The sequence below is a fragment of the Verrucomicrobiia bacterium genome (assembly GCA_019634625.1).
GTDB lineage: Bacteria > Verrucomicrobiota > Verrucomicrobiia > Limisphaerales > CAIMTB01 > CAIMTB01.
In genome coordinates, this window is sequence record JAHCBA010000025.1 from 1 (window position 1) to 57671 (window position 57671).

Consider the following 57671-nt stretch of genomic DNA (forward strand, 5'->3'; position numbering starts at 1 on the left):
ATCATGCAGAAGGTGATGATGTCGATGTCGCAGAAGCGGGCGAGGTGGTGGAGGATGTTGAGGAGTTTGTGCTTGGCGGAGTCGTCGAGGAGAGGGAGGCGGCCGGCGACGCGGGACATGCAGTGATAGACCGCCGGGAGGGAGGGATCGGCTTTGATGCGAGGGGTTCTCATGGGGTGGGGAGGGGATGATTGCCGATTTGGTAGCGTGAGCATTCCCACTGGAGAGTCAATTTAAAAAGCCTGACTTATTAACTAAAGTCTAAAGTCCCGTTTACAAAGCCTGACCCATTAAAAGGAAGTTAGTTTAAACAGCCTGACCCATTGACTAGATCGGTTTGGTTTTGTGGCCAGGGTAGGTCTTGCCGCGGATGGATGAGTCCGTAGGCTGGCGAGTGTGAAGGACGGGTACATTGCGGCGAAGGAGCGATGGGCGCGAAAGGTGGCGGGAAGGCAGGGGTCCGTGGAGGGGTCCGTGGTGCGGTCGGAGGATCGGTTGCCGCCGGGACAGCATCTGGTGACGGATTTCCCAGTTCTGGATCTGGGAATTCTGCCGGAGGTGCGGCTATCGAACTGGTCGTTGCGAATCCATGGGCGGGTGGAGCGGCCGGTAACGCTCGACTGGGAGGGTTTTCTGGCGGTGGGTTCGGTGCGGGACGTAAGCGATTTCCACTGTGTCACCACCTGGAGTCAATATGACATGGTATGGGACGGGGTGCCGTTTGTGGGGCTGGCCGAACTGGCCGGGCCGAAGGAGGATGCGAGTCACGTACTGTTTCGGGCTCACGATGGGTACACCACCTGCCTTGGGTTGGAGGCCTTGATGGACGAGGACGTCCTGGTGGCGCACGCTTGGGAAGGACGTCCGCTGACACGGGAGCACGGCGGGCCAGCCCGGGTGATCGTACCCAAGCGTTACGCATGGAAGGGGGCGAAGTGGGTCAAGGAGATGATCTTTCTGGACCGCGAAATCCCGGGCTTTTGGGAGCTGCGAGGTTATTCGAGTTCGGCCGATCCGTGGCGGGCGGAGCGGTTTTCAGGCGGGTGACGGGGCGTAGGCTGCCTTAGCCGTAGCCATGCAACAAGGTTGGGCGCGCTGGCTTGATCTTTTCGGGCAAGAGCTTCGTGGTTCGCTCGTTCCGTATCTGCGTTCCGATACGCGCCTCGCTCGCTCCTGGTCCTGCCCGAAAATCTGCGGCGCCATCGCTTTCCTCCTTGCTGCATGGATACGGCTTAGGCCGCCCGCACGCGGTCACCGGGTCGGGTGGAGACGGGAGTGGGATCCTGGTTCAGTTCAGGCGGAGCGAAACTTCGGTGAGAAGGCCTTCGTACTGGCGGACGCGGCGGCGGGCGAGGGACTGTTCGTCCTGGTACGCGCTGTCGGGGTCGCGTACGAGGAAGGAGAGGCAGCGGACGAAGGTCAGGGAAGGGCCGAGCTCGATGAATTCGACTCGGAGACGGACCCGGAGGTCGTCGCCCTGCCAGTTGCCATAGGCGCGGCGTTCAGCCCGGGAGGCGGGGCGTTCGAAAACCAGTTGATCAGGACGACGCAGACTAAGGGCGAGGCCGGCGTCGGTGAAGACGGATTCGACCGTCTGCCGGACGGCGGCCGGGGATTGGTTGCGGATTTCGATGGCTGCCAAGGCGCCCTTGGCAAGGTCGAGGTTGACATCGGAAACCGGGGGGGCGGTGAGAGGCGGGAGGCCGGGCGAGGAGGAGGATGGGGTGCAGCCCAGAAGGAGGGAGGCAATGAGCGACGGGAAGAGGGCCGCGAGTCCGCGTGACCAGGGAGAGGGAGGCGATGGGTGGCGATCCGAGACCTGGGGATCGGTACGAATCGAAGGGCGGCTCACGACGAGCGGGGACGGAGTTGCACGACCTTCAGATCGGAGCCCTCGACCTCGATGCTGTGGGTCTCGATGTCTGGATCGGACTTGAGGGCGCGGTGGACGATGCGGCGATCGAAGGCGCTCATGGGTTCGAGTTCGATGACGTCGCCCCAGCGACGCGCCTTTTCGGCGGCCCCGAGGGCCTTCTGGATGAGTTCGTCGCGGGCCGCGGCGCGGTAACCGCCGACGTCGAGCGTGATCTTCTGGGCGTGATCGTCCTCTTTGTAGAGGAGGCGGTTTAGGACGAACTGGAGGGCGGCGAGGGTCTGACCCTTGCGGCCGATGAGCCGGCCGGGGTCGTCGGTGACGATGTTGAGCATGGCGTTGCCCTCGAACTCCCCTTCCTCGATGGCGGCTTCGAAGCCGAGGGTGCGGAGTAGTTCGGCCAGCCTGGCCTTGGGATCGGGGATCATATTGGGGTTCAGGGGTTGGGCCGGCGACCGGGCGGGCGTTGGGGGGCGGTGGGGAGAGTTGGGAGTGTGGGGGATTTCCCGTCGCGGGCCCGGGTGAGTTTCATCTGCAGGATGGAGAGCAGATTGGACACGGTCCAGTAGAGCGTCAACCCGGCGGAGAAGTTGTAGAGGAAGACCATGAACATGAGCGGCATGTATTTCAGGATCTTCTGTTGAGTGGCGTCCATGCTGGGCGACATCGGCGTGATGCGGGCCTGCCAGAGCATGGTGGCGCCCATGAGGAGGGGGAGGGGGTTGATGGGGAAGCGGAGTCCGGGGAGGATGGCGATGGTATCGGGCTGGGAGAGGTCGCAGGCCCAGAGGAAGGTGGCACCCCGGAGTTCGATGGCCGTTTGCAGCATCGCGTAGAAGCCGAGGAGGATGGGGAACTGGATCAGGATGGGGAGGCAGCCGGAGGCGGGATTGATCTTATGCTCGCGCCAGAGCTCGAGCATCTTCTGGTTCATCTTCTGGGGGTTGTCCTTGTATTTCTCCTGGAGTTCCTTGATCTGGGGCTGGAGGGCGGCCATGCGCTTGGAGGTGCGGGCGGAGGCCGCCATGAGGGGCCAGAAGAGGAGGCGTACGAGGACGGTAATGCCGATGATGGCGAAGGCGTAGGAGAGGCCGAGGGCATGGAGCCCGTTCATGGCGAGGAGGAGGGCACGGGCGAAGAAGCCGCTGAAGCGGCCGCCGAAGTAGTTGTCGAAGCCCATGACCACATCGGCGTTATTGCCGAGGCTGGAGAGGGTTCGATAGTCCTTGGGGCCGACGTAGAGGGCGAATTCGCGGACGCGTTCCTGGCCCGGGGGGAGTTGCTCGCCGCGGTAGAGGAGGGCGGCCTGATAGCCTGGGAGTGGGGCGCGGGTGGGGACGCCGTTGGTCACGGGCAGATCCACATGGCGGGCGAAGACGCGGGCCGAGCGGTCGGCTGGCAGTACGACGGTGGCAAAGAACTGGTTGTGGACGGCGGCCCACACCGTGTTGGTGCGCTGGCCGAGGTATTCGGAGCGGGGAGTACCCGGGAAGCAGCCGAGGGTTCGGTTGGCGAACCAGCTTTCACCGATGTGTTCGTTCGACTCCCCGTCGTTCTCGAAGAGCCCGAGATACATGACGTTTTCATCGGGGTGAAGGGGTCCGGCGGTGCCGAAGACCCATTCCTGGGTGGGAACGTCGCGGGTTTGGGCAGACCAGTTTTGGAGGCGGGTGGTGACATTCAGGACGTGGTTGGTGCCGAGGCGGAACTCCTTGATCACGCGGAGGTCGCCGCCGAGATCACGACGGGCCACCACCACATCATTACTGCGGATGAGGTCGTAGGCGGGCTGGGTGCCTGGGGGGTCGACTCCGAGGAGGGCGAACATCGGCGTGGAGGCCCATCGATTCATGCGAGCGGAACCGACGGGGACGTTTCGATTGCGTTCGCGGCAGACGATGGCGTCCTCGAAGTGCTTGAGTTCGACCTCCTTCAGGCCGCCGCCATCGGAGGTAAACACGTAGCGGGCCTCATCGTTTTCGAGGACGATTTCGGTGACCGGGCCGATGGAGCGTCGGAATCCCGTGTCGGCGTAACCTGGCCGTAGGGGCGAGGCGGGTTGGAGGGTGGACGGGGCAACGAGGTCGCCGGACGGGGCAAGGTGACCGTCGAGGGCAGGGGTGGTCGATCCGGGCTGGGTGGGGGTGATGACCGGCCGTGGCGGATAGATCCGGTACATCAGCGGGTACCAGAGCACCAGCAGCAGACAGGTAGCGGTCAGCAGCAGGAGGGAGCGTCGATCCATGCCTTGGGGAAGAGAGAGCGTTTAGGGACTGGCGGTCGGGGAGGGAGCGTTCCCGAGCGGGGGAAGGGAAGGGGGTGGAGGGACGGGGTCCCATCCGGAGGTGCCCCAAGGGTGGCAGCGGAGGAGGCGTCGGGCGGCGAGGGTGCCGCCTCGGAGGACGCCGTGGCGAAGGACCGCTTCCTCCGCGTAGGCTGAGCAGGAGGGGACATGGCGGCATTGGGCGGCCGGTCCGAAGAGGAGCCCCTTGAGCGGCGAGAGGATCCAACGGTAGCCGCGCAGGAGCACGGCGATCAGGGAGCGCACGGCGGAAGGGGCGGTTGAGTCGGTTGAGATTCCACCCAGACGGCGGAATGGCGGAGGCATCGGCGGAGGTCTCTGACGACGGTGGTCAGGGATTTGCCGGCGATGGAGGGTCGGGCGACGAGGACGAGGATGAGGCCTTGCCGAAGGTGGTGTTGCTGGAGACGAAAAGCCTCCCGCAGGAGACGGCGGGCGCGGCTTCGCTGGACGGCGCCGCCGATTCGCCGGCTCGTCACCACACCGAGGGTGGAGGGTTCGCAAGCGGGTTGTTGCAGCCAGTTGGCAATGAGGCAGCCGCAGGTCCGCCGTTCTCCGCGAGACCGGACGCGATGAAAAGCGCCCGAGCCATGGAGGCGCCGACGGGACGGCAGGCCGAAGCGGGGCGACGCGGTCACAAGTTCCGGGAGGCGCGCCTTAGACGGCGGTCAACCGCTGGCGCCCTTTTTGCCGCCGGCGGCGGATCACGGTGCGCCCGCTCTTGGTGGACATGCGGGCGCGGAAGCCCAACTGCCGCTTGCGGCGGATTTTGGAAGGTTGGTACTGGCGTTTCATGATGTGAAATCGGGATACGGTGGTCCCTCGATCCCCGGACGGTGTGACCCCCGTGGGAAGGAACCGACCGGCCATCGGCCGGGCGGCATCGAGCCGGCGACGCTATCAATGGAAGGGGGGGTGTCAAGAAGCCGCTCGCAGCGAGAACGGGCGGCGGTGCATCCCGGAGTTGTGGGTGAGGAGGCACAGCGAACCGGAGGGACGAGTTCTGCGAGTCCTCAACCCAACGCTTCACACCATTGCGGCCTCGTGGAACCCGGCCCTCCGAAGCGCCGCTTGGCGGAGTCCGCACCTCTCCCCACCACTCCGGGATGCGCGGAACGGGCGGGACAGCACCTCCGACCGGCTCCGGCTTTCGATGGATTTCGACGGGGTCGGCAGATTGGGGAGGGATGTTTCGCCGGCGGGATGGGCCGGGCGTGGGGGGAGGGTCAATGCTCGACCATTCGATAGAATTGCAGGGAGCCGCCCCGTTGGTCGAGGTGATCGAAGAAGCCGTCTGCGGGCATGGTGTTGGTCTTGATCGGGGTCCAGGCGACGAAATCGGGGCTGGCCTCCAGGCGGTACAGGGTCTGGGGGTTGCCGAGGCAGCGGACGAGGAACTCGCCTGGACGCAGCAATCCCAAGGCTTGAAGGCGGGGCGGAGTGGCTGGGGTGTCCGATTCGGCGACGACGCGATAGTTGTCGAAGACCATGTAGTTGTCGCCGGGCTTGCCCGGAGTGCGGATCACCCATTCCGCATCGATGTCGCCGAGGGTCAGGACCCGGTTCCGGGTGGTGATTGCGGCGTTGGCCACGAGGGGGGTGCCGTCGAGGGTGGCGGACCAGCGGTTGCGAGCGAGGTCGAGTGTGACGGAGAGGGAGTACGGGATGGAGTTGGTGAAGGAGCGACCGGTGGGAACGAAGCCGGTGTCGTCATCGAGGTAGTAGTGAATCGCCAGGGAATCGTTGTCGAAGTCGAGCCCGAAGAGGCGGAACTCCTCGTGATTATAGACCGTCCAGCGGAAGTCGTCGCGGTTGGTGGTGGTGACCGAGTCCTCGATGGACATCAGGACGGTGAACCGGACGAGGGTTGGATCGGAGGAGCCGGGCTGGTACCCGATGGGTCGCCAGACGCTGACGGCGGTTTCGTTGGTGGGAGGGGCTTCGAAGCCGAGGAAGGCGTGCTGGCCTTCGCCGGGGAAGAAGTCGGAGACGAGGCCGTTTCCTCCGGTTCCCACGCCAACCCAGCCGCCCTGGCCGACCAGGGTGAGTGAATTGTTGAAACCTTCGGAGGTCTCGAACCGGGTTTCGTAGAGGATACGGCTGGCACCCCAGGCCGCCCCGGCGAGAGTGAGAATGACGGCTGCAATGACGGGCAGGGCGAGGAGTGGGCGGGAAGAACCCGGGAGGGCACTCACGAGGGGAAGGTGGGTTCGAGTTGTGGAGATTCGACCGGGGCGTTTCCGTCGCGCTTAGTTGCGTGAGGGGCGCGCAGGAGCCGCGGAAGGCGCCGCCACCGGGTTTCGCGACGGAGCGGGCGAGGCCGACACGGAACGGGCCGGGGCGGGCGACGAAACGACCGGGCGTGGGGCGGCGAAGGATGGTGACGGAGCGGAGACGACCGGGCGGGCGGCAGGTGCGGATGGACGCGGGACTGAGATGCTGGACCTTGGCGTCGGAGCCGAAGGGACCACCCTTGGCGGTTGAGGGACAGTGGCAGGCGCGGAAGGAACGGTGACCGGCTGGCGCACTGCGGACGGTGGGGTCGCGGGAGGCGTGGGGAAGACTGACGGTTGGCGCGGCGTTGGGGTGAACGTGCGGCCTGAGGGTGCTGCGGGAGCGGGCAGTGTTTGCACCGGGCGCGGAACGGAGTGCTGGGGAGCGGGGGGGTGGACCTGAGTCGGCGTACCCATGGAAGGTGAGGGGCGGGTCGATGGGGTGACGGGCTTGGGCGGGCTAACCGGTTGAGGCGCAGCGGGCTGGAGGTGGGAAGGAAGATTGCGAGAGGGATCTCCCAAGGGGACAGGGGTGGTTTGCCGCGAGGGTCCCATCACGGCCACCGGGTCCTGCTGAGAGGTGGGAGCCGGGCGGTTGGGAACTGTGGAGGGGCGGGTGGTGGTGATCGGGGCGCGAGGATTGGGGGCCCCTGACGTCGGCGAGCCCAGTACCTGGCGTTGGGGGATGGAGCCTGCGGGTGTCGGGGACGATGAGGTGGGGGCGGGGCGGCCGGGGGTGGCGACTGGGCGGGTGGCGACGGGTGTCGCGGTGATCTGCGGGGTGCGAGGCGAGCCGGACGCGAAGGAGGCCCCGGATCGGGCGGGGGAACTGAGGGTCGGGCGAACCTCGGCAGCGAGGGTGGCGGGCCGGCCTTCCCCCCGATCGACAGGGGCTGGTTTGTAGATCACCGGGGACTCTCCGGAGCGGTCGAGGCGATCAACGCGCAGGGGTCTGGAGGCTTCGCGGGGCAGGGTTTCGACGCGGGCTTTGGGCACATCAGGGACCACGGAGGCGATTTTGGAGTAGCCGACGCCCTGGTTCACGATGGTGTTATTGTTGCCGACGATGACGTTGTTGATCACCGTGGAGTTCTCATAGACGGTGGTGACCTGGGTGGCTGGGACGGCGTGGTGGCCCACGTTGCGGTAGCAGAAGCGGCTGGTGGGCACGAAGGTGTAGTGCGAGTACGCAAGGCCGAATCCGAAGCCGACGCTGATGCGGCTGCCGTGCCAGGTGAGCCCGACACCGGAACTCCAGCCGCAGGCGGGAGGGAGGGGGGCCCAGCCGACATGCCCGCTGGAATAGCGCCATGTCACCCAACTCGGGCCCCAGACGGTTCCGGGCACCCAGCACCATCCCAGTCCGGGTTGGGAGTACCACCGGCCGTAATGGAACGGCGCCCAACCCCATGAATAATCCGAAGCCCAGTACCAGCCGTAATCGGTCCAGATCCAGCGTCCGCCGTGGCGATAGGGGACCCAGACCGGGTTGACGACCACGACGCTCGGCTGCCAGACCCAGCCATGGGAGGGGACCTGGTACCAGGTTCCGTAGGGAGCGAGCTGCGAGTAGAACTGCTGGACGGGTTCCGGAGCTTCGGGGGGTGGTTGCACTGCAGCGACGGGAACCGGTTCGCCGGCTGGGGCCGGTGGGTACTCCGGGCCTGGATCGTGCGGCATACCGCCATTGGCGGCCGCTTGCTGGGCGGTATTGAACGCCTCTTTGAGGTGTTCGACCGCGGAGACGAGGTTGGTTTGGAGCGAGGCGGCCTCGACCGCGGCGGCCCGCAATTCCCCACCGCGGCGCATCATTGCGGCAATGACGCCATCCGGGATGCCGATGTCCCGGAGGTACTTGATCTCCTCGAGACTGAGGTCGTAGGGGGTGCTGGCGGTGGCGACGTAGGCGCGGACAATCTCCTCGCCGGCGCCGGATTCGAACAGGTCCACCACCTCCGAGAGTTCCGGCGGGAGAGGGGGGCGAACGACTTCCGAGCGGGCGATGGGAAGTGGGTCGGGATCGACCGAAGACGCCATGGCGGTCTCGGGAGCCTGGGCATCGCCCTGAGCCCCCTCCATCGGGGCGACGGAACGGGCGCCGCACCCGCTGGTGAAGATGCAGAGCGCAATTGCCGCGAACCACGCGGCGGCATCGGGTCGAACAATATTCATAGCTCTCCCTACGGTTGTAGTCGGTTTCCCGGGCGAGGCAATACGCAATCGGAATCGCGGATGGGCACCCAGGGGGGCACGCTGGAGCAGTGGACTCGGGGATCCGCGGGGGTATTCAGGGACGGGGGGCTGTCGGGATGGAGTTCAAGTTGACCTTGGGAGGTGGCGGCCCCTAGAACGGCCGGCAGCGCACTGGCACGAACATGGGCACGAACATGGGCACGAACATGGGCATTGAGACTGCGACGGGAAGGCCGTTGGAAGGCCGCGTGTGGCTGATTGCCGGGACGACCGGGATTGCCGCCGCCACCGCCGAGCGGGCGGCGGCGGAGGGAGCGTCGATTTGCCTGGTGGGTCGAAATCCGGTTCATGGGGAGACTCTGAAGCACAGGGTACGTGCGCAGGGCGTTTCGTGCGAGTGGGTTTTGGCGGATCTGACCGAGGATGATGCGGGTGACCGGATCGTGGGGGCATGCACGGGGCATTTCGGGCGGATTGATGCGGCGTTCAATGCGGCGGGGATCAGCGGGAGGCGTTATGGAGACGGTCCGGCGCATGCCTGCACGGCGGAGGGATGGGATGCGGTGATGAACACCAATGCCCGGGGTTTGTTCCTGCTGTGCGGGGCGCTGACAAGGCAGATGCTCCGCCAGCCGATGGGGGCGGACGGGTTGAGGGGGAGCATCCTGAACATGGCGAGCGTGTTGGGTTGGTCGCCTTCTCCCAGACATTTTGGCACGCACGCCTATGCGGCGAGCAAGGCGGCGATTCTGGGGTTCAGCCGGGCGATGGCGGCGCAATACGCGTCGGACCGGATCCGGGTGAACGCGATCGCTCCGGCGCTGGTGCGGACGCCGATGAGCGCCCGGGCGCAGCAGGACGCGGAGATCGGGGCGTTTCTGCGCACCAAGCAGCCCTTGCTGGGCGACTTCCTGACTGCGGAGCAGGTGGCCGACGCGGCCGTCTTTCTGCTGGGTCCGCGTTCGGTGGCGATCACGGGGGATGTCCTCGTGGTGGACGGCGGATGGTGTGTGAGCGAGGGGCAGTGGCGATGAAGGCGGGTGCGGTCATCGGGTTGGATCTTGGCGGGACCAGCGTCAAGGCGGTGTCACTGACCCCGGCGGGCGACCTTCTCGGGCAGGATTACGAATCGTATGGGGCGGAGCGGCCGGGAGCGTTCCTGGAGGCGGTACGGGGGGTTCTGAGACGGATGGAGTCGGCGTTGGGGGAACGGGCGGGGGCGGTTGGGATTTCGACGCCCGGGGTGATTGACCGGGACTGCCGGAAGGTCGCTTACATGCCCGGACGACTGGAGGGCTTGGTTGGGCTGGACTGGGGGGAGGCGCTTGGGCGGGAAGCGGTTCCAGTGTTGAACGATGCGCAGGCGGCATTGCTGGGGGAGACGTGGCGGGGGGCGGCGCTGGGAGCGGCCAACGCGATCCTGCTGACCTTGGGGACCGGGGTGGGGGGGGCGGTGATGGTGGATGGGCGCCTGCTTCGGGGACAGAGCGGGAAGGCGGGGCACTTGGGGCATGTGAGTCTGGATCCGTGGGGAACGCCGGACGTCACCGGGACGCCGGGGAGTCTCGAGGACGCGATTGGCAACCACAACATCCAGGCCCGGACGGGAGGGCGATTTGCGACCACACACGATCTGGTGCGGGCGCATGAGGCCGGGGACGCGATGGCCACGGGCATATGGCTCAGGTCGGTCGGGGCGCTGGCGGCGGCCATTATTTCGTTCACGAACGTGCTGGATCCCGAGGTGGTGATCGTGGGCGGAGGGATTGCGACGTGTGGTGACACGCTGTTCGGACCGTTGCGGGAGGCGGTGGCGCGTGGGGAATGGCGGGTGGGTGGCGATCCCGTGCGCGTGGTGCCGGCCGCCTTGGGAGACTTGGCGGGGGCTTGCGGCGCGGCGCGATGGGCGTTGGAGGCAGGCACTCCAAATCTTGAGCGAGCCTCAGGGAAGTTCGGTCCCGTATGAAATTCTTCATAGATCGACGTTCGACTCTCGAGAGTGCTGGTTGACGCGTGTCCGAGGTACCCAGCAAGGCTCATGAGCGTCGCGACGTCATGACCTACCCTGATTGACTCTCCCTCTCCCCCTCCAACGGCAGCGATGGATCTAGAAATAGCAAGTCAGGCTCCAAGTTACTGACTGACAGCTCGGTCCTGCCCTGTGCCTCGCCAGAAATTCCAACCCGGGCTGCCGGGGATGAGCTTGTCGCGGGCCGTCAACATTAACATGTCAGGCATATTGTATTCGCCGAGTCAACAATCATGTGTCAGGCCTATTGTATTCTTGTGTCGGCTGAAGCCCCTCTCTCTACCGACTACCGATTCCCACTTGATGGTCACCGCCACCCGCCCCGCACTTCGCCAAACCTTTCCCGCAGTCGCAGTTCAGTTCGGGCCCGCGGAAGGCCTCGACGATCCTCGATCCAAGAGGTTTGCCATGGATTCGGGAGGCGTTGGAACCGGGCATCGGTTCCTTGTGTCGAGGGGGGACGGATCGATAAGGTGCGACGCATGACCCCCCGGACGACGGCACGATCAGGCTGGCTGACGTGGGCGATTACGGGGGCGGCGGTGGTGTCCGGGACGGGTATTTGGGGTGGCGAGACTGCGGGCACGGGCGTGGCGGGGATGGACGTGACGGAGCGGGCGTTGACGGTTTTGAGGGAGCATTGCGTTTCGTGCCATGACGGGGAGCGGCCCAAGGGGGGATTGGTGTTGTCCACGGCGGAGGGTCTGGCACGGGGCGGGGAGGACGGAATGGTGGTGGTGGCGGGACGTCCGGAGGAGAGTCTGCTGGTGCGGGTCCTGGCGCCGGATGGGGAGCCGCACATGCCTCCGAAGGGGCAGTTGAGTGATGAGGAGATTTCGGTGCTGCGGGAGTGGGTGACGGCGGGGACGCCATGGGGAACCGCCCAAGCGGATGGGGCGTCGGGCGGAGTTCGGATGGAGGTGGCGCGGGAAGCGGTGGAGCCGTTGCCGTCGGGGTATCGTCCGGTGCAGGCGCTGGCCTTGAGCGAAGACGGGCGGCGGTTGGCAGTGGGACGCGGGTCGGCGGTGCGGGTGTACGGGTCGGACGGGACCCACTGGGTGTCGAAGCATCATTGGGTGGCGCATCGGGATCTGGTGCGGTCGGTGGCGTGGAGCCGGGAGGGTCGGCGGTTGGCGACGGGCGGCTACCGATCGGTGACGGTATGGGATCCGGAATCGGGGACGGCGGAATGGTCGGTGACCCCGGGGTTGCGGGGGCGGGTGAACGCGGTGGCGTTCACGCCCCACGGGGGTGCGCTGGTGGTGGCCGACGGGTCGCCGGGCGAAGCGGGATGGGTGCGGTTGTTCGGGGCGGGAACGGGAGAGGAACTGGCGGCGTGGAAGGCGCATGGGGACCAGGTGGTGGCGCTGGCCTTGAGTGCGGACGGCGGGCTGCTGGCGACGGCGGGGGCGGACGGAATGGTGAGGATCTGGGAGATGGCGTCGCGTCAGGAAGTGGGGGTGTACGAAGGGCACGCGGGTTCGGTGATGGGCGTGGCGTTCAACCCGATGGCCACGGAGATGGTGACGGTGGGGTTGGACCGGCAGATGCGGGTCTGGGATGTGGCCACGCGCGAGTCGGTGGTGACGTTTCAGGGGCGGCCGTATGGGATGACGTCGGTGGCGTGGTCGCGGGACGGGACGCGGGTGGTGGCGGGGGATGCGGCGGGGCGGTTGGTGGGGTTCACGGAGTTCAAGAGGCATACGGGGGCACAGAGTTCGGCGACGGGATCGGAGAGGGGATTGGGGACATTTGGAGCGCCGCTGCATGCGGTGGCGGTGAGTGCGGATGGCCGTTGGGTGTTTGCGGGCGGGGAGGATGGTGCGGTGGTGGGGCTTTCGGCTGAGGGCGAGGTGCGGGTTCGATGGGCACCGGAGGAGGACGGGGAACCGGTTGGGGCTGGTGAGGAAGGCGGGGAGGGGGAGGGTCCATCATGGGTGCGGGATGTGCTGCCGATGCTGACGAAGGCGGGGTGCAGCGCCGGTTCGTGCCATGCGAAGCCGGAGGGGCAGAACGGATTCCATTTGTCCGTGTTCAGTCATGATCCGCGGGCCGACCATGCGGAAGTGGTGATGGAGGGGCGGGGACGCCGGGTGTTTCCCGGGGCGCCGGACGCGAGCCTGGTGATGCTGAAGGCGACCGGGGCGGTGCAGCATGGCGGGGGGCGGCGGTTTGGGGCGGACTCGGAGGAGGCGGCGTTGCTGCGGGCGTGGATCCGGGGCGGGATGATCTATCGACGGGCGGGCGAGGCGGATCTGGAGGCGTTGGAGATTGGATTGGGCGGGGGGACGATCCGGAGCGGCGTGGAACGGGTGGTGCGGGTGACGGCCCGGTATGCTGATGGAACGGAGCGGGAGGTGACGCACCTGGCCGAGTTCGACACGAGCGACCGGGAATTGATGACCGTGGACGGGCGGGGGATTCTGCGGGTGGTTGGGTCCGGGGGAGAGGGCGTGGTGGTGGCGCGGTTTGGCGGAAAGGTGGGGGTGGCGCGGGTCACGGTCCCGGCGGAGGTGGAGGTGGCGGAGGAACGCTACGCGGGTCTGCCTGAGTACAACTTCATCGACACGCTGGCCCACCGGCATTTCCGGCGGCTGGGGTTGCTGCCATCCGAACTGGCGACCGATGCGGAGTTCCTGCGGCGGGCGACTCTGGACACCCTCGGTGTGTTGCCGACACCGGACGAGGCGCGGGCCTTCCTGGGGGCGCCGGGTTTGGCGGGAAGGGATGGCGACGGGGAGGGAGTGGGGGATGAGGATGAGGAGGCATCGCGAATGCGGCGGGCGGCGTGGGTGGAGCGGTTGTTGGGGCGGCCGGAGTGGGCGGACTACTGGGCCAACCGGTGGGCGGACCTCTTGCGTCCGAACCCGGACCGGGTGGGGGTGAAGAGCGTGTATCTGCTGGACCAGTGGTTGAGGGAGGCGTTCCGGGAGAACCTGTCCTACGACCGGTTTGTGCGGGAGATCCTGGAGGCGGAGGGAACCAATCACCGGGACGGTCCGGTGGTGGTGTACCGGGACCGGCGGGAGCCGGTGGAACTGGCGACGATGTTCGGGCAGTTGTTTCTCGGGGTCCGGATGGAGTGTGCCAGGTGCCACCATCATCCGAGCGAGAAGTGGAGCCAGGAGGATTTTTATCAGTTTGCGGCGGTGTTTGGCGGGTTGCAGCGCAAGGGGGCCGGGTTGTCGCCGCCCATCTCGGCGGGCACGGAGACCTTCGCGTCCGGGGGACGGGGCAAGGTGACGCATCCGGTGACGGGAGCCGTCATGTCACCGCGGGCACCGGACGGACCGGATTGGGGCGGGGACGACGCGGCGGATGCACGGCGGGCGTTGACGGACTGGCTGACGGGGGTGGACAACCCGTTCTTTGCGCGGGCGGCGGTGAACCGGGTCTGGGCGGCATTTTTCGGGCGCGGGTGGGTGGAGCCGGTGGACGACTTCCGGGTGTCGAATCCGGCCGGGAACGAGGTCTTGCTCGACGCCCTGGCGGAGGATTTCGCGCGGCACGGGTACGACTGGAAGCACCTGATGCGGACGATCCTGAACTCGCGGTTGTACCAGCTCAGCGCGACGCCGAACGGAACCAATGTCGGGGACACGCGGCATTTTTCGCGGTCGTACCGGCGGCGGTTGCCGGCGGAGGTGTTGCTGGACGCGGTCAGCGACGTGACCGGGGTGGGGGAGAGTTTCCCCGGGTGTCCGCCCGGGACACGGGCGATGGAGACGTGGAGTTACAAGGTGAGTTCGCGGTTTCTGGACACCTTTGGGCGGCCGAACTCGAGCAGTGACTGTCCGTGCGAGCGGGACACACGTCCGAGCGTGGCGCAGGCGCTGCACCTGATGCATTCGCCGCGGGTGCAGGAGAAGCTGGCGGGCGCGGAAGGGCGTGTGCACCGGCTGGCGTCGGGCGACCTGGGGCCGGAGGCGATCGTGACCGAACTGTACCTGGCGGCGTACAGCCGGTATCCGACGGCGGAGGAGCGGCGGCTGGCGGCGGCGGCCTTCGAGGCGGAGGGGGCGACGCGACAGACGGCGACGGAAGACGTGCTTTGGGCATTGCTGAACTCGGCGGAATTCGTCTTCAATCACTAAGTTTTCCCAATGGTTTCCATGAGGAGCGCAACCCACACCAATTGTGCCGGGGTGACCCGGCGGGATTTTCTGCAACTGGGTTTGGGCGGGGCGGTCGGGGCGGGGTTGTGCGACCTGCTGCGGTGGCGGGCGACGGCGGGGGAGGTGTCCGGGGTGTCGGGACGGCGGGCGGGGTCGGACATCCGCTGCATCCTGGTGTGGCTGGACGGCGGGCCGTCGCACTATGAGACCTTCGATCCGAAGCCCGAGGCGCCGGCGGAGATCCGGGGCGAGTTCGGGACGGTGGCGACATCGGTGCCGGGGGTGCGGTTCAGCGACTGCGTGCCGAAGCTGGCGGCGGTGGCGGACAAGGTGACCATCCTGCGATCGTTGCGGCATGAGGATCCGAACCACGGAGGGGGGAACCATTATCTGATGACGGGGATGCCGACGCCGGTGCCGGTGGCGTGCGGGGCGTTCGTCACGTTTCATCCGTCGTTCGGGTCGATGGTGTCGTATGAGCGGGGCGTGCGGGACGGGTTGCCGGCGTACGTGGCAATGCCGGAAGTGACGCGGTCGGGGGGGCCGAACTTTCTGGGGGGGCAGCATGCGCCGTTCGTGATCGACGGGTCGCCGAACGCGGCGGGGTTCCGGGTGCGGGACGTGGTGTTACCGCGGGAGATTGCCGAGGGGCGGGCGGTGAGCCGGGAGGCGTTGCGTCGGTCGCTGGACGGGATGCGGCGGTACCATGAGCGGGCGATGGAGGATCCGGCGGTGGTGTTCGACCGGTTTTACGAGCAGGGGCTGGAGCTGGTGGGATCGGCGCGGGCGCAGGAGGCGTTCGATCTCGAGCGGGAACCGGAGGCGGTGCGGGAGAAGTACGGGAGGAACGATTTCGGGCAGCGGTTGTTGCTGGCGCGGCGCCTGGTCGAGGTGGGGGTGAGTTTTGTGACGGTGTACTCCGGGGGATGGGACCACCACACCAAGATTTTCGAGGCCTACCGCGGGCCGCACGTGCAGCGGTTCGATCAGGGACTGGCGGCCCTGTTGTCCGACCTGGACGAGCGGGGGACGTTGGACCGGACCCTGGTGATTGCGCTGGGCGAGTTTGGGCGGACGCCGAAGATCAACACGGATGGAGGGCGGGATCACTGGCCCGGGGCGATGTCGGTGTTGATGGCGGGAGCGGGGATTCCGCGGGGCCAGGTGGTGGGGGCGACGGATGCGCGGGGGTATTACGCGTCGGAGTCGGTGTACCGGCCGGAGGATTTCGCGGCATCGCTCTACACCAAGATGGGGATCGACCCGGAGCGGGTGCTGCACACGACCACGGGGCGGCCGGTGCAACTGGTGAACGGAGGACGGTTGATCCGGGAGTTGTTCGTGTGAAGCGGGGCGGCGGGAAAGGCCATGGCAGGGTGGGGCGCCTTCGTCGATGGGCGGCGGGATGGGGCGGCGTTGCGGGGCTGCTGGCGGTGCCGGGGTGGGCGGCGGCGCCGGTGCTGGAACATCTGGTGCCGTCGGGCATGGCCCGGGGCGGGAGCGGCATGGTGGAGGTGGTGGGCAATGTCGATCCCTGGCCGGCGCGGGTGTGGGTCGAAGGGGCCGGGGTGCGATTTCTGGCGGGGACGAACACGGGGCGGTTTCAGGTCGAGGTGGACGCCGACGCGGAACCGGGTGTGCGGCTGGTCCGGTTGCACAACGACGAAGGGTCGAGCGATCCGCGGTTCTTCGTGGTGGGGGACGGATTGGAAGTGGACGAGGTGGAGCCGAACGACCGGCCGGAGACGGCGCAGGTGCTGGACCGGTTGCCGGTCATGGTGAACGGGCGGTTGCAGCCGCGGGGCGACACGGACGGGTTTGCGGTCCGGATGGCGGCGGGACAATGGCTGGAGGCGCGGGTGGATGGGTACCGGCTGATGAGCAAGCTCGATCCGGTCCTGCGGCTGGTGACGCCGGAGGGACGGCCGCTGGCCTGGAACCACGATTTCACGTCGCTCGATCCCCGGCTTGTCTGGCAGTCCCCCGATGACCGGACGGTGGTGGTGCAGGTGTTTGCGTTCGCGTATCCGGCGGATGCGGCGATCCGGCTGGCCGGCGGGGCCGGGGCGGTGTACCGGCTGCACGTGGCGGTGGGGACGGAACCTCCGGACGGAGAGGTGGGCGGGGAGGGCTGGGAGGAGGAACCGAACGACAGCCGAGAAATGGCCCCGCGGCGGACGTTGCCGATCGGCGTGGCGGGGACCATCGGACAGGCCGGGGACGAGGACCGGTTCCGGTTCGAGGGGAAGGCCGGGGAGACGCTTGAAGTGCGGGTGGCGGCGGCGGTTCTGGGTTCCCCGCTGGATGCGTGGGTCCGGGTGGAGGAACCGGGCGGACGACAACTGGCGTACGAGGACGACACCGACGGTTCACCCGATCCGCGATTGCTGTGGCGGGTGCCGGAGGACGGGGAGTACGTGGTCGCGGTGGGCTCCTATGTGCGGCGCGGCGGGGGGGCGTACCGGTACCGGTTGACGGTGGAACGGGTTCCGCCGCGGTATGAGGTGCGGTCCGAGGCGGGTGCGATGGTGATCGAGGCGGGGGCAACCAATACGTGGAAGTTTCGGGTGACGCGCCAGGGCGGGCACACCCGCACCATCGCCGTGGACGTGAGGGGCTTGCCCGAAGGGGTCCGGGCGTTGCCGGCGACGGTGCCGGACGGGGATGGGGAAGGAAGTGTGGCGCTGGTGGCGGACGCCGGGGTGAAGGCGTTTGGCGGGCCCGTGCGTCTGGTGGCGAACGACGGGGAAGCGGGTGGGGAACGCGGGGTGCCCTGGATGCTGACGAGCCGCGGCCTCAACAACGGTGTCCCGCAGGGCTACACCGAGCTGGTGTCGGACCGGACGGAGGCGTTGTGGCTGACGGTGCGCGGGGGGACGGGGGCGGAGGACGGAGGCGATGAGGATCAGGAAAAGAGCGTGTCCGGGCGGGTGACGGCATCGAGGTAACGTCCGGCCGGGGCGGGGGCGACGAGGGATCCGGACTGCCAGCGGCGGAGTCGGTAGAGGGTGGCGAAATGGAAATCGGGGGCGGCCTGGCCCTGGCCACCCACCAGTTCACCGCCGCGCCGGACGTTGTCCTGCATCCAGGCCGTCTGGCTGAGGTGATAGGGATTGCGCTGGACTTCGCCGATGTGGAAGGAGCAGGCGGCCATGAGATCGGCGACCTCTTCCGGCCGGCTTTCGACCATGAGATTGGGGGTGGGCATCTGGCCCCAGAACTCGGTTTCGACGACGTGGCAGGCGAAGTCGGGGGGGAGCGACGCGAGGGCGTCGAGGACGAGGAAATGGGTGCCGATGTGGGTGCTGTTCCAGTCGAGTTCGTGGGGGCAGAAGAGGACGCCGGGACGGTATTCGGCGAGGAGGGCGGCGATGACGGCGACGGCGGCCTGCCAGCGTTCGGGGTCCTCGGAACGGGTGCGGGGCTGGATCTTTTCGAGTCCGCCGGGGACGGTGGTGCGGAGTTCGAACTGGAGGAAGCGGCAGGCGTTGCGGAGTTCTTCGAGGCGGGCGGTCTGGCGGTCCTTACGGCTGCCCTGGGTGACGGCGACATTGACGATGCGCCAGCGGCATTCGCGGAGGAGTCGCAGGGCCAGGCCGGAGACGATGCATTCGTCATCGGGGTGGGGGGAAAAGATGAGGGCGACCGGGGCGTTGCCGGGGATGGGGATGGCCGGGCAATCGGGGAGTCCACCGAGGGGGAGGGAGCGGCCGAGGGTGCGTAGGCGGACGGTTTGCTGGATGAGGTCGAGGTAGGGGTTCATGGAAGGGAAGGGCCGGAATGGGTCAGGGGAGATCGTGGCGCGAGGCGGGGGATTCGACCGGGGTGAGACCCCAGGCGCGGGCCACATCGTCGAGGATCACTGTGAGGCGGCATTGCAGGGTGCGCCCCTGGCGATGGAACCAGGCACCAAGCGTGGCGAGGATGAGCGGGGCGAGCCAGAGTCCGTGGGCGTGGAGACCGAGGAGGCGCAGGACGAGAAGCAGGGTGGCGAGCGAGCCCCAGACCACGAGGTGGGTGGCAAGCGTCCAGCGGGGGTGAAGGCGGCAGCGCAGGATCTGGGCCCGGTCGCGGGCGGGTTCGGCGACGGTGACGAGGGTGACGCGGGTCCATCGGGGACCGAAGACCTCGATGTCGAAGTCGGCCCATCCGGAGTCGGTGCGGCAGGGCCAGCGATGGGTTTCGATGGCGGTGACGAGGCGTTGGATCCAGTCCTGACGTTCGCGCCAGGTGGCGGACCAGTAGGCGCGTTCGCGGACGGGGGTCTCGGCATAGACCCGGGCCTGCGTTTCGAGGGAATCGCCGGGGGCGAGGGTGTCGGACGGCGCGGCGCCGAGGCCGAAGCGGGTGGCGTACCGGGCCGCGCCGCGAACGATGGGCTGGAGGTAATGAAGGAGGGCGAGCAGGGGCCGGGCCCACCAGGGCGAAGGGGTTCGGGGCAGCGGCGTGCGCAGCGCGGCGAGCAGGGCGACGGCGACGGGGAGGGCCATGGCGGCGAAGGCGACCGGCCAGAGCCAGGAGAGGTAGAGCGAGAGCAGGACCAGCGGCAGGGCGATGGCGACGTGGTATTCGAGGCTGGTGAAGAGGGGGATGAAGGGATCGCTGGCGGGGGTGTAGAGGGTCTGGAACAGGCCGGTGGCAAAGAGGCCGCGGAAGATGGTGGGTCGGCGCCAGGGAAGATCGACCTCGGCAGGGGCGCAGATCCGCCCTTGCCAGCGGGCCGCCCCGAGGGCGTTGAAGCGGGTGGGATGCTTGGCGAGGAGGAGAGCCTCGGCGGCGCCGTAGCCGGCCTGCTGCCGGAGGTATTCGCGGACGGAGGGACGGCGATGGTGCCAGACGAATCCGGACGGCGCGAAACCGAGGCGCCAACCGCGGCGCTGGAGGCGCCAGCAGACATCCACGTCGTCGCCCGCCTGCCGGAAGACGGGATCGAAGCCGCCGATGGCCTCGAGGGCCCACTTCCAGAAGGCCATGTTGCAGCCCGGGACGTGTTCGGCGAAGCGGTCGTCGAGGAGGACGTGCATGGGGCCTCCCGGGGCGGCCATCACGAGGGCGGCGACGGGGGGGTCGTCCGGGGGGAGGAGATTGGGTCCGCCGATGCCGGCGACGGGGGCGTCGAGCAGGCCGGCGACGAGGAAGCGGAGCCAGTCCGGATCGACGCGGCAATCGGCATCGGTGAAGGCGATGATCTCGCCGGTGGCGGAGCGGATGCCGAGATTGCGGGCGTGAGAGAGGCCGAGGTTGGAGGGGAGCCGAAGGGTGCGGAACTGGGGGTAGGCCTGGGTGATCTCCGGGGTGGCGTCGGTGGACCCGTCGTCCACGACGATCACCTCAAGATCCGGATGATGGAGGCGGAGGAGGGAATCGAGGCAGTCGCGGAGGGTGGCGGCGGCGTTGTAGGCGGCCACGACGACAGTGACCCGCGGGGAGCGGGCGGGCTGGGGTGGGGGATCGGTGAAGCGGGCGCGGACGGCGGCGAAGGCGGGTTTGCGTTCGCGGGTGACGGAGGTGAGGCCCATCTCCCAGTCGGTGACCGGTTGACCATTGCGGTGCCAGTCGTCGGTGAAGGCGAAGACGATGGCGCCGGCGAGTCCGCCGGTGACGGTGGCGGCGAGGGTCCAGGAGAGGATTTCAGCCTGGCGGGCGGCGCCTTCACGGCGGGCGTCCACGCCGCATTCGCCGAGCAGGAGCGGTTTGCCGTCGGCGAGGGTTTGGAGGTGGACCAGGTAATTGACCAGGGCGGGCCGGTTGTGGAGGAAGACGTTGAAGGTGACGAAGTCGAGGTGGCGCAGGTGAAGGAACTCGGTGGGGGGATAATTGGCGTAGGTGAAGAGGCATTCGGGGGCGGTGTCGCGGGCGGCCAGGAGGACTTCGTCGAGGAAGGCGGCGACGCGGCGGGTGCCATTCCAGCGGACGATGTCGGGGGGGATCTCGTTGCCGATGGCGATGGCGAAGACGGCGGGGTGATGGGCGACGGACTGGACGGCGGCAAGAATGGCGGTGCGGGTGGCGCGGCGCTGGGTGCGGGAGCCGAGGAAGCCCGCGTGGGGGGTCCAGGGGGTGGTGATGAACAGGCGCAGGCCGCGTTCGGCCGCGGCATCGAGAAGCCAGGGCGGGGGGATGTCGTAGAGGCGGATGGTGTTGGCGCCGAGTTCGACGAGGGCGTCGAGGTCGGTGAGGGCGCGGGCGGGTTCGGGGAAGGGTTCCCCTGCGGCGTTGGGGGCGAAGGCACCGTAGGCGACGCCCCGGACGAGGAACCGTTCGGGGCCGGCGCGGAAGAACCTGCCGTCGAGGCGGACCCTATCGTTCACGCGAGTTCAGCGACGACCTGTTCGGCGGTGCGGCGGGCCCATCGATCGGCGTCGAGGATGTGGTCGAGGTCGGGGTGGGGGACGATGGAATGACGTTCCATGGTTTCGGACACGGTACGGGTGATGCCGGGGAAGGAGAGCCGTCGCTGGCAGAAGGCGTCCACGGCGACCTCATTGGCGGCATTGAGGACGGCGGGGAGGGTGCCGCCGCGGTCGCCGGCGAGGCGGGCGAGGGTGATGGCGGGAAAGCGGACGGGGTCGGGGGCCTCGAAGGTGAGGGAACCGATGTGGGCGAGGTCGGTGTGAACGCGGAGACTGGGGGCACGATCGGGGTAGGTGAGGGCGAACTGGATGGGGAGGCACATGTCCGGCGTGGAGAGCTGGGCAAGGATCGAGCCGTCCACGAATTCGACCATGGAATGGACGACGCTCTGGGGATGGACGACGACCTGGACGCGGGGCATTGCGATGCCGAAAAGCCAGCGGGCCTCGATCATTTCGAGGCCCTTGTTGAAGAGGGTGGCGGAATCGATGGTGATCTTGCGGCCCATGACCCAGGAGGGATGACGCAGGGCGCGTTCGACGGTGATCCGGGGAAACTCGTCGGCGGGCGTCTCGCGGAAGGGTCCGCCCGAGGCAGTGAGCCAGAGCTGGCGGACGGATTCCGGGGGGCGACCGTCGAGGCACTGGAAGATGGCGGAATGCTCGCTGTCCACGGCGAGAACCCGCGCGCCATGGCGGGCGGCCTCGGCCATGACGTTTTCGCCGGCCATGACGAGAATCTCCTTGGAGGCGACGGCGATGTCCCTGCCGGACTTGAGGGCGGCGAGGGCGGGTTGAAGGCCGCCTGTTCCGACGATGGCGATGAGGACGATGTCGGCTTCGGCCAGGGTGGCGAGTTCGACGAGGCCTTCAGGTCCGGAGAGGACGCGGATTTCGGGGGGCAGGGCGGCACGGACCTGGGCGACCTTGAGGGGATCGTGGATGCAGACGGCGGCGGGGCGGTGGCGCAGGGCCTGTTCGATGAGGAGATCGGCGTTGCCACCGGCGGCGAGACCGACGAGGCGAATGCGCTCGGGCAGGTCGTCGGCGACCTTGAGGGTGCTGGTGCCGATGGACCCGGTGCTGCCGAGCAGGACCACGCGCTTCATTGGGGGGGACCTTGGCGAAATGCCGGGCCGATGGCCAGCGCGGGACGGGGGCGGGTGGGACGTCGCGCGGTGCCTCCGCGTGGTGCCGGGAAAGGTGCGGGCGTCGCGAAGCCCACCATCGGAGGGGGATGTTCCACGAGGCTGCAACGGTGGGCTGCTTTGGGTGGGGGACTCGCGGAACGCGTCCGGCCGATTCGACGATGGAGGCCGGTTCTCGAGGAAGCGCCGCGCCAGGCCGGGGTCGGACTGGGTTTTCGGGTGGCGGCCCTGCTGCGGATACGTTTCAGAGGTTGAATGGCGACGGAGGGGCGAAGCCGGAGTGTTTTACGGGTGGGCCGGTCCGACGTCTGGATCTGTCCAGTCGCAGGGTGTAGCGGCCTCGGGATTGGCGGAGTTGCAGAGGGGCGCCGAAGATCCGGGAGAGGGATGTGGAGGTGAGGGTTTCCTTCACGGGCCCTGCGGCGGCGACGCGACCGGCGTGGAGCAGGAGGGCATGGCGGAAGACCGGCGCGATTTCCTCGACGTGGTGGGTTACGAGGACGAGGGCGGGATGGGGGCTGTGGCCGAGGCGGGAGACGAGATCGAGAAAGCGTTCGCGCGCCACGGGGTCGAGACCGGCGCAGGGTTCATCGAGGATGAGGAGATCGGGTTGGGCCATGAGACCGCGGGCGATCAGGACACGCTGGCGTTCGCCCTGGGAGAGGAAGGCCCAAGGGCGGTCGGCGAGGGACGGGACATCGACGAGGGCGAGGAGGGCGGCGGCCTGACGGGCATCCGCAGGACGGAGCCGTTCGCGGAGGTCGATGGTCGCGTAGCGGCCACCGGCGACGATTTCGAGGGCCGGTTCGTCGTCGTGGAACCACTGGCGCAGAGCGGAACTGACGAGACCGACACGTTTCCGGAGTTCGGGCCAGTGCGCCTGGCCGTAGCGATGACCGAGGAGTTCGAGGGTGCCGGCGGTCGGGGTGAGGTACCCGGTGAGGGCGGCGAGCAGGGAGGTCTTGCCGGAGCCGTTGGCGCCGAGGATGACCCAGTGCTGTCCCGGGGCGACGGTCCAGTGGATGTCGGCGAGGAGGGTTACGGGTCCCCGGGTTACGCCGAGGTGGGCCACGCGGAGAATGGGTTGATCGGCGGCGCGGGCGGATGGGGACATGGGCGGGCGATGGTGCCAAGGGTGCACGCGGGGCAAAGCGGAAAGATGAAGCGTGGCGCACGGCGGAATCGCGGCGCATCCCCGGGCTTGACCCGTGGGAGCAACCTCGTCATGACACTCTGCCCATGAACAAGGCGGTCCTGATCCTGCTCAGCATCTTCCTGCCGCCATTGGCCGTGTATCTCGCCAGCAGGTCCCCGGGTCACACGGTGCTCAACATCGCCCTTTGCCTGCTTTTCTGGATCCCGGCTGTCCTGCACGCCCTGTATTTCTCCCTCAAGGTTCCCGCCTGAGGGATCTCCGCCCATGCGATTGCGCCTCCGCGAGGCCGAGATCCTCGACCTTCGCTTCCCCACCTCCCACGGGCTTCACGGTTCGGATGCGATGAATCCGGACCCGGACTATTCGGCGGCGTACGTGATTCTGCGGGCGGGCGGATCATCCGAATGGGCCGGGCATGGACTCGCCTTCACCATCGGCCGGGGGAACGAGGTGGTCTGTGCGGCCATGCGGGCGCTCCTGCCGCGGGTGATTGGCCATGACCTGGGCGCCATTGCCTCCGACATGGCGGCTTTCTGGAGGCATGTCACCGGCGATTCCCAGCTTCGCTGGCTGGGGCCGGACAAGGGGGTCATCCACCTGGCTGCGGCCGCACTGATCAATGCGGTCTGGGATCTGCAGGCCAAGGTCGCCGGCAAACCGCTCTGGAAGCTGCTCGTCGATCTTTCGCCGTCGGCGCTGGTCGGCTGTGTGGACTTCCGTTACCTGACGGACGCCCTGACGCCCGAGGAGGCGCTGGAACTTCTCGAACGTCAGGCCGCCCAAAAGCCCGTTCGTGAATCTCGCCTCGTTGAGGAAGGGCTGCGCGCCTACACCACGTCGGCTGGATGGCTGGGGTATTCCGATGCGGAGATCCGCAAGCGCTGCCGGGAGGCCGTCGCGGCCGGCTGGAATCATTTCAAGGTGAAGGTCGGCCAGGATCCGGCTGCCGACCGCCACCGCCTGGGCATGGTTCGCCGGGAGATCGGACATCAGCGCCGCCTCATGATCGACGCCAACCAGGTGTGGAGTGTTCCCGAGGCGATCGAGCGCCTGCGGGGTCTGTCGCGGTTCGACCCATGGTGGATCGAGGAACCCACCAGTCCCGACGATGTGCTGGGTCATGCCGCCATTGCCGCCGCCGTGGCGCCCATGCGGGTGGCCACCGGCGAGCACTGTGCCAACGCCGTCCTGTTCAAGCAGTTCTTCCAGGCGGGGGCCATCGACGTCTGCCAGCTCGATGCCTGCCGGCTGGCCGGCGTCAATGAATGCCTCGCCGTCCTGCTCATGGCGGCCAAGTTCGGCATCCCCGTCTGTCCTCATGCCGGCGGGGTGGGGCTCTGCGAACACGTGCAGCACCTGAGCGCCTTCGACACCATCGCGGTGGGGGGTCCCCGCGATCTGCGGGTGGTCGAGTATGTGGATCACCTCCACGAGCACTTCGCGGACCCGGTATGCATCCGCGATGGCTGCTATGTCCTGCCCGGGAAGCCCGGGTACAGCACCGAGATTCTCCCCGCCTCCCGGGATGCCCACCGGCACCCGGACCCGGCATGAGCATGGCGCTCCCGCGCTCTCTCAGGGCGTGAGGGTGGCGCGGTAGAAGCGGAACGGGGCGTCTGCGGCGGGGTCGGTGAGATAGAGCGTCATGCCCGTGCCGGCCTGACTCCCGATGGATTGCCAGGTGACAAGGTCGTCGGAGGCCTGGACGTCGTAGGTCACGCCGGAGCGGGTGCCGACCTCGATCGACCAGGAGTTGTCGATCCGGTCGAACCCGGTCCAGAGGGTATCCGGAGGCAGGGGCGGTCGGAGTTCAAGGGGCCGCATCATGTCGTTGTCCTCATGATCGAGGATGTGACAGTGGTACACGTAGGGGCCGAAGAAGATTTCGTTGGTGGGCCATTGCATCACGACGCGGGTGACGGTCCAGGGGGCGGCATGGACGACATCCTTGGGGCCCATTTCGTTGGCCTGGGGCGGCCGGGTGCCGGAGGCGGTGGCGTCGAGGTAGGCGGAGAGGTCCTTGAGGGTGCCGTTGCGGCGGTCGAGGATGTAATTGGCGACGCCGCCCGGGACATAGGTGGGGTCGCTGCCCTGGAAGTCCCGGAAGCGGGTGCGGTTGAGGACGAGGAAATCGAGGAGATGCACATGCATCGGGTGGGCGACGCCGGTGAGATTGAGGAACTCCCAGGTCTCGACGTCTCCGGCGCGGGGGTTCTCGGTGACCGGCTCATCGAAGTTCATCATGTTGAGGATGGCGAACAGGTGATGGTCGGTGTCGAACTTCAGGCCCGGCGCGGGTTGTTCGGGGCGGATATCGAGGGTGATGCGGCGGGTGCGGACGGACCGTTGGGCGAGGTCCGCGGCGGTGAGGGGATTTTCGTGGATGACGTCGGGGATGCGGCTGGTGTCGGGTTCGGAGAGGGGTTTCACCACGCGGAACTGGAGGAAGGCGCCGCCGAGGACATTGCGGGGTTCTCCGGGCGGCTCGGCGAAGCTGCCGGGCTCGACATCGTTGGCGAGGACGATGTTGGTGAAGCCGTTCCAGTCGGTGAAATCGACGATCACATCCACCCGGGCGCCGGGCATGAGGCGAAGGGTGGGCAGGAATCCATGGGTGGCGGGGATGACGACCGGGGCGGGGAGGAAGCCGTCATCGGTGCCGATCTGGTAGAGGGGGACGTTGGTCTGGACCGGGGGCGACGCGTCGGTCTGGGTCTGGAGCACGAGGCCGATGGTGCGGAAGTTGCAGCCATTGAGGATGCGGAAGCGGTAGCGGCGGGGTTCGACCTCGAAGTAGGGGGCGATGCGACCATTGACGACGGGGAGGTAATGCCAGGGGTTGGCGTTGGTGCTGGCGAGATCGGAGAGGAGGGTGGGCGGATGGACATCGATCTGGATGTCGCGGTCCTGGAAGACGAGGGGCACCTCGAAGTCGCCGGCCGGGAAGCGCATGGCCGCCTCGAACTCCGGGTTGCGGAGGAAATAGAAACCGGCGAGGCCGGCATAGACATTGTTGGCGGTGACGCCGATGGCGTGGTCGTGGTACCAGAGGGTTTCGCCATCGGCATCGTGGGACAGGTCAATGTTGTCGTAGAGGTAATTGGTGGTGACACCGGGGCGGAACCAGTAGGTGGGATGGCCGTCGAAGAGGGGTCGGTTCGCGCCGCCGTGGAGGTGAACGACGTTGCGGACATCCTGGTTGGGCACGCCGTGGTTGCGGGTGTCGGCGGGGATCCAGTCGGGGTACTGGTCGGGGAGTTCATTGATCCATCGCACGATCACCGGCACGCCGCCGGTGGCCTGGATGGTGGGGCCGGGGGACAGACCGGGGAGATCGGGGGAGTGCGAATAGCCCCAGATCGGGACCGCCGGGAGGTCCGGATGGAACGGGTGGAGGTTGGTGCGCATCCGGATCTCATAGACCAGGTATCCTTCGGGCGAGACCGAGGCGGGGGTGGCGGTCGGGGGGATAAGGAGTTCGGCGACGAACAGGCTGAGGTTGGTGACGGGTTTCGCCGAGATGAGGGGATTGGGCGCGGAGGGCTCAGGCGTGTGCCCGCCTCCGGGTCCATGGGCTCCGGCTCGAAGCCAGACCGTCAGGAGGAGGCCGAGGATGGGAATGAAACCGAGGAGTGCCTTGGGAAAGCGGGACCGGTGGCAGGACGGCAGAGGTGGGATGGCAGGGATGGTCATGGGATGGGTTTGGGTGGTCCCGCCGGCTGCGGGTTCGGGTCCTCGATGATTCCGGGCAGGGAGGGGCCTGGGGACCATCCGCTGAATCCCTCCTGGGCCCGACGGACAAACCGCGTCCGGTTTCAGGCCTCAGACTTCAGGCCTCAGGTTTCAGGCCTCAGGTTTCAGGTTTCAACTTTCAGGTCTCAGGCTTCCGCCATCTGCCCGCAACACTCCTTGGGTGGACCGATCATGCCGACTTGCCGGACGGACGGCAATAGAGAGGTCGGCGCGCGATTTCGGCGGGGTATCGGCGTCCGCGGATCTCGATCCAGACGGCCTGACCGGGGGTGGCGAAGGCGGTGGGGAGGTAGGCCATGCCAATGCCGGTACCGAGGGAGGGACTGAGCGTGCCGCTGGTGGTTTCGCCCAGAAGAACGCCGCCTTCCGCCTGGTCCCGGATGGGATAGTGGGGGCGGGGAGGGGGGGCGCCGGTGCCGGTCATGCGGAAGGCGACGCGGCGATGGGACAGGCCTTGCTGCTTCTGGCGGATCATCGGTTCGCGGCCGCAGAAGTCCGGCTTGTCGAGGGCCACGAAGACATCGAGCCCGGCTTCGATGGGGGTGCGCTGCCCGGTCAATTCCTGGCCGTAGAGCGGGAAGCCCATCTCGGTGCGGAGGGTGTCCCGGGCGCCCAGACCGCAGGGTTTGAGGCCGTGGGGGCGGCCGGCGTCGAGGCAGACGTTCCAGAGTTCGGCAACGATCGCATTCGGGGCGACCAGCTCGAAGCCATCCTCGCCCGTATATCCGGTGCGGGCGCACCAGACGGGTTGGCCGCGAAAGGTGTGGCGGGCGATGCGATTGCGGGGGAGTTGGGAGGCGCGGAGGGGGGTGGCATCCCCTGGGGCGGAGGCGGAGGGCGGGAGCACCTCGTCGATGAACGACGGCGTGAGCGGTCCCTGGAGGGCCAGGGCGGACAGGTCGGCGGAGGCGTTCGTCAGCCGCACGCCTTGCCCGAGGCCGGATTCGGCCAGGCGCTGCCCGATCCAGGCGAAGTCGGCGGCGACGCGGGTGGCGTTGACGATGAGAAGGTAGGCGTCGGGGCCGGTGCGATAGGCGAAGAGGTCATCGAGGACCCCGCCGTCGGGGAGGCAGAGCAGGGTGTACTGGCCGGCGCCCGGGGTGAGTTTGCGGAGATCGTTGGTGAGGAGGCCGTTCAGGAACGCTTCCGCGTCCGGACCGGCGGCCTCGATCTCGCCCATGTGGGAGATGTCGAAGAGGCCGGCGGCGGATCGGACCGCGAGGTGTTCGTCGCGGATGCCGGAGTACTGGACCGGCATTTCCCAGCCGCCGAAATCGACCATGCGGGCGCCGAGCTGGAGATGAGCGGGATGAAGGGGCGTCCTCTGCAACATGGGTCCGAGGGTAGCGGGCGGGGGATGGGCGCCAAGGCGGATGACGCCCTCCTCCGGACGGACACGAAGACGGGATGGAGGTCAGAGCCCGAAGACCAGCCGGTAGAACCGCCAGGGGACGTCCCGGGGATGGACGGCTGTGGCGGGCGGACCGTCGTCGATCCATTCCATGGTCGTGCCGGTTCCGACGATGGGAGGAAAGACGGGGTGCCAGGACGTGGTGGGATCCGTGTACTGGATGGTGTAGGGGCGGTTGAAGTCGGTGGGGAACCGGAACCGGAAGCGGCCGTCATCGAGGCGGAACGTCTCGCCGGTGGTGAAGACCACCGGGATACCGCAGAGGGAGCCGACATTGGCGACACGGGCCGGGGCGATCGTGTGGGAGATCCAGCCCAGGCCGAGCTGCCCGTGGGAATTGGAGCCCCAGGCGTAGAGGTGGCAGTCGTCTCCGACGGCGAGCGTGTGGTTTTGCCCGGCGGCGACGGCGATCCATCCGCGGACCGAAGGGGGCAGGGAAACGGGAGTGGGGGCGGGAATGTGATGGGCGGAGGTTCCCACTCCGAGCTGGCCTTCGAAGTTGCGTCCCCAGCCGAACAGCCGTCCGTCGTCGCTCAGCGCGAGGGCGTGTTCGCCACCTGCGGCGACGGAGTGCCAGCCGGTGACGCCCTCGGGTCGGACCAGGCGGGTGGGGACATCCAGGGCGCGATCCTGGTTGAGGGTGAGGCCAAGGTAGAGTTCGCCGTCGTCGCCCCGCAGGATGACCTGGGATCCCGATCCATCGACCGCGAGCCAACGGCGGACGCCCTCGGGGAAGGGACACTCGTAGGAGCGGTCGGTGGTGAGGTCCCAGGGGTCGATGAGGTGATGAAAGGCCCGGCCGTCGGCGGTGAGCGTGGTGGTCCTGCCAAAGTAGCCCAGGACGAAATCCGACCATTCCAAACGGGCGGCGAAGTCGTGCCGGTCGCGTCCGTCCTCGTACAGCACGCCGTCGTCCCCGAGGGCATAGAGGACGCGTTGAAGCATGCCCAGCTTACGCCATGCCCGGACGTTCGGCGGGAACGGGATGGCGGTTTCGCCATTTCGATAGAGGACACCGTTCCCGGCGATCGCCCAGGAGGAGCCGCGATTGGGATTGGGATCCGGGATGTGCACGGGGAACCACTGGCCGGGCACGATCCATTGGGCGAGGTCGCTGGCTCCCCCGACGATGGTGGTCCAGCGGCCGACCTCCGGCGGCCACTGGGCGGTCCTGACGAAGACACTGTTCTGAGATGGACCGAGCCCGAAATGGTGTTGGAACAGGCCGCTGACCTGGAGCATGCCGGCGGCGTTGAGGATGTAGGATCCCTGCGCGGCCGGGCCGGCGAACACCCGGGGCCTCGGGAGATCCGTTCCCTCGACGACGGTCACGGCGACGGACGGACTGCGGAGCGTGACGCCGGAGGGCATGTGGGCTTCGACTTCCAGTTGGTACATCCCGGGTTCGGCCGGATGCCATGACAGGACGTAGGGCGCTTCGAGCGCCCGGCCGATTTCCACTCCATTGGCAAAGTAGAAGATGGCGAGCGGGCGGGTCTCCGGATCGGGGAGACGGGCCTCCAGGGGCACTTCCGCCGGGACCCGGAAGACCGATCCGTCGGCCGGAACCACCAGCCGGATTCCCAGATGGTCCAGCGACAGGAGGAATTCGCCGGTGGCATCCCGCGGGCCGAGCACGGCGATGTGATAGGTCTGATCGCGTTCGGCAAGGAAGGCGATCGTCGGGCGCGGCGTTCCCGGAAGGGTGAGGTCCGGGATCGCGGTCAGCGAACCGAGTTGGGACCCGGAAAACAGGCGCACCGTGAGCGACGGGGCGGAGGCGGTCTGGGACACCGCCGAAATCTCCACGGGGCCGCCGGCCGGGGCGGTCCAGGTCCACCAGGCGGAGACGGCGTCGGCGGTTCCGAACAGCGCCACTTCGGCCGATTCGAGGGTGGCACCCTGGAGCGATCCGCGGGTCCGGACGACTCCGCCCTCGATCCTGGCGCGATCGGCGAACGAGTCGTTGACGGGGCGCAGGGCGAGGTCGAAGACGATCCGGCCCTCCTCGCCGAACGCGCCGTCCACCAGGAACAGGTAGGTGGCGCCTTCCTCGACCCGCCACCGGAAGACGGGGCTCCAGATGCTGATGACGACCTTGCCGACGTAGGTGGCCAGGGACGGCGAATCCCCGAGGAAGGCGGCCAGGAGTGCGTGGAAGGACGGGCCGTTGGGGTGGTGGGTGCCCGAGGCCGTCAGTTCGATCATGCCGGAGGCCGGGGCGGTCCAGCGATACCAGATCGAACGGCCCCCTTCGTTGGTGCCCCAGAGGCCCTCCGCGCCCATGCGGTAGTCGATCGCCTCGCGGGTGGCGGCCACGTTGCTGCCGGTGACGCGGGCCCGGGTGCCGCCCAGCTCGATGGCCCGCTGGTGATCGTCATTGGCCGGGCGAACGGACATCGGCAGGGGTGCCGAGGCGGCCGCGAATCCTTCGGCATTCGTGGCGCGCACCTGCCAGACGAACGTGCCGGGCTCCTCCAGGGGAATGTCCCATGCGTATTCAGACTGGTCGCCGGGCATGGATGCGACGGGCACACCGTCGCGGAGGAGGTGGACTTCGGACAGCACCCGTTCCCGATGGATCCGGTCGAGGAGGAACCGGTACGACTCGGAGGCATCGGGGCCGCGGGGGTTCGGGTCGGTGCGGAGCGCGAGGTCGGCGGAGGCGAGATGGAGGGTCATGGGCGACTCCGGTTCGACCAGTACATCGGCGACGACGAGGTAGATGCGTCCCCGGGTGGCGTGAAACTCGCAGGAACCGAGACCTGTGGACGTCAGGGTGCCTGACACCGGGCTCGTTCCGTCCAGGACCGCGAACGCCACGCCCGAACCGGTCGGTCCGGGGACTCCGACCGTGACGTGGCCGGTGCGACTGGCAGTCCATTCCCACCAGAGCGTCCGGCCCAGGGCCTCCGGGAAGGGCCGCGGTTCGTCGGGTTCGGTCGTGGCGCGGGTGAAATCCATGACGGCCCGGGGTGCGTCGCCCTCGAGAATCGCACGGTGGGCAAAATCGTCGTTGGGAGGTCCGCCCAGGCGCACCTGGATGGAGACCGGTTCGGATCGGTGGAGGGTTCCGCCCAGCACGGCTTCGACGGCCAGTTCGACCGATCCAGGTTCGAGCGGACGCCAGGCGATCTCGAAGGGAGGCTCGACGACACTCCCGATCGGGGCGCCGTTGGCGTAGAAGGTCGCTTCGGTGACCGCTTCCCCTTCCGGATCCGGAACGGCGCGCAGCCGGATTTCGTCCCCCGCCTGGAACAGGGAGCCGGGTCGCGGCTCGTCCAGCCGGATGGGCGGCAGCCCGGCGATCATATAGGTCGAGAACGCCAGGTCCGTGCTGCCGGTGCCGTCCGGCTTGAGGTCCGGAATGGTCCAGGAACCTCCGGGCCAGCGGATCCACAGGTCGCCACCCGGGTACAGATCGAAGAAACAGGTCCGGATCGTGTACTGGGAGGCGTTCCTGGATTCGGGCGCCTCGGTGGAGAACACCAGGGCGTAACGCCGCCCCGCTTCGAGGTAGATGGCCTGATCCGCGAAATGGGCCTCGACGCCGGTGTTCAGGGCCGGGACGGCCACGCTTCCGAGGAGGGGTCCCTCGGGACGTCCCTCCACGGTTTCACGAAGTTCCACGAGGGTGGGCCATTCCTGGGCGGGACTCCCCGCATTTCCCGAGAAGAGGACGTGATGAAAGCGGCCGGAGATGGATGGGGTGAAGGTCTGGGCCAGTTCGCGCAGGCCCGGGCCCGGGCGCAGATCGGCGGCGCTGCAGGATTGCGGCTGGGTCTGATCGAGGCGTGGCCCGGTGTCGGCGACGACCGTCAGCCGGGCCCGCCGGCTTTCAGTCACCCCGTATTCGTTCGTCACCTCGACCCGGTACTCGCCCTCGTCGGAGCGGTTGACCTCGGGGAATTCCAGGAAGGGCCAGTTGGCGCCCGGGATCGGCTCGTCTCCGCGATACCATTGAAACGCGGGCCAGTCCCGGGACAACTGCCGCACCAGCAGTGTGGCCTTGGAGGACTCGACCACCGTGAGGTCGTCGGGCCCGGAGAGGATGAGCGGACGGCCGACGGCCACGCCGACCGCCTCGCTGGTGGCGGAGTAACCGGCATGGCTGACCACCACCCGGTAGAATCCCGCATCGGTCTCTCCCACCTCGGGAACCATCAGGCGGGGCCCGGTGCCGCCGGGGATCGGGACGCCGTCGCGGAGCCATTGATAGGAAGGCACGCCGCGGGCCACCGCCTCGACCTCGATCTGCAACGGCATGCCCGGTTCCAGGACGGTGTGGGGCGGCAGATAGGCGATGAAAGGGGCCAGCGTCCAGGCGAAGCTGCTCTGGCCGCCGGCGTAGATGGCGACCACGTCCTTGAGGCCGGACGGCGGCGCTCCGTCGGAGCCCCAGCCCATGACGGTCCCGTCGGCCTTGAGAATCAGGCTGCTGTGCCGTCCCGCCGCGACGGCGGTGGCGTTCGTGATGCCCTCGACCCGTTCGCCCTCGGGATGCTCCTGGGAGATGTGCAGGACGGTTCCGTCATGGCGCAGGAGGAGGGCGTGGGACAAGCCCTGGGCGATGGCCGCGACGTTCCGTTGGAGGGACATCAAATGGCGATACCCGGGCGTGGCAAACGGTCCCCAGGCGACGACGGACCCGTCCCGACGGAGGGCCAGAAAGGCGCCGCCACAGCCGGCAATCGCCAGGGCGTCGTCGATCTCCGGAACTTCAGCGACCCTGAGGGACCATTCGTCGCCCCAGGTCAGGACCCGTCCGTCGGCGCGGAGGGCCGCGGCAAGGCGATCCGTGGCGGCCACGGCGACGAGATGGTTCAGGCCCTCGGGCATGACGATCTCGGGTCGAGGCCCGGGGGGACCCTCCATGGTGCCTTCCATGCGACCCCAGGTGACCACTGTTCCGTCCCCCCGAAGGGCGACGGCGAAGAACTCGCCGATGGCCATGTCCACGACGTCGGTGAGGTCGAGGGGACGGAATTCATCGTAGAGGACCGGCCCACGGGGATAGGCCAGGCCGTCGGGGGGGATGAAGTATCCGTGGGCGAGGTTGAAGGTCACGCCGGCCGCGATGGCCCGGCCGCCCCAGGTGCCGGTGGGGATGATCCTCCAGCCCCAGTTGACGATCATGCCTTCCTGCGGCCACGGGGCGGCCCCGATGGGCCCGGAGAGGGCGGCCAAGGTCACGAGACAACACCCCAACCGCCGCACACCCGGGAAGAATCGAGAGTTCATGGAATGGCGGGCCGTTGACCCGGCACTGTCATGGAATCCCAATCGGGCCCGGGTGGCGAGTCAATGGCCAAGGGGCGGGTTGGGATGCACCGGGATGGGGAGGGGAAGCTCGAAAGCGTTTGACCGGATTTTTCGTTGGCGGCTAGGGTCCCGTTCCTTTGCGTCGGGAAATCGTATGTTCCAGTTCATCCGCAAGAACCAAGCGATCGGGCTGATCTTCATCGGGATCGTGATCGTCAGCTTTGTGATCTTCTTCTCGCCCAACCAGCCGGGCATGGGCGGTGGGGGGGTGCCACGCGGGGCCCTGGGGAGCATCGGGGGCCGGGCCATCGACTACGACGACTACATGGCGGCGCTGAAAGAGGCGCGCCTCGGGTACTGGCTGCGCGAAGGCGAGTGGCCGACGGGCAGCGGTCGGGGCTGGGACGAGGAGACGCAGGTGATCAACCGGCTGTTCCTGCTGGACGAGGCGCGACGGTTGGGAATCGAGGTGACCGACGAGGTGGCGGCGGCGCGGATCGTGGAGCTGCCCTTTTTGCGGGATGAACGGACAGGGACCTTCAACCGGGCGGCGTACGAGCAGTTTCTGGGGGTGATCTTGCAGCAGGGGGGGCTGGCACGGACGGACTTCGAGCGGTTCATGCGGCGCGAGGTGGCATTGCAGCATCTGGTTCAACTGACGGGAATGAGCGGGGCCCTGGTGCCGCCGCGGGAGGCCGAGGCCCGGTACCTGGAGGCGAACCGGCAGTATTCCGGGTCGGTGGTGGTCTTCGCGGCGAGCAATTACGTCGCCCAGGTGGATCTGAGCCCGGACGCCATCGGGCGGCATTACACGAACCGGATGGCGGAGTACCGGATTCCCGAGCGGATGGTGGTGCGGTATGTGCGGTTTGCGGCGACCCAATTCATGGCCGAGGCGGAGACGGAGTTCAACACCAGCACCAATTTCGCGCAGATGATCGATGCAGCCATTCAGCAGCGCGATGCTGAGACATTCCGGGATGCCGAGGGCAATCCGCAGTCGCCGGAGGCGGCCCGGACGGACATGACGGAGGAGTTCAAGCGTAACCTGGCGCTGAGCCTGGCCCGGCGGAAGGCAAACGAATTTGCGAACCGGCTGTACCAGATGGAGCCGGTGCCCGATTCGCTCGACCGTCTGGCGGAGGAATTGGGGATGGAGGCGCAGCGGAGTTTTCCGTTCAACGCCTTCGAGCCGGCACCGGGAATGAGGGTGCCATCCACCTTCAACCGGGCCGCCTTCGCCCTGTCGGCGGAGGAGCCGTTTGCCACGCCGGTGATTGGTGAAGAGGCGGTGTATGTGTATGCCTTCGACCGGCGGATCCCCCCCGATGTGCAGCCGCTGGAGCTGGTTTGGGACCGGGTGACGGAGTCGTTGCGGCGTTCGGAATCGCGTTCCCTGGCAGAGGCTGCTGGTCGGGCCTTTGCGGCGGCAGCACAAGCGGCCGTGGCCGAGGGGAAGAGCTTTGAGGAGGCGTCCGCCGAGGCGGGGTATGCGGCCATTCCCGTGGATCGGTTCGCGCGCTCGACGGTGAGCCTTCCGCAGCTTGGGCTGCGTCCGACGGTGTCAGAGCTCCTTCGGGTGGCGGAGAGTCTCGACGTGGGGAAGATCAGCGGGTTTACCTCGTCGTTCGATGGGGGATTTGTCCTCTTCCTGGGTTCGAAGGAACCGGCACCCGAGGAGGAATTGCGGCGCGAACTGCCGGAATTCCTGTCGCAGGCGCGGCAGTTGGGGCGATTCTCGGCCTTCATGGAGTGGGAAAGAAAGCGGTTCGCCGCGGCCGATGTGCGGTTCCCCGGGCGATCGGGCGCCGGGTCCGAGACCGCCGCCGCGCCGATGACCGGCGCGCAGTGAGCGGCCCTGCCGCTGTGCGATGAACGATTCCTCGGAGCGCCCGCCGGCGTGCCTCAAACTTTCGTCCCCCGAGACCCGGGAGTATTGGGAGGTCCCGGTGGTGTTCGAGGATGAGCACCTGCTCGCGGTGGACAAGCCATCGGGTTTGCTCACCTCGCCGGATCGTTACGATCCGCAGCGGCCGAACCTGATGGGCCTCCTTCATGCCCACATTCGGCGGGGAGTTCCCTGGGTACGGGAGCGTGGCCTGACCTACCTTGCCAATGCCCACCGGCTCGACTTCGAGACTTCCGGGGTCCTGTTGCTGGCAAAGTCGAAACCTGTCCTCACCGCGCTGGCCGATCTGTTCGGGTCCGAGAAGCCGATCAAGACCTACCATGCCCTGGCGCATGGCGGGCCGCCCGAGGATGCATGGACGGTGGAGGCGAAGCTGGGTCCGCACCCAACGCGGCCCGGGGTGATGCGGGTGCATCCGAAGTTCGGCAAGCGAAGTCGCACCGACTGCCGGGTCATCACCCGATTCAACGGGTTCGTGTGGCTGGAATGCCGGCCGCTTACGGGTCGGACCCACCAGATCCGGGTGCATCTCCAATGGGCGAAGTGCCCGATCGTCGGGGATGCCCTGTACGGGGGTGGCCCGCTGTGGTTGTCGGAGGTCAAGCCGGGCTATCGGCGATCCCGGAACAAGGAGGAGCGACCATTGATGGCACGGGTGGCGCTGCATGCCTCGATATTGGAATTGGCCCATCCGGTGACGGGCGAACCGACGCGCATGGAATGCCCGATCCCCAGGGACCTCCGGGTCGCGCTCAAGTACCTCGAACGGTACGCCCTGCCGGGCTCGCTGTCGGGAGTTGCGCCGACGCTCTGAGGCGACCGAGCGACTGCAGCCCCCACGGCCCCTGCCCTCCCGGATCGCCTCCGGATCCAACCTCTGCTGTCCATAGAGCGAATAAAATATAAAGGCAGGCTGTTTATTGTTTATTGTTAATTGTTGACGCCTGTAAATAATAAGCCCGGCTATTAATTACTGACACCCTGCTCCAGTTCGATGCCCCCCCAGGTACGTCCATCAGGCCGCAGCGGAACCGTGGTGATGGTCAATTGTAAAAGGCCAGGCCTATTAAATAAGTGTTGATGGTCAATAGTAAGGTGCCGGGCTTATTAAAAATCGAACAATCACCGGGATCGGTTTCAACTCGCCACTCCCTGGTTGTGAAATCGGGCGATTGTCCCAAGGTGGAGGCGGTCGCTAGGACCCGTGCGCCGCAACACGACCCAAACACAGCGCGGCGGGGAAGCGACCGGGAAAGGAGTGCCCATGTCCGCATCCAAGAAGATCAGTCAGGAATTCCGCATCACCGCCCCCACGGCCATGAGTGTCCAGTTGGTGGGCGACTTCACCAGTTGGAAGCACGCCCCCGTCAATCTGGCCAAGGACGCCACCGGCGTCTGGAAGGGCAGCGTGGCCCTGGGGCCGGGCGAGTATCACTACCGCTTCCTGGTGGACGGCCAGTGGCGGGACGACCCGGAATGCACGCTGCGCGTCCCCAACCCCTACGGGTCCGAAGACGCCGTGCGCCGCGTGGGCTAGCGAGCCGAACTCCCCGGGCACCGGGTCAATGCCGGAAGTGGCGGACGCCGGTGAAGATCATGGCAACATCCCGCTCGTCTGCGGCGCGAATGACCTCGGCGTCGCGGACGGAACCGCCCGGCTGAATGGCCGCGGTGGCACCGGCTGACGCGGCGGCCACGAGTCCGTCGGGGAAGGGGAAGAACGCGTCGCTGCAGACGACGCTCCCGGCAAGGGTAAGCCCGGCTTCCCCGGCCTTCCAGACGGCGATCCGGCTGGCGTCCACCCGGCTCATTTGTCCGGCGCCGACGCCCAGGGTGCGGCCGTGTCCGGCGGCATCGACGCCGGCGTACACGATGGCATTGGACTTCACGTGGCGGACCACGCGCCAGCCGAAACGGAGGGCACGGAGTTCGGAGTCGGTAGGGGCGCGGCGGGTGACGACCTTGAGAGAGTCTGGGCCTGGCGAATCGGCATCCCGTTGCTGGAGGAGATAGGAGCCGGCGCCCACGCTGCGGAGATCCCAGGGTTGCTCCGAAACGGGATCCCGAAGGACCCGGAGCAGGCGCAGGTTCTTGCGGGAGCGCAGGACCTCGATCGCTTCCGCCTCAAAGTCGGGGGCGACGATCACTTCGCTGAAGATCCCGGCGATGGCCTCGGCGCAGGGTCGGTCGATGGGGCGATTGGCGGCGATGATGCCGCCGAACGGAGCCTGGCGATCCGTGGCAAGGGCGTTTTCCCAGGCGGCCAGGAGCGACGGACCCTGGCCCACGCCGCAGGGGTTGGTGTGCTTGAGGATGGCGAGAGTGGGGGCCTCGCCGTTGAATTCGGCGATCAGGGCGGCGGCGGCGGTGAGGTCGAGGATGTTGTTGTACGAGAGTTCCTTGCCATGGAGTTGGCGGTAGAAATCGGGGAACCGGCCATACAAGGCGGCGGCCTGGTGGGGGTTCTCTCCGTAGCGAAGGGTTTGAACCCGAGGCGCCGCAAGGGAGAGGTGGGACGGGAGTACGGAATGCGGGTCGGCCTGGCCTTCGAGGTGGCGGGCGATGGCGGCGTCGTAGGCGGCGGTGCGGGCAAAGACCTTGGCGGCGAGGCGGCGGCGGAGTTCGAGGGTCGTTTCTCCGCGTTCGGCGATCTGGGTGGCGACCAGGTCGTAATCGGCCGGGTCGGTGACCACAGTGACGCTCTCATGATTCTTGGCGGCGCTGCGGAGCATGGAGGGGCCGCCGATGTCGATGTTCTCGATGGCCTCCTCGAGGGTGACGCCGGGTCGGGCCACGGTGGCCTCGAAGGGGTACAGATTCACCACCACCAGGTCGATGGGTTCGATGCCATGGGCGGCGGCGGCGGCCACGTGATCGGGCAGGTCGCGGCGGAAGAGAAGCCCGCCGTGAACCTTGGGGTGGAGGGTCTTGACGCGTCCGTCGAGCATTTCGGGGAAGCCCGTGTAATCGCTGAGTTCGGTGACCGTCAGGCCCGCCTCGCGGAGGGCCCGGGCGGTTCCGCCGGTGGAGATCAGGGTGACCCCGGCCGCCGCCAGGCGGGTGGCGAACGGGACCAGGTGGGCCTTGTCGGAAACGGAAAGCAGGGCGTGCTGAATGCTCGGCATTGGCGGGAAGGTTCGGGAGCGGGCCGGACCCGCGTCAACGGGCAAGTCGGCGGGAACCGGTCTGTGGCCGGTGGCAATTGCTCCGGGCCGAGGGGTCGTCTAGCCTGCCCGCATGTTACGGACTGCGGCGGGGCGGGGCGGGTGGCGCGCCTGGATCCCGCTGGCCCTTTTCGCGGTCGGAATGGTCGGATGCTCGCCGGATATGTTCATGCCGGCATCGGAGGATCGTGACCGGCATTTCCAGCGGGCGCGGGACGCGGAGTTGCTGCGGGATTTCGAGGCGGCGGCGGCGCACTACGAACAGGCTCTCGAACGGAATCCGCGACTGGCCAACGCTCACCTCGGTTTCGCCGCCCTGTGCGAGGGGCCGCTGGGGCGGTATGCCGATGCGGTCTATCACTACCAGCGGTACCTGCGCCTGCGCCCCAACGATCCGCGGGCGGACGACATCCGGCGTCGGGTGACCAATTGCACGGAACGCCTGGCGACGACGGTGCCGCTGGTGGTGCGCAGCGACGCGATTGCTCGAGATCTCAGCGACACGCGCCGGGAGAATCTTGCCTTGCGCACCCAGGTGACCCAGGCGGTGGCCTACGCCTCCTATTGGAGCAATGAGGTCCGTCGTCTGGCGGCCGCGCTTCCGGCCTCCGCAGATGTCCGGTCGGGCGCATCCCAGCCACCTGGTGCAGCGTCCGGGGGGGCTTTGCGTGCGGAGGCGCGGAGCAGTCGTGGAGAGTCCCCGGCAGGTTCCGTGCGGACGCATCGCATTCAATCGGGGGATACCCTGATACGGCTGTCGCGACAGTACGGAGTGCCGCTCGAGTCCCTTCGCAGGGCGAATCCCGGAGTGAACGAACGGCGTCTCCTGCCGAACACCGTCCTGCGGATTCCCGAGCGGTGAGTGGCACGGGGGAGGAGTCAGTGCATCCCGGAGTTGTGGGGAGAGGTGCGAACTCCGCCGAACGGCGCTTCGGAGGGCCGAGTTCCACGAGGCCGCAACGGTGTGGAGCGTTGGATTGAGGACTCGCAGAGCTCGTCCCTCCGATTCGCTGGCTCGGTGCCGACAACCGGGGATGCACAGGGGAGGAGTGAGCGAAGCAATGGCGGATTGAATTCCGCCGGTGGCGCGTCAGATTGCGAGCCGTTCGCGCCCGGCGGGTATCCGGGTTTTGGGAGCGGTCTGACGGCATGAATTTCGGCAACACCATTGTCACCGGCCTGAAGGAGATCTGGGCGCACAAGGCCCGCTCGTTGCTGACCATGTCCGGGATCGTGCTGGGGGTGTCGAGCCTGGTGGCGATGTCGGCGTTGGTGCGGGGGATGGAGAACGGTTTGAAGGAGGCGCTGGTGGCGATGGGCGGGCTGGAGAAGATCCGGGTTGAGCCACAGACGGAACTGCCGGTCTGGCAGCGGCATCTGGCGGACATGGCGCCGGGACTGACGCTGGGGGATGTGACGGCGTTGAGGGCGGGGGCGCCCCTGTTGCGGGACATCGTTCCTGCCTTCGAAATCAACCGATGGTCACCTGGCTCCGCGACGCTGGGATATCGGGGACGGCAGACCAGAGCGTCGATTCTTGCCGGAACCTGGCCCGGATACGCGGAAATCAACGAGCATGTGATCGAGCACGGGCGGATGATCACGGATTTGGATGACGAGCTGGGCCGGAGTGTGTGTGTGATCGGCACATCGATCCGGAACGCCCTGTTTGGAGATCCGGAGCGGACGGGGAGGGAGGTCATCCCCATCGGGGAACGCATCACGATCAACGGCCAGGCGTTCACCATTGTGGGGATGTTCCAGCACTACGAGAGCGAGCAGGCGCGACGGGAAAGGGAGTATCTGCAATCGCTGCCGCCCTCGACGAATGCCGCTTCGGGCCCCGACCGGCGGCGTGGATGGCGGGGAGGCGGTCCCGGGGGGTTCGCGTTCCGGATCAAGAACGACACGGTGATGATCCCATTGCAGACCATGCTCACCAAGTTCCGGGCCGGTTCGGGGGTGGACGGGGCGGCGGATCACCGTCTGTCGAACATCCAGTTCCGGGTGGCCAGCCTGGACCAGCTCGAGCCCGCATTGCAGCAGGCGCGCAACGTGCTGATGATGACGCACCGCGGGATCGAGGATTTCACCTTTCGCACCCAGGAGGATTGGGCGGCCGAAATCCAGACGGCGATTCGCAACGCGCGGATGAGCGGGACCATCATCGCGGCCATCAGCCTGATCGTGGGCGGGATCGGGATCATGAACATCATGCTGGCCAGCGTTTCGGAGCGGGTGCGGGAAATCGGGATCCGCAAGGCGGTCGGGGCGACGACGGAGGCGGTGTTCACGCAGATCCTGGTCGAGTCGGTGGTGATCTCGGTCGTCGGCGGGTTGGCGGGATTGGGGGCGTCCTGGGGGGTGGTTCAGTTGATCGGGGCGTTCACGCCGACCGACAACGCTCCGCAAATCACCGTGATGGCGCTGGGGGTGGCCTTCGGGTTCAGCGTCGTGGTGGGCATTGTGGCGGGGCTGTATCCGGCGGTGCGGGCCTCGCGGCTGCATCCGATCCAGGCGCTGCGTTACGAATGAGGACCGCCCGGGGACACATCCGATGACCTTCTACATTGCGCTGCTGATTGGGATCAAAGAGGTCTGGAGCCACCGGTTTCGTTCGCTGCTGACCATGCTGGGGATCGTTCTCGGGGTGTGCAGCCTGGTGGCCATGGCGGCCATCGTGAAGGGCATGGAGAACGGGATGAAGGAGGCGATGATCGCCATGGGCGGACTCAACAAGGTCCTGATCCGCGAACAGGAAGTGCCGACCCACCAGGAACACCTCCGCGACCTTGCCCCGGGCCGAACGCTTCAGGACGTGTACGCGCTCAAGGCCAGCGCCCCGTTGCTGACGGTGGTTTCGCCCGAGATGTCGGTGCGCCGCGCCGTCGTGTCCCGGGGTGGCCGGGACCATTACCCCTCGGAAGTCGTGGGCGCGTGGCCGGCGGTCCTCGAGATGAACCTGTACGAGATCGAGCACGGCCGGTTCCTCGGCGACCTCGACGAGGAGTACGCCCACAGCGTCTGTGTCATCGGGACCGGGATTCGGGATGAGCTGTTCGGTGCTCCAGCGGAGACGGGCGGGCCGGTCATTCCGATCGGTGAGCAGATCCTGATCAACGGCCAGCCGTTCACCATTGTGGGGATGTTCCGGCATTACGAGAGCGAGCAGTCCATGCGGCAGCGTCAGGCGGCGGCCCGCCAGCCGCAAACCGACCCGGGGAATGGCGGCGTGACCCGTCAGCGCGGATGGAGGAGTCCGCGATGGGACGCCTTCTGGCGGAAGAACAACGTGGTGTACATCCCGCTGAACACGGCGTGGGTGAAGTTCCGCTCCGCCTCCGGCACCGACGGGATGGCCGAACCGCGATTGTCGGACATCGATGTCAAGGTGCAGGACCTCACCCAGCTCGAAGCGGCGTTGCAGCAGGCGCGCAACATCCTGCTCACGACCCATCGGGGCATCGAGGACTTCGCCTTCGAGACGCAGGAAAACCGGGTGGAGGACATCAACAAGCGCATCCGGAACGCCCGCATCAGCGGGGGCATCATTGCCGGGCTCAGCCTGCTGGTGGGCGGGATCGGGATCATGAACATCATGCTGGCCAGCATCACCGAGCGGATCCGCGAGATTGGGACGTGCAAGGCGATCGGCGCGCCTCCGGCAGCGATCTTCCTGCAGGTGCTGGTCGAAGGCTGCGTGATCGCCGCTCTGGGCGGGCTCGCCGGGGTGGCGGCTTCCTTCGGGCTGGTGGCCCTGCTGGATCGCCTGTCTCCTTCGGCCAATGCTCCGGTGGTTACCTTCGCCCCGATGGCCGCCGCGGTGGCCTTCAGTGTGACCGTCGGGCTGGTGGCCAGCCTGCTGCCGGCGATCAAGGCCGCCCGTCTCGCCCCGATCCAGGCGCTGCGGTACGAATAGGCCCACGCGCCGGCCAGCCCTCCGGCGACGCGCCGATCCCGTGCCGGTGCCGCAACCGCGGCTGGCGCCAGGCAGTGGCCTCCGTATAGTGCCGCTCCGGATTCATGAGCACCGTCCCGCACCTTCCCGCCCTCCGACTCGGACGTCCGTACGAGTCCCTCGAAAAGACCGAACTCAAGGACCACCGTTCCGGCGCGACGCTGGCCGCGGTCTCCCAGGTCAACGGGGGCATTGTCAAACGTGACCTGGCCCGCATTGCGACGGCGCGTGCTTCGTTGAAGCCGTTCACGGTGGCGCAGTTGATCGAGCGGTCGGCCCGGGCGGGGGAGTTGTTCCTTGAAGGGACGCTGCCGCTGGGGGACCGGGGCCACACGCAGTCTCCGTCCGAATACGTGGCCACGTTGAGTCTCACCAGCGGCCTGCCGCACGGGATGGTCCGGCGGAACATGGCCAAGATCCACTACGCGCTGACCCACATGACGGAGGTGCTCAACGGGTTGTCCCGGGGCCTGGATCTGGGGTTGCTGGACCGCGGGTTCGGGGAGCAGTTCGGAACCAAGCTGAGCTTCTTTCCGACCTGCCAGGCGCTCGGGCTGGTGATGCCCAGCAATTCTCCGGCGGTGAATTCCCTGTGGATTCCGGCGATCGCCCTCAAGACCCCGGTGGTCATCAAGCCGGGCAGGGAGGAACCGTGGACGCCCTACCGGCTGATCCAGGCATTCATTGCCGCCGGGATTCCCGCCGAGGCGTTCGGGTTCTATCCGACCGATCATGAAGGCTCGGCCACCATCCTCAACACCTGCGGCCGGGCGCTGATCTTCGGGGACAAGTCCACCACCCAGCAGTATGCGGCAAACCCGGCCATCCAGGTCCATGGGCCAGGCTGGAGCAAGATCGTCATCGGCGACGACGAGATCGACAACTGGCGCGAATACCTCGATGTCATCGAGGCCTCCATCGCCGACAACGGGGGGCGTTCCTGCATCAATGCCAGCGCGGTGGTGGTGCCGCGCCACGCCGGGGAGATTGCCGACGCCCTCGCCCGGCGGCTGGGTCCTGTGGGGCCGTCGCGGCCCGATGACGACGCGGCCCGGTTGTCGGGCTTCGCCAATCCGAAGATGGCGGACTACATCGATGCCCAGATCGAGGAGGGACTCGGTACGCCCGGAGCGGAGGACGTCACGGCGAAGCACCGGTCCGGGCCCCGCAAGGTGGTGTTCGAGGGCGGAACCTACCTGCGTCCGACCATCGTCCGGTGCGATTCGTTCGCCCATCCGCTGGCGAACCGGGAGTTCCTCTGCCCGTACGCGGCTGTGGTCACCGCCCCGGTCTCGGAAATTCCGCAGGCCCTGGGATACACGCTGGCCTGTACCGCCATCACGCGGGATCCGGCCCTGATCGAGCGGCTGGAAGCCTACCCGGAGATCGAGCGCCTCAACATCGGGCCGGTGTCCACCATGAAGATCTCCTGGGACCAGCCGCACGAGGGGAACATGTTCGAGTTCCTGTGGAAGCGGCGGAGCATCGAGCGGGCTTGGTGACGGCCTGCCGGATCCCCTCTCCGGCGGGTTGACTGCGCGCGCCCAGGGTCTTGAAAGAAAATCGCCCGCGGCGAACCGCGGGCGACCTCGCTTGGACTGGGTTGGGTGTTCGGAAAGGTGAACTTATTGGCGCAGCTTGCGGCGCAGTCCGGCGAGGCTGACCATCCCGGCCCCGAGCATCACCAGCATCGAACCGGCATCGGGCACCGTGGGCGGCTCATCGGGGGGGCAGCTCAGTCCGAAGAAGCTGATGTGCGAGATGTCCTTGTTGATCGTGCCAGAGGAGAAGGTCAGCGGGAGGTCTTCGGTCGGATACTCGTACCAGGCGATCTGGGTCGCGGCCTTGACGCCGACGAAGATCGTGTCGTAGCCGCTGAGGTCGCCGAGGAAATTGAGGTTCGGGTAGGTGTACGACTTCGCTTCGACCCCCAGGCCACCCTTCGAGACCTTCTCGAACGTCAGTTCGTCCTTCGCGATGAAGGACAGTACGCAGTCCTCGCCGACCGTGATCAGGGTGAGGAGCTTGGTCATTTCACCGCTCGGATTGCCGCCCTGGGCCGTGATTCCGATGAAACCGGCCCAACTGGAGGTCGCCATCGTCATCGCCGCCGCCAACACCGCCAACTTCTTGTACATCTTCATTTTACAACCTTGTGTTACTTCGTTGGTTCATCCAACACCTGCCATTAAGCAACCCTGATGCCAGAGCTTCCTGACGGAGTCGGTTTGTTGGCTAACCCGTTGGTTATCAGCAGACGGTTGGTTCGGAAGCCGGCCGAACCGGGGTGGATGGATGGCCGATCTGTAATCAAAGCCGACACTGCTGGGCCAAATTACTGCCACAATTCGGCCAGGACACGAAAGCAACCCGTTCGCGGTGAGGGGGTTGTCGGGGAGGAGCCGGGTCCTGTAAAGAATGCCTTCATCTCGCGACACCGGCGCGTAATGGGCTCGTGATTGGAATGGCGCCCCAGGGCGGCTAGGGTCGTCGCCATGCGTCAGGTCACGGTCCCGCTGGGGACGAGGAGTTATTCCGTCTGGGTGGGGCAGGGGTTGCTGGGGTCCCTGGGGCGGCGGTGTCGGGCGCTGGGCCTGGCGACACGGTGTGCGGTGATTGCCGACGGGGGGGTGACGGAGCGGTGGGCGCCCGGGGTGCTGGAGAGTCTGCGGGGGGCGGGATTCGAACCCGTGCTGGTCCGGGTGCCGCCGGGGGAGGGATCGAAGCGGATGGCGACAGTCGAGCGTTGTTGCGATGCGCTGGCGCGGCATCGATTGGAAAGGCGGTCGTTCGTGGTGGCGTTGGGGGGCGGGGTGACGGGGGATCTGGCGGGGTTCGTGGCGGCGACCTACCTGCGGGGGATCGCCCTGGTCCAGGTGCCCACCACCCTGCTGGCCCAGGTGGACAGTTCGGTGGGCGGGAAAGTCGGGGTCAACCTGCGGGCCGGGAAGAACCTGGTGGGGGCGTTTCTTCAGCCGCGACTGGTGCTCTGCGATCTGGAGACGCTGGGCACGCTTCCGGCACGCGAGCTTCGGGCGGGGCTGGCCGAGATCATCAAGTACGGCATCATCGCGGATGCCGCCTTGTTCCGGCGCCTGGAACGGGATCTGGATCGGTTGCTGAAACTCGATCCCGCGGTGCTGGGCCCGGTGGTGGCGCGGTGTTGTGCGATCAAGGCCGAGGTGGTGGGGCAGGACGAGAAGGAAAGCGGGCGCCGGGCGATTCTGAACTTCGGGCATACGGTGGGACATGCCCTCGAGGCGATCACGGAATACGGCCAGTTCCTGCACGGCGAGGCCATATCGATCGGGCAGATGGCGGCAGCCCACTTGTCGTCGGCGTTGATGGGATTGGCCCCGTCCGAAGTGGACCGAATCCGGGTCTTGTTCGAACGCGCCGGACTCCCGGTGCGTGTCGATCTGCCTGCCGCCCGGCGACGAAGGTTGCTGGCGGCGATGCAGCTCGACAAGAAGGTCAGCGACGGAGTCGTGCGCTTCGTCCTGGCGCGGGCGATTGGGGAGGTGGAATGGGGACAGTCGGTTCCCGAGTCGGAACTTCGCGAGGCACTCGACGCGGTGGCGGACGAGGCAGGGTGAATGGATGTCCACCCGGATGGCACACGCACCATGGTGTTACTGGGGTTGACCGGCGGCATCGGGATGGGGAAGTCCACGGCGGCGGACTTCCTGGAGCGGATGGGGTATCCCGTGGCCGACACCGATCGCATTGCCCGGGAAGTGGTGGCTCCGGGTTCGGACGCCCTGCGGGAGATCCGGGAGGCTTTCGGCGATGGGGTGTTTGCCGCGGATGGCGTGCTGGACCGGAGCCGGTTGGGCCAGCGGGTATTTGCCGATGCCGGGGAAAGGGTTCGCCTCGAGGGGATTCTGCATCCCCGGATACGGGCTGAATGGGAGCGGAGGACGATCATCTGGCGCGGGCAGGGGGCCGTTCTGGGTGCGGTCGTGATTCCGCTCCTCTACGAGACGCGGGCAGAGTCGCATTTCGATGCCATTGCCTGCGTCGCCTGCCTGACGGAGACCCAGAATCGGAGACTCCTCGACCGGGGCTGGACGGCAGATCACATCCGGCAGCGGATCGCCTCGCAATGGCCATTGCGGGAGAAGATCCGGCGCGCGGATTTCGTGGTGTGGACCGAACCGCCACCCTCGATCCATGGAAGGCAGCTCCGGTGCGTGCTCGACGCCTTGGGGGTGCGATCGTCTGCTGGAGCAAGCTCCCGCATGTTTCGGAACGGGGGGACGGAGAGCGGTGGTTGGGTCTCTACGCTTTAGCGTGCCGGGCCTTGGGAAGGGTGCAGGGAGCCGGGGGAATGGCGATGGCCGGCTGAAGCCGGGACACCGATTGGGAGGGAGACCGGACCCACAACAAGTCCGCAGACCGATTTTCCTTTTCCGTGGGCGACGCTCAACAGCGCGTTTGTTGCAGGCACCGCAAGGCGCTCCCATACAACGCCATCGGTGGATGTCAGGACCATAGCCGTCGGAGGCCATTTATGAATCTTGGACGCTGTCCTCCAACGGTCACAAACTGGCCTCCGGCAACGACCAAATCTGCAAGACCGCTGGCGTCGTCCGCCTCCTGTTGCTGCCAATGCTCACCGTCTGGCGAGGCCGGGATGACGGCATCCCGGTCTCCACCCACCGCCACGAATCGGCCGGATGCATGGACGATGGCCTTCAATGGTTCGGTGGTTCCCGACTCCCGGAACCTCCAGTGGACAGGCAGCGGATCCTCCCATGCGGTCGGACGGGCTGTGGGTTGAAGATCCCGGACAGCTTCTCGATCCTCACGACCCAGGGGTTGGCCTGATCGACGCCCGGAGGCCGTTTCGGATTCTGTTCGATTGTATTGTCCGATTCGGACACTGGAGATCACCGGCTCGGGCTGGGCGGCGAAGGAGTGCGCGGCGAGCAGCAGCAGGGCGGCCGTGCCGGCATGGCGCAGGATGGGGGCGGAATTCATGGGCGATGATGTCTTCATCCGCCTACAGGGAAGAAGCCGACGCAAGGTTTCAGACCTGTCGATCCGCATTCGGAACGCAGCCGGTCAACTACGGCATCAGGAGTCCGATGGCAGAACGGAGCGGACGCGTGCGCGGAGTGTGGATTTCAGGCCATTGCACCAAAGAGCGGCGGATAGACGCCCGTCCCGCCCGTTCCAGCCGCCATGATTCTAATTGAAGCGTCCTAACGGATGAACCGCCCCGCATCCGGCGTCAGGTCGAGGTGCCAGTGGTCGCGATGGTCCGCGTTGAAGTTGGGGGAAAGGTGGATGGTGAAAATCCCCGCGGCGTGGAGGTCGCACAGCACCGCGTGAAGAAAGGCATCCCGCGGCTCCCGTGCGCGGGTGGCGCAGGTGTTCCCATCAGCATCTATCTCCCAGTCATTGGCCACCGAAAGGAGGCCCATTTCGTCCGTGACAAGACCGGCGACATCGAGCGCGAGCGCCCGGGCATGCATCGAAAGGCCCCGGGGGCAGTCCGGCGGGATGCCGCCCCCGATGCACCGGTAGTTGTAAATCCCGAAGTCAACCACCTCGACGACCCCGCGGGCCGCCAGCACCTGCGCCATGCGGTGGAGCGCCAAGGCCAGCTCGCAGTCCATGAACCAAGTTTCCCGCAGCGTCCCGTCCATGAAACGAAACTGCATCCCTCCCAGAGGCAGGGCGACCGTGACGGGCGAGGTCACCCCGGGTGACTCGGGCCCCCAGGTCCAGGAGATGCCGAGCACATCCAGCTTCTCGAAACAAGGCGATGGATACAGCGGCTGGATCATGTAGAACCGCTGGGAAGCCGCCGGGCTGATGGCATTGGTGAATGCGAAGACGCCGCCCGCCCCGAAGGAGTTGGTGGCAATGCGCGCCCAGTTGGTCGCCGGCAGGGATAGGCTCGTCGTGGCCAGCACAAGGTAGCTGCCCCCTTGAGGCCCGTTGCCGCCGCTGACGATGACATTGTCGCCGGACTGCGTGATGCCTTGAATCCGCGGCATGGCAGCGGCGAGGAAGCCATCGGCCGGTGCCACGAGCAGGAGCACAAGGAGGTTGGCGATGGAAATCGGACTCCGGGGAGTTGTACGATTCATGGTGGAACGTCTTGGGGACGAGTTGGATTTCGAGGGTGCCGCGCCACTTCAGGCCTGTGTCAATCGCCGAGTCCGCCTGCCTGAAGGGCCAGTCTGGCAATCCAGCAGGAGCGCCTCTCCCGGCCGCACCGTGCCGGCACGGCGATGGATGGGGGCAGGTTTCATGGGCGGCGAAGTCCTCACCCGCTACAGGGAAGAAGCCGGCGCAGGGTTTCAGGTGCAGAGATGGGCATCATCCACCCGCCACTATGCCAGGGCGGCGGCCCCCCAGACCGCGCCACCAAAGTTCTGCCGCCCGGGGGTACCTTGCTGGCTCGCATCCTTGATTCCCCAGACTCGTAACGAGCCATTGTTACGGAGCGCAGCTCTGTGTCTTCCGTTCGTTGAACCTGTTGCCCATCAAGGGTTCAAGCGGACGCGCACGGGAGCGGCCTGAGCGTCTCGGGTTCCGTCACCGAGCTGCCCCCATGGGTTGGCCCCCCAGGCCCAGAGCGTGCCGTCCTCCCGCAGCGCCACCGTGTGCCACCCTCCGGCGCTGATGGCCAGCCACCGCTCGCCGGGCCGGACGGCCACCGGCCGGGACCGGTCAAAGTTCGTGCCGTCACCCAGTTGCCCGGAATCATTGAATCCCCAGGCCCACAAGGTGCCGTCCGCCCGCAGGGCCACGGTATGCCAGCCGCCGGCCGCCACCGCCAACCAGCGCTGGTCCGGCTGGATGGCCACCGGGGATGCGCGGTCGGCCTGGGTCCCGTTGCCCAACTGGCCTGCACCGTTGTGGCCCCAGCTCCACAGGGATCCGTCGGCACGCAGGGCGACCGAGTGGTAATTCCCCGCGGCAAGGGCCTGCCAGCGCTGGCCCGGCTGTATGGGCACGGGAACCCGCCGGTGGGTCGTGCTGCCGTCGCCTACGGCCCCTTCCAGGTTGCGCCCCCATGCCCACAGCGTGCCGTCGGCACGCAGGGCCAACGAGTGGAGTTCCCCAGCCGCGACTGACAGCCAACGTTGCTCCGACGCGATGGCTGTCGGCGTGGCACGATCTTCCGTCGTCCCATCGCCGAGCTGCCCTGTCTCATTGCCGCCCCAAGTCCAGAGCGTGCCGTCGGACCGCAGGGCCAGAGTATGAAATAGACCGGCCGCCATGCTTTGCCACCGGACATCCGGCTCGATTACCACAGGCCGACGAGTGCTCGACCCGGAACCGTCACCAAGTTGACCGCGAAGATTGGGTCCCCATGCCCACAGCGTGCCATCCATCCGCAGGGCCATGCTGTGATGCCTCGCTGAAGCCGACTGCCAGCGGCCCTCAGGCTCAATCGCGCCCGGTGAGTCACGCTCGTCATCGTTCGTCCCGTCGCCCAGCCCGCCATAGTCATTGCTGCCCCAGGTCCACAGCGTCCCGTCGGCGAGCACCGCGACCGTGTGGGAGTGGCCCGCCGCCAGCCGCCCCGCCACCCGGCCCGACGGCGGCGGGTTGGCGGTCAGGGGATCGGTGCCGGCCCGGTACTCGGCCAGATTGTTCTGCGTGTCGTGGTCGGGGTCGGCCGCCACGTCGGCCGGGTCCAGGGGATTGAGCACGGGCCGGCGGGCCAGCTCGTACACGTCGTTCATCCCGTCGCCGTCGCTGTCCTTCGGCGTGGTGAGCGGCACCCGCTCCACGCGGTAGAAGCGCGCACCGGCGGCCGGCAGCGGGTCCGGGTCCACGAGTTCAATTTCGGCCGGCGCTTCGGGGCCGGGCAGCGGCCCGAGGGCGGCCGGGGTGCCCACGTTGGTCACCACCTCGCCACGGAGAAGGATCAGATAGGCGTCCGCCGCCGCAGGCACGGACACCGCAGGCCCGCCGTCTGCTCCAAGGCGGAAACCGGTGATGACGGGCCCGGGCTGGGCGGCGATGGAATGCGCGGCGAGCAGCAGCAGGGCGGCCGTGCCGACATGGCGCAGGATGGGGGCGGAATTCATGGGCGGTGTTGTCCTCACCCGCCTACAGGGACAACGCCGCGGCCGGGTTTCAGGAAAAGTCCCGCGGGTCCCCGCGCCCGCCGCCGCTCACTCGGTATTGGGATTCGTGTCCGGGTCCACGGTCCAGACGAGGCGGTCCTGGGGATACACCGCCATGCCGTTGGTGATGATCTCCGGGCCGCGGCGGGCCTCGAGATGGCCGTCCAGGAAGGCGAGGTTGCCCCGGCCGCGATGCCGGGCGGCGAAGCGGCTGGCGTAGGCGCTGGGCTGGCCGAGCTGGTAGTCCTGCGCCTGGTCCGGCGCGGCGGGCGCGTCGTCCGGCAGCCGGTTCTCCAGGAACGCCACCGTGGCCGTGGGGCGCAGCACCTGCGTGAGCCGGACGGTCGTGTGCGGCCGCATGATGAGCTTCGAGTTCATGGCCAGGGAGAAGAACACCGCCGGATCCTCCAGCCGCCGCCGCGGGAACGTCGCCTGCGGGCAGTGGAAGATCCGGGCGCGATGGTAAAAGCCAGGTCGCACGGACGACAGGCCGTACTCGGCGGCGCGCGGCACGCCCATCTGCACGGCCAGCGCGTTGTACCAGACGTCGCGCGCAAAGGGATGGGTGACCTCGCCCCAGGTGTTCAGCGACACACCGTTGGGCTCGAAGCTCTCGCGGGCGATCCGGCCGTCGTGGTCATCGGCGTACAGGGTCTGGGCCAGCATCCACTGCCGGAGACGGCCGGCGCACTCTGTCTGCCGGGCCAGCGCCCGCGCCCGGCCCAGCACGGGCAGCAGCAGGGACGCGAGCACGCCGACGATGGCGATGACGACCAGCAGCTCGACCAGCGTGAAGCCGCCCGCTGCTCCGTCCTGCCGCCGCTGGTGCTGCACCGGTTTCATGGCGTCGCAGGCAGCAGCACGACGCGGTAGAACTGCGGTGGAGCCGTGGGCGGAGTGTCCGTGTACCCCGCCGTGCCCGCGGCGGCCGTGACGCGTGCGAGGACGGTCCACGTGGCGGGAGGCAGGGTGTCGCTGCGCTGCACTTCGTAGGTGCAGCCGGGGAGCGCGGACCACGTCAGCTCGAGGCCGGCCGCGACGCGGGCGACGGAGAGCTGCAGCCTGCTAAGGCACGGATCGTTGTTCAGCCAGCCGGGCGAACCCACGTCGTCTGACGCGGCCGCGCGGAAAGCGCCACGCTCGCCCGCCACGCTGTAGTTGTATCGAAGTTCCGCATCCTCATCCGCCGGATCGTACCAGCGGCTCGCGCCGCACGGGCAGGGGTCGGGGAATTCCAGGCAGACCCTCAGCTCGAACTTCAGGATGAAATCGTGGTCGTCGCGCGCCGCGGCATTCCAGAGCGTGATGAACTCCGTGAAGTCACTGCTGAAGCCGTTTCCGTAGTACGAAAGGATGGGCAGGTCTGGCGGCAGATTCGCGTCGCCCCACCAGCGACGGAAGTCTTCGGTATCGAGGTCCGAGACCAAGATGGCGGACTGGCCGGGATGGAGCCACACGTCGTTGGTGATGGTGAAGGCGCCGTCCAGCACGCCGGGATAATCGTCGAAGCGCCAGCCGCGGAGGTTGACCGGCCGGGTGTCGAGGTTGGTCAGCTCCCACCAGTCGTTGCGGGCCACCGTCGCGATGCTGGCGGATCGGCAGAGCATGGCCTCGGTCACGACCAACCGGGGTGGTGGCAGCACGGCCAGGAAGGCGGAGGCGTTGGTCGCGCAGAGCGGGTTGCGCACCTCCACGGTGTAACGGCCTGCGTGGGGTTCCGAGACGCCCGGCAGCTCCAGCACGGCGTTGGTCGCGCCGGGGATGATTTCGCCCTCGTGCCGCCACAGGATTTCCGGGAGCGGGTAGCCGCGCACCTCGACGCGGAACACGGCCGTCTGGCCCGGCGTGACATCGAGGTCGGCGGGCGGGCGCACGATGGCGGCGCAGCGTGGCATCTGGTTGACGCTGAGCCGGGCCGGGGCGGTGACAAGGCTCTCCAGGCCGTTCTCGAGGCGCACCGTGTACGTGCCGGCCACGGCCGGCGTGGCGTTCGAGAGGACCAGCAGGGACGCCGTGGCGCCGGGCAGGTCTTCCCCCTCGAAGCGCCACTGGTACCGCGGCCGGGGCAGGCCATGGGCCACCACTCTCAAGATGGCGGTGGCGCCTGCATCCGTTTCCACGTCGGCCGGGTCTTGGACCACCCGGAGGGGCACTGCTGGGCCGGCCGTGCCCGGAGAGCCGACGTCACCGCCGGCCGCCGCGCGGAAGGCACCCTGCTCGCCCTCGATGCTCAGCGCGCCAAAGACGCCGGTGGCGGCATGGCTCGTGAAGGTCACCCCGCGGTCGGCGACACCGAGCGGGACGTGGTCCAGTTCGGTGGTTGCGGTGGCCGTGGTGTGCCACAGGCGCAGCTCGTCCTTGGTGGCGTTGAGACCGAACCCCCACGGAGCTACGATGATGCGCCGATCCGCAAGCCGCACCTCCCCCCACCACGCCCGAAACTCGGCCTCCGCGGGCATGTTCCTGCTTGCGCGCACAAAGATCAGCGATTCGCCGGGATGCAGTACGGTGGCTTCGCCGGCGTGCCTGGCCAGGGCGGCAAGCCGGTGCGCCGCGTCCAGCCCGGAATCATCTGCGAACCACAGCTCCTCGAGGTCCACCGCGTCGGAGCCGTAGTTTGTCAGCTCGAAGAAGTCCTCCCCCGCCCCGGACGGTGCGGTCATGACCTCCGTGATCGCCACGGGCGGGCCGGCGGGTCCGGGCAAGGGCAGCAGGGCGGCGAGGAGAAGGCCGGCGACATAATGGAGTGGCGGCTTCATGGCGTTTCGCGGGATCGGAGGCGTTCCGAGTAACCGGGCGGGCTGGGTTTGGGCGGGTAGGCCTGCTCGATGGGGTCCAGCCAGCTCTGGATGGTCGCGTGGCTGGTCTCGGACACCGGCTCGTAGCCGGCGGCCGTGTCGGGCAGGGCCTGCAGCCACGCGCCCTTCAGGCCGCAGAGGGCCTGGATGATCGCGCGCGCCACGTCCGCCGGCAGCCCGGGGGATCCGACCAGCAGCGTGCGGCTGCTCTCGAATCGGTCACCCACGGCGACGAGGCCGCGGTGCTGGTTCGCGCGGAAGGCCCACTCCATACAGACACCCACGTCGTAGTCGCCGGCGAGCACGCCCTCGATGGCCTGTGCGTGGCTGTGGAGCGGCCCGTGCCGCCGCACGGCTTCCTCGTGGCCCAGCGCCAGGACGTCCTCGGCGAATTCATACGTGCTGTCGAGGAACTCGTACCCCGCGAGCTGGGCGGCGGCCAAGCCGGCCCGGGCGAGGTGGATCTGCGCGTGGAAGCTGGCGGTGGAGTTCGTCTCGCCGAAGGCCACGCGCCGGCCGCGCACGTCGGCCAGCGTGCGGATGCCGGTGTCCGGCCGGGTGAAGATCACGGCATACTTCGAGCGCGCCGTGCCGCGAACCAGGGGCTGCAGGGCCGGCGTGTCGCGCCGGGCCCGCAGGTACGGCAGGGCGGCCAGCCGCGCGAAGTCCACCTGGCCGGTGCAGACGCCGGCCACGAGGTCGGGGTAGAACTTGTAGAAGCGCACGTCCAGCCGCACCGGCCGGGCGAGCAGCTCACCCATGCCCTGCTCCAGCGTCTCCAGCAGTAGGGCGTGCTGCAGGGCCGTGGCGGTGGGCTGCTCCTTCACCATGAGGCCGAAGGAAAAGCGGACTGGCAGGATCCCGCCGGCCGCGGCGGGCGGCCGGTTGGCCAGGGCGGTGATCTCCTCGGAGCGGATCACCATGCTGGCGCTCTCCGGATCGGCCCACAGCCGTTCAAAGTCATCCCGGAGAAACAAGAGCAGCCGGTGCTGCTTCACCTCGTCCTCCTGGCGCATCACGCGCAGCTCCGCCGTCAGGGCGGCCAGGCGCGAGCGCTCGCGGTTGACCGCGGACAGGAGGACAAGCGCCACGGCCAGCCCGGCCGCGAGGGAGCCGACGAAGGCAGCCCGGTAAGGATGTCGCCGGCCCCAGCGCCAGGCACGGACCGCCGCACCGACCGGCCGGGCGCGCACGGGCTCGCCGTCGAGGAAGCGCCCGAGGTCATCCGCCAGCGCCTGCGCGTCCGGGTAGCGGCGGTGGGGCGGCTTCTCGAGGCACTTGAGGCAGATGGTGGCCAGGTCGGTTGGGACGCTCGGGTTGAGCCGCCGCGGCGGGAGGGGCTCGCTGTGCCGAACCAGATCGAGGGTCTCGGGGATCGTTTCCGCCAGGAACGGCGGCCGGCCGGTGAGCAGGTAGTAGAGGATGGCACCCAGCCCGTACACGTCGCTGGCGCGGCCGGTGCGGAATTTCAACCCGGCCTGCTCCGGGGGCAGGAAGTTCGGCGAGCCAAACACGCGGCCATCGCCATCCGTGGAGATCGTTCCATCGGTTTGCCGCGCGAGGCCGAAGTCCGCGAGGCGCGGCCGGCCGTCCCGATCCAGCAGCACGTTGGAAGGTTTGAGGTCGCGGTGCAGCACGCCCTGGTCGTGGGCGTGCTGGACGGCCTCCGCGAGGGTCCGGACCAGGGTGGCGGCCCGTCGGGCGGCGAACGGTTGGCCGGCGACCTGCGTGGCGAGGTTGCCGGCCTGCGCATAGTCCATGGAGAAATAGAGCCGGCCCTCGTGCTCACCGACCTCATGGATGGCGATGATGTTCGGGTGCTGGAGCCGCGCCGCGGCCTGCGCCTCATGGAAAAACTGGGCTCGCTGCTCCGTGTCGGCGAACTCCCCGGCCAGGATCACCTTCACCGCCACGAGGCGGTCGAGGGCGGTCTGGCGTGCTCGGTACACCACTCCCATGCCACCGCGGGCGATCTCCCCGAGCAGCTCATAGCCGCCGAGCCACCGCGGGGCGACCTCCGGGGGCGGCGCGGCCGGTGCCGGCTTGGCGGCCCCGGCCTGAGCCTCCTGCGCCGGCTCGTCGGCCGCGGCCAGGCCGAGCTGAAACAGGCACCTGTTGCAGAACCCATGCGGTGGGATGGACGGCAGTTCGGCGCCGCAGTGGCTGCAAATGGCGAGCGTGGGCATGACGTCGCTCCCTACTGGGAAATCGTTGGGCCTAGGTTGCACTACATCCCGGGAGGCTGGCACGCCGCCGTCATGAGGTGGCGGAGTTCCGCGTCCACGTCCGCCGGATCGGCCACGGTGGCGGCGACCTCGGCGCGGAGCCGTTCGCCGAATGCCCGCCGCAGCCGGTGGACGGCGGTTTTCACGCCGCCTTCGCCCAAGCCCAGACGCCAGGCCAGCTCCGTGTAGGGCGGCAACGGCCTGGGGCCACCAAGGCAGGGCTGGAGCACCTCAAAGACCTCCCCTTGGCTGCGCTGTGTGTATTCTTCCCGGACTGCCGCCAGCGCGCGGGCCAGGACGACCTGGGCCCAGTCGTGGTCATAGGCGGCCTCGCGCTGGCTGTCCGGCATGACGCCCACCGGCTCGGCCGCCTCCGGCAGCTCGTCGAGCGACAGCCGTGGCGTCCGGCCACCCCGCTTGAGCGCGAGGGCCTTCTTCCGTTCGTCTTGCAGGTGATGTTTGAGCGCGCCCAGGAGGAAGGAGCGGAACCGTCCTCGGGCCGGCTTGGCCGCCTGCAGGTCGCCGCCGGCGATGAGCGCGGCGAAGAAGCCCTGCACCAGATCCTGCGCGTCATCCGGCGGATGCCCGGTGCGGCGGAGGTAGGCGTAGAGGGGCGTCCAATAGTCTCGACAGAGCGTGGCGAGGGCCTCCTGGGCGCCGGGAGCCGGATGCTCCGCGGCCTGACGCACCTGCGGCCACTGCGTGGTGCGGAACTCCCGGCCGCCGCCCAGCCACCCCGGCACGGAATCACCCCCGTACATGCACGACATGGTGCCGGGTCTTCCTCGCGTTTGGAAGGCTTCTGCTCGGGTGCTGGCAGGTGGTCGCGGTGCGGGGTGGTCGGGAGGAATTGGGGCCGAAGGCGCCGCCGCCCGGCGACGAGGAGTTGATGGAGGTCATCCGCGGCCGCTGGGACGCCCCCGAGAACGGGGCCCGTTGCCGTCGGGACGTCACCTATGGCGAGGATGGTTGCCAGGTGACGACACACCGGGGCGTGGCCGAAATCCTGGCCGCGATGCGCAACGTCGCGCTCGGGCTCTACGCTCTGGCCCGCGACCGGGGACGGACGGAAGAATCCCGTTGCCAACGAGGCGGCGGCCCGACAACGTAACCGCCGTGTCGGGGCGTAGCGTAGCCTGGTAGCGCGCTTGTTTCGGGTACAAGAGGTCGTGAGTTCGAATCTCACCGCCCCGACCATTTTCCCTCAGAGTTCTTCCGAACGTTCAGACCCTTCGTTCATCGGTGGCAAGTCCGGTGCGAGTCCCGGCGATGCCGCATGGAGCGAGCGTTCTCCCGGATCATGCCCGTGCCGCAGAGGGCAGGCTTTCGCCGCCGAGCCGTTGCAGGAGTCGGGTGGTCGAATGGCCCGCGACAAGGGGGAGGATGGCCACGATCCCGCCGCCGTCCTCCACGATCCGCCGCTCGTCCTGCGCGACGGTTTCGAGGGTGTAGTCACCTCCTTTCGCCCAGACTTGCGGCCGGACGACCTCAAGGAACCGGGCGGCGCCGGGTTCGTGGAAGAGGCAGACGGCCCCCACGCTCTCGAGGGCGGCCACCAGACCGAGGCGGTCGTCTTCAGGGTGGACCGGGCGGCCGTGGCCCTTGATGGCACGGACGGAGGCGTCGCTATTGACGCCCACCAGCAGGATGTCG

41 protein-coding genes and 1 tRNA gene (1 of these 42 running past the window's edge) are annotated in these 57671 nt (G+C 67.8%); 18 read left to right on the forward strand and 24 right to left on the reverse strand.

What is annotated here, in order from left to right:
* The first annotated feature begins 396 nt into the window (after positions 1–396).
* On the forward strand, positions 397–1047 hold the full coding sequence (locus tag KF833_14945) for a sulfite oxidase-like oxidoreductase (GenBank protein MBX3746604.1): 651 nt from the start codon (positions 397–399) through the stop codon (positions 1045–1047).
* Between the two features lie 241 nt (positions 1048–1288).
* Here the strand turns inward: KF833_14945 and KF833_14950 are convergent, their stop codons facing one another.
* The 8 genes from KF833_14950 to KF833_14985 all read right to left on the reverse strand — a co-directional run bounded on the left by KF833_14950 (position 1289) and on the right by KF833_14985 (position 8620).
* Positions 1289–1852 carry a hypothetical protein gene (locus KF833_14950; GenBank protein MBX3746605.1) on the reverse strand — a complete coding sequence of 188 codons (564 nt, stop codon included), beginning with the start codon at positions 1850–1852 and terminating at the stop codon, positions 1289–1291.
* Positions 1849–2301, reverse strand: a complete 453-nt coding sequence (locus tag KF833_14955; protein MBX3746606.1) for a KH domain-containing protein — start codon at positions 2299–2301, stop codon at positions 1849–1851. Before KF833_14955 ends, KF833_14950 begins: the two co-directional genes overlap by 4 nt.
* A gap of 8 nt (positions 2302–2309) precedes the next feature.
* Positions 2310–4118 (reverse strand): YidC/Oxa1 family insertase periplasmic-domain containing protein, encoded by a 1809-nt coding sequence (locus tag KF833_14960; GenBank protein ID MBX3746607.1) that lies wholly within the window; start codon positions 4116–4118, stop codon positions 2310–2312.
* Positions 4119–4139: 21 nt separating this feature from the next.
* Positions 4140–4481 carry a membrane protein insertion efficiency factor YidD gene (gene yidD, locus KF833_14965; protein MBX3746608.1) on the reverse strand — a complete coding sequence of 114 codons (342 nt, stop codon included), beginning with the start codon at positions 4479–4481 and terminating at the stop codon, positions 4140–4142.
* On the reverse strand, positions 4409–4813 hold the full coding sequence (rnpA, locus tag KF833_14970; protein ID MBX3746609.1) for a ribonuclease P protein component: 405 nt from the start codon (positions 4811–4813) through the stop codon (positions 4409–4411). The genes yidD and rnpA overlap by 73 nt, the downstream gene beginning before the upstream one ends.
* 19 nt (positions 4814–4832) lie before the next feature.
* A complete protein-coding gene (gene rpmH, locus KF833_14975; protein ID MBX3746610.1) occupies positions 4833–4970 on the reverse strand; it encodes a 50S ribosomal protein L34 in 138 nt (45 codons plus the stop codon).
* A 431-nt stretch (positions 4971–5401) separates the two neighbouring features.
* On the reverse strand, positions 5402–6370 hold the full coding sequence (locus KF833_14980) for a hypothetical protein (protein ID MBX3746611.1): 969 nt from the start codon (positions 6368–6370) through the stop codon (positions 5402–5404).
* A gap of 54 nt (positions 6371–6424) precedes the next feature.
* A complete protein-coding gene (locus tag KF833_14985; protein MBX3746612.1) occupies positions 6425–8620 on the reverse strand; it encodes a hypothetical protein in 2196 nt (731 codons plus the stop codon).
* Positions 8621–8847: 227 nt separating this feature from the next.
* Here KF833_14985 and KF833_14990 point away from each other — a divergent pair, with 227 nt between their 5' ends.
* From KF833_14990 to KF833_15010, 5 genes are all read left to right on the forward strand, one after another.
* Positions 8848–9675, forward strand: coding sequence for an SDR family oxidoreductase (locus KF833_14990; protein ID MBX3746613.1), 828 nt, complete (start codon positions 8848–8850; stop codon positions 9673–9675).
* Positions 9672–10607, forward strand: a complete 936-nt coding sequence (locus KF833_14995; protein MBX3746614.1) for an ROK family protein — start codon at positions 9672–9674, stop codon at positions 10605–10607. Before KF833_14990 ends, KF833_14995 begins: the two co-directional genes overlap by 4 nt.
* A 545-nt stretch (positions 10608–11152) precedes the next feature.
* On the forward strand, positions 11153–14764 hold the full coding sequence (locus KF833_15000; protein MBX3746615.1) for a DUF1553 domain-containing protein: 3612 nt from the start codon (positions 11153–11155) through the stop codon (positions 14762–14764).
* Between the two features lie 18 nt (positions 14765–14782).
* Positions 14783–16132, forward strand: a complete 1350-nt coding sequence (locus KF833_15005; protein ID MBX3746616.1) for a DUF1501 domain-containing protein — start codon at positions 14783–14785, stop codon at positions 16130–16132.
* Positions 16129–17733, forward strand: a complete 1605-nt coding sequence (locus tag KF833_15010; GenBank protein MBX3746617.1) for a PPC domain-containing protein — start codon at positions 16129–16131, stop codon at positions 17731–17733. The genes KF833_15005 and KF833_15010 overlap by 4 nt, the downstream gene beginning before the upstream one ends.
* Here the strand turns inward: KF833_15010 and KF833_15015 are convergent.
* The 4 genes from KF833_15015 to KF833_15030 all read right to left on the reverse strand — a co-directional run bounded on the left by KF833_15015 (position 17691) and on the right by KF833_15030 (position 23400).
* Complete coding sequence (locus tag KF833_15015; GenBank protein MBX3746618.1) at positions 17691–18635, reverse strand: PIG-L family deacetylase; 945 nt, start codon at positions 18633–18635, stop codon at positions 17691–17693. The two genes, KF833_15010 and KF833_15015, sit on opposite strands and share 43 nt — an antisense overlap.
* Complete coding sequence (locus KF833_15020) at positions 18571–21096, reverse strand: glycosyltransferase (protein ID MBX3746619.1); 2526 nt, start codon at positions 21094–21096, stop codon at positions 18571–18573. The genes KF833_15015 and KF833_15020 overlap by 65 nt, the downstream gene beginning before the upstream one ends.
* The gene (locus KF833_15025) at positions 21093–22247 is read right to left on the reverse strand and encodes a 1-deoxy-D-xylulose-5-phosphate reductoisomerase (GenBank protein MBX3746620.1); all 1155 of its coding nucleotides are present in this window, start codon (positions 22245–22247) and stop codon (positions 21093–21095) included. The genes KF833_15020 and KF833_15025 overlap by 4 nt, the downstream gene beginning before the upstream one ends.
* Before the next feature lie 283 nt (positions 22248–22530).
* Positions 22531–23400 carry an ATP-binding cassette domain-containing protein gene (locus KF833_15030; protein ID MBX3746621.1) on the reverse strand — a complete coding sequence of 290 codons (870 nt, stop codon included), beginning with the start codon at positions 23398–23400 and terminating at the stop codon, positions 22531–22533.
* A gap of 125 nt (positions 23401–23525) precedes the next feature.
* Here KF833_15030 and KF833_15035 point away from each other — a divergent pair, with 125 nt between their 5' ends.
* Together KF833_15035 and KF833_15040 are read left to right on the forward strand one after the other, a co-directional pair.
* Positions 23526–23693 carry a YqaE/Pmp3 family membrane protein gene (locus KF833_15035; GenBank protein MBX3746622.1) on the forward strand — a complete coding sequence of 56 codons (168 nt, stop codon included), beginning with the start codon at positions 23526–23528 and terminating at the stop codon, positions 23691–23693.
* 13 nt (positions 23694–23706) lie between these two features.
* Positions 23707–24996, forward strand: a complete 1290-nt coding sequence (locus KF833_15040) for a fuconate dehydratase (GenBank protein ID MBX3746623.1) — start codon at positions 23707–23709, stop codon at positions 24994–24996.
* A 21-nt stretch (positions 24997–25017) separates the two neighbouring features.
* Here KF833_15040 and KF833_15045 read toward each other — a convergent pair whose 3' ends face one another.
* The 3 genes from KF833_15045 to KF833_15055 form a co-directional block, all read right to left on the reverse strand.
* Positions 25018–27135, reverse strand: coding sequence for a multicopper oxidase domain-containing protein (locus KF833_15045; protein MBX3746624.1), 2118 nt, complete (start codon positions 27133–27135; stop codon positions 25018–25020).
* 229 nt (positions 27136–27364) lie between these two features.
* Complete coding sequence (gene gcvT, locus KF833_15050; protein ID MBX3746625.1) at positions 27365–28528, reverse strand: glycine cleavage system aminomethyltransferase GcvT; 1164 nt, start codon at positions 28526–28528, stop codon at positions 27365–27367.
* An 81-nt stretch (positions 28529–28609) separates the two neighbouring features.
* A complete protein-coding gene (locus tag KF833_15055) occupies positions 28610–33847 on the reverse strand; it encodes a hypothetical protein (protein ID MBX3746626.1) in 5238 nt (1745 codons plus the stop codon).
* Positions 33848–34022: 175 nt separating this feature from the next.
* Here KF833_15055 and KF833_15060 point away from each other — a divergent pair, with 175 nt between their 5' ends.
* The 3 genes from KF833_15060 (at position 34023) to KF833_15070 (ending at position 37314) form a co-directional block, all read left to right on the forward strand.
* Positions 34023–35720 (forward strand): SurA N-terminal domain-containing protein, encoded by a 1698-nt coding sequence (locus tag KF833_15060; protein ID MBX3746627.1) that lies wholly within the window; start codon positions 34023–34025, stop codon positions 35718–35720.
* A 19-nt stretch (positions 35721–35739) separates the two neighbouring features.
* Positions 35740–36591 (forward strand): RluA family pseudouridine synthase, encoded by an 852-nt coding sequence (locus tag KF833_15065; GenBank protein ID MBX3746628.1) that lies wholly within the window; start codon positions 35740–35742, stop codon positions 36589–36591.
* Between the two features lie 450 nt (positions 36592–37041).
* Positions 37042–37314, forward strand: coding sequence for a glycoside hydrolase family 13 (locus KF833_15070; GenBank protein ID MBX3746629.1), 273 nt, complete (start codon positions 37042–37044; stop codon positions 37312–37314).
* Between the two features lie 25 nt (positions 37315–37339).
* Here KF833_15070 and purH read toward each other — a convergent pair whose 3' ends face one another.
* On the reverse strand, positions 37340–38902 hold the full coding sequence (gene purH, locus KF833_15075; GenBank protein MBX3746630.1) for a bifunctional phosphoribosylaminoimidazolecarboxamide formyltransferase/IMP cyclohydrolase: 1563 nt from the start codon (positions 38900–38902) through the stop codon (positions 37340–37342).
* A 112-nt stretch (positions 38903–39014) separates the two neighbouring features.
* Between purH and KF833_15080 the strand changes: the two genes are divergently transcribed.
* The 4 genes from KF833_15080 (at position 39015) to KF833_15095 (ending at position 44401) form a co-directional block, all read left to right on the forward strand.
* Entirely contained in the window at positions 39015–39803 is a 789-nt protein-coding gene (locus KF833_15080; protein ID MBX3746631.1) for a LysM peptidoglycan-binding domain-containing protein, read from the forward strand.
* A 287-nt stretch (positions 39804–40090) separates the two neighbouring features.
* Positions 40091–41476: an ABC transporter permease gene (locus tag KF833_15085; GenBank protein ID MBX3746632.1), complete on the forward strand. Its 1386-nt coding sequence runs from the start codon at positions 40091–40093 to the stop codon at positions 41474–41476.
* A gap of 22 nt (positions 41477–41498) precedes the next feature.
* Positions 41499–42860: an ABC transporter permease gene (locus KF833_15090; GenBank protein ID MBX3746633.1), complete on the forward strand. Its 1362-nt coding sequence runs from the start codon at positions 41499–41501 to the stop codon at positions 42858–42860.
* Between the two features lie 104 nt (positions 42861–42964).
* A complete protein-coding gene (locus KF833_15095) occupies positions 42965–44401 on the forward strand; it encodes an aldehyde dehydrogenase (protein ID MBX3746634.1) in 1437 nt (478 codons plus the stop codon).
* 123 nt (positions 44402–44524) lie between these two features.
* Here KF833_15095 and KF833_15100 read toward each other — a convergent pair whose 3' ends face one another.
* Entirely contained in the window at positions 44525–45043 is a 519-nt protein-coding gene (locus KF833_15100) for a VPDSG-CTERM sorting domain-containing protein (protein ID MBX3746635.1), read from the reverse strand.
* Between the two features lie 351 nt (positions 45044–45394).
* On the opposite strand from KF833_15100, the gene aroB reads away from it, so the two are divergent.
* Positions 45395–46495, forward strand: a complete 1101-nt coding sequence (aroB, locus tag KF833_15105; protein MBX3746636.1) for a 3-dehydroquinate synthase — start codon at positions 45395–45397, stop codon at positions 46493–46495.
* Complete coding sequence (gene coaE / locus KF833_15110) at positions 46496–47191, forward strand: dephospho-CoA kinase (GenBank protein MBX3746637.1); 696 nt, start codon at positions 46496–46498, stop codon at positions 47189–47191.
* A 915-nt stretch (positions 47192–48106) separates the two neighbouring features.
* Here coaE and KF833_15115 read toward each other — a convergent pair.
* The 6 genes from KF833_15115 to KF833_15140 form a co-directional block, all read right to left on the reverse strand.
* Complete coding sequence (locus KF833_15115) at positions 48107–49000, reverse strand: extensin family protein (protein MBX3746638.1); 894 nt, start codon at positions 48998–49000, stop codon at positions 48107–48109.
* 399 nt (positions 49001–49399) lie between these two features.
* Positions 49400–50956, reverse strand: a complete 1557-nt coding sequence (locus KF833_15120) for a hypothetical protein (protein MBX3746639.1) — start codon at positions 50954–50956, stop codon at positions 49400–49402.
* An 87-nt stretch (positions 50957–51043) separates the two neighbouring features.
* Positions 51044–51838: a type II secretion system protein gene (locus KF833_15125; GenBank protein MBX3746640.1), complete on the reverse strand. Its 795-nt coding sequence runs from the start codon at positions 51836–51838 to the stop codon at positions 51044–51046.
* Complete coding sequence (locus tag KF833_15130; GenBank protein MBX3746641.1) at positions 51835–53754, reverse strand: lamin tail domain-containing protein; 1920 nt, start codon at positions 53752–53754, stop codon at positions 51835–51837. Before KF833_15130 ends, KF833_15125 begins: the two co-directional genes overlap by 4 nt.
* The gene (locus KF833_15135; protein MBX3746642.1) at positions 53751–55979 is read right to left on the reverse strand and encodes a protein kinase; all 2229 of its coding nucleotides are present in this window, start codon (positions 55977–55979) and stop codon (positions 53751–53753) included. Before KF833_15135 ends, KF833_15130 begins: the two co-directional genes overlap by 4 nt.
* 41 nt (positions 55980–56020) lie before the next feature.
* On the reverse strand, positions 56021–56788 hold the full coding sequence (locus KF833_15140) for a sigma-70 family RNA polymerase sigma factor (GenBank protein MBX3746643.1): 768 nt from the start codon (positions 56786–56788) through the stop codon (positions 56021–56023).
* A gap of 350 nt (positions 56789–57138) precedes the next feature.
* On the opposite strand from KF833_15140, the gene KF833_15145 reads away from it, so the two are divergent.
* Positions 57139–57215: transfer RNA gene (locus KF833_15145), tRNA-Pro, on the forward strand.
* A gap of 101 nt (positions 57216–57316) precedes the next feature.
* Here the strand turns inward: KF833_15145 and KF833_15150 are convergent.
* Positions 57317–57671 carry the 3' portion of an adenylyltransferase/cytidyltransferase family protein gene (locus KF833_15150; protein MBX3746644.1) on the reverse strand. 155 nt of this gene lie beyond the right edge of the window, so 355 of the gene's 510 nt are visible here — the last part of the coding sequence; its start codon lies beyond the right edge, outside the window; the stop codon is at positions 57317–57319.

Bases quoted from the DNA above. Each gene is read 5' to 3' on its own strand.
- KF833_14955 (MBX3746606.1), bottom strand. From the start codon at position 2,301: ATGATCCCCGATCCCAAGGCCAGGCTGGCCGAACTACTCCGCACCCTC.
- KF833_14960 (MBX3746607.1), bottom strand. From the start codon at position 4,118: ATGGATCGACGCTCCCTCCTGCTGCTGACCGCTACCTGTCTGCTGCTG.
- yidD (MBX3746608.1), bottom strand. From the start codon at position 4,481: ATGCCTCCGCCATTCCGCCGTCTGGGTGGAATCTCAACCGACTCAACC.
- rpmH (MBX3746610.1), bottom strand. From the start codon at position 4,970: ATGAAACGCCAGTACCAACCTTCCAAAATCCGCCGCAAGCGGCAGTTG.
- KF833_14985 (MBX3746612.1), bottom strand. From the start codon at position 8,620: ATGAATATTGTTCGACCCGATGCCGCCGCGTGGTTCGCGGCAATTGCG.
- KF833_14990 (MBX3746613.1), top strand. From the start codon at position 8,848: ATGGGCATTGAGACTGCGACGGGAAGGCCGTTGGAAGGCCGCGTGTGG.
- KF833_14995 (MBX3746614.1), top strand. From the start codon at position 9,672: ATGAAGGCGGGTGCGGTCATCGGGTTGGATCTTGGCGGGACCAGCGTC.
- KF833_15000 (MBX3746615.1), top strand. From the start codon at position 11,153: ATGACCCCCCGGACGACGGCACGATCAGGCTGGCTGACGTGGGCGATT.
- KF833_15005 (MBX3746616.1), top strand. From the start codon at position 14,783: ATGAGGAGCGCAACCCACACCAATTGTGCCGGGGTGACCCGGCGGGAT.
- KF833_15015 (MBX3746618.1), bottom strand. From the start codon at position 18,635: ATGTGGCCCGCGCCTGGGGTCTCACCCCGGTCGAATCCCCCGCCTCGC.
- KF833_15025 (MBX3746620.1), bottom strand. From the start codon at position 22,247: ATGAAGCGCGTGGTCCTGCTCGGCAGCACCGGGTCCATCGGCACCAGC.
- KF833_15030 (MBX3746621.1), bottom strand. From the start codon at position 23,400: ATGTCCCCATCCGCCCGCGCCGCCGATCAACCCATTCTCCGCGTGGCC.
- KF833_15035 (MBX3746622.1), top strand. From the start codon at position 23,526: ATGAACAAGGCGGTCCTGATCCTGCTCAGCATCTTCCTGCCGCCATTG.
- KF833_15040 (MBX3746623.1), top strand. From the start codon at position 23,707: ATGCGATTGCGCCTCCGCGAGGCCGAGATCCTCGACCTTCGCTTCCCC.
- KF833_15045 (MBX3746624.1), bottom strand. From the start codon at position 27,135: ATGACCATCCCTGCCATCCCACCTCTGCCGTCCTGCCACCGGTCCCGC.
- gcvT (MBX3746625.1), bottom strand. From the start codon at position 28,528: ATGTTGCAGAGGACGCCCCTTCATCCCGCTCATCTCCAGCTCGGCGCC.
- KF833_15055 (MBX3746626.1), bottom strand. From the start codon at position 33,847: ATGAACTCTCGATTCTTCCCGGGTGTGCGGCGGTTGGGGTGTTGTCTC.
- KF833_15060 (MBX3746627.1), top strand. From the start codon at position 34,023: ATGTTCCAGTTCATCCGCAAGAACCAAGCGATCGGGCTGATCTTCATC.
- KF833_15065 (MBX3746628.1), top strand. From the start codon at position 35,740: ATGAACGATTCCTCGGAGCGCCCGCCGGCGTGCCTCAAACTTTCGTCC.
- KF833_15070 (MBX3746629.1), top strand. From the start codon at position 37,042: ATGTCCGCATCCAAGAAGATCAGTCAGGAATTCCGCATCACCGCCCCC.
- purH (MBX3746630.1), bottom strand. From the start codon at position 38,902: ATGCCGAGCATTCAGCACGCCCTGCTTTCCGTTTCCGACAAGGCCCAC.
- KF833_15080 (MBX3746631.1), top strand. From the start codon at position 39,015: ATGTTACGGACTGCGGCGGGGCGGGGCGGGTGGCGCGCCTGGATCCCG.
- KF833_15085 (MBX3746632.1), top strand. From the start codon at position 40,091: ATGAATTTCGGCAACACCATTGTCACCGGCCTGAAGGAGATCTGGGCG.
- KF833_15090 (MBX3746633.1), top strand. From the start codon at position 41,499: ATGACCTTCTACATTGCGCTGCTGATTGGGATCAAAGAGGTCTGGAGC.
- KF833_15095 (MBX3746634.1), top strand. From the start codon at position 42,965: ATGAGCACCGTCCCGCACCTTCCCGCCCTCCGACTCGGACGTCCGTAC.
- KF833_15100 (MBX3746635.1), bottom strand. From the start codon at position 45,043: ATGAAGATGTACAAGAAGTTGGCGGTGTTGGCGGCGGCGATGACGATG.
- aroB (MBX3746636.1), top strand. From the start codon at position 45,395: ATGCGTCAGGTCACGGTCCCGCTGGGGACGAGGAGTTATTCCGTCTGG.
- coaE (MBX3746637.1), top strand. From the start codon at position 46,496: ATGGATGTCCACCCGGATGGCACACGCACCATGGTGTTACTGGGGTTG.
- KF833_15115 (MBX3746638.1), bottom strand. From the start codon at position 49,000: ATGAATCGTACAACTCCCCGGAGTCCGATTTCCATCGCCAACCTCCTT.
- KF833_15120 (MBX3746639.1), bottom strand. From the start codon at position 50,956: ATGAATTCCGCCCCCATCCTGCGCCATGTCGGCACGGCCGCCCTGCTG.
- KF833_15125 (MBX3746640.1), bottom strand. From the start codon at position 51,838: ATGAAACCGGTGCAGCACCAGCGGCGGCAGGACGGAGCAGCGGGCGGC.
- KF833_15130 (MBX3746641.1), bottom strand. From the start codon at position 53,754: ATGAAGCCGCCACTCCATTATGTCGCCGGCCTTCTCCTCGCCGCCCTG.
- KF833_15135 (MBX3746642.1), bottom strand. From the start codon at position 55,979: ATGCCCACGCTCGCCATTTGCAGCCACTGCGGCGCCGAACTGCCGTCC.
- KF833_15140 (MBX3746643.1), bottom strand. From the start codon at position 56,788: ATGTCGTGCATGTACGGGGGTGATTCCGTGCCGGGGTGGCTGGGCGGC.